Source organism: Microbulbifer sp. SE14, assembly GCF_059834885.1.
Genome location: NZ_JCBAJA010000036.1, coordinates 1 through 47,129, shown reverse-complemented (window position 1 = coordinate 47,129; position 47,129 = coordinate 1). Strand labels below are relative to the sequence as shown.

Here is a 47,129-nt window from a genome sequence, read left to right as displayed (position 1 = left end):
GTAAAACCCCGAATCTGGGTGTGTAAAACCCCGAAAGCGGGTGGGTAAAACCCCGAGGCCGGGGTGTGTGAAACCCCGAAAGCCGGGTGTGTAAAACCCCGATAGAATCAACAGCTTACGAACAGCATTTAAACAGCTTTCACACAAGGTTATGCAGGTTCCGCCGCCGGCGCGAATTCCAGCCGCTCCTGTGTCGCCTTCTGCCAAACGTCGTCGCTGCGCGCTATCACCGTCAGGATCCCGCCCTCCAGCATCAGTGAGTAATCCGGTAACCGGTCCGCCTCCACCATGCGCGACACCATGCGGTTGAACTCCTTGCGCTTGGCGGTCGAGCCGAACTTGATATAGAGCTTGTCCATACTGATAGACCAGGTGGGCTGGCGGCCGCAGTGCTTGCGCGCCAGCTCGTACATGCGCCGGTCGTTGGCGCTGGACAGGTCGAAGTAGGCCGGGTTGTAGCTCAACACCTCCATGCGCTTGGCCGCCTCAAATATCTGTTTGCTCAGGGTCACCTCAATGCCCGCCATGCGTCCACGGCCGTCCCGCTCGATGATCTCCGCATCGTCCACCAGGCCGAACACCCCACGCCGACGGGCGCCTCCCACCTGCTGTATGTTGGTTTTGAACGTGGTGCCGCGCAGCCTGGCCAGGGCGTCGTGCAGCGCCTCGTAACTCTTGCCGCCGCTGTCCCGGTGGGTGGCGCGGAAGAAGTCATAGGCCACAATGCGCACTCGGCGCGAAACCTCGCGGCCGCGGTTGATCGCCTCCACCACCTGGCTAATGCAGTACATGAGCACGTCTTTGTCGTGGATGGTCGCCCTGCCGTCTGCGCTGGGGGTTACCTCGATCCAGTTGTCACCGTTCTGGTAAATCCATTTGCGGGTATCCGGCCGCTTGGACAGGCTGAAAATCGGGTGTTCCATGGTCAGCATGTCGCCCTTGGGGGCCACGTCCAGAATATCGGCGATGAACAGTTCCAGCTGGTTTTTATCGTTGTTGGCCATGGTCGCCCCTTAGCGTCCGGTGATCTCTACTTTCAGGTCCGCAATCAGCCGCTCAATCTGCCGCACGCCCTCCTCGGACAGCGCCCGCAGCCCGTAGTCGTGGGCCGCCAGAATCGCCAGTTCCTGCTCCCGGCTTTCGATCTCCACGGAAACCCGGGTTCCCGGCTTCACATAGGCCGGCGGGTCGTACTCGCCGTCGTAGAGCGGAAACACCGCTGCGGCCTTCTTGTCGTCTAGCACTTTCACGCCTCGCTCCTTTTCTCCGATTCGATAAACCGCACGGCCGCTTTCGGGACCAGCCGCGTCTCGCCCGGTTCCAGCAGTGACCCCCTGGGCGGCAGCGCTGTGGCCTTATCTACGGCGATGCGGTAGCGCTGGGGCGTCTCGCCCACCACGCGGCAGGGGTGCTCTAGGCGGCCGGCGTAGGAGTTCACGCACACCACGGCGGGCCGCTCCCCGTTGTTATGCCGCATCATCCACCACCACCCCCAGGCGCTTGCCCAGGGCCGCCAGGGCCTGCTCCACCTTCTCGATTTTCGAGCTGTGGGTCATATCCAGCAACTTGTCTACGGTGGGCTGGCTGCAGCCCAGCAGGCGCACCAGGTCCGCCTTGCGCATGCCCTTTTCCTGCATGGCGTTCCACAACGCCACCTTGGCCGCCAGCAGCGCCGACAGGTGCACCACCTCCTGGCCCTTCCTGGGCTTGCTGGGGGCCGGGATCGGGCGGCGGGTGTCCACATACAGGTCCAGCGCCACCGCCAGGCCCTCCGCCGCGTTCGCCAGCGCCTCCTCGCGGGTGTCGCCTGCGCTGTTCATCTCCGGCAGGTCCGGGCAGTACACCCAAAAGCCTGTCTCCGGTTCGCCGTCGTCGGTTACTACCACCGGGTAGCTGTACATAGTCGCCTCCATTTGGGCTGATATCCTCGAATTGTTCAAACTGCCCCACCGGGCTTGGGGCTCACTCCTTGAGCCCCAGCTGTTTGATGATCGCCTTGCGCATCCCCGTCTTGATCTCCTTGCTTCCGTGGTCCGGGAGGACTGAGACGCGCCCCTGGTAAATCAGTTTGAAGTGGCTGCCTTTGCCGGGTCTGACCTCTACCCCCTGCTTTTTCAGCCACCGCCTAAATTCGCTGGATTTCATGCCCTCCCCTGTTGTTGTTGCGTTGGAGTTATAATAACTCACTACTGATTAAATGCAATCTTTATAGTTAATAAGTGGCGCTCAATTCCCCGCCTGCTGCTGCGCCTCGAAGGCCGCCACCAGCGCGCCCAGCTTGTGGCGCAACTGGGCCGCCTCCTCGATCAGCGGCAGCATGGCGTGAGCCAACAGTGGGTTGCCCTGGGTGGCAGTGTCGAATGCTGCCTGCAGGCCGCCGGCCAAGAGGTCGGCGGCCTCGTGGGCCTGGGTCAGGTGCTCGGTCTGCGTGGTCATGGTTTTGCCGTCCTTGTGATAGGGGTCAATTAAATTTTCTTGCCATTGCGGTCATAGCCGCGGCGGGCCAGCCAGCGCTCGGCGCCGCGCTCGGTCTTAAATTCCCGGCTTTCGGTGCGGGTCAGGGCCAACCAGGTGCCGTCCGACTGCTGGGCCATGCCGGTGGCCAGTTGTTCGTTGTTGCCTTGGTTGTGCTGTTGCATCGGTCTGCCTCCGGTGGTCAGGCCGCGAACTCGGCGGCCAGCATGTCGTAGTAGCTGCGCACCGCCGCCTTGTACTCCTCGGTGGCGAAGTAGGCCTGCAGGCCCTCGGCGTCGGTCAGACCCTTCTCGATGGCGTCCAGGGCTGCGAGTTCGCCGGCTTTCTGCAGTAGGTAGTTGCTCATCGTGGTGGCTCCATTTGCGTTGTCGTTATGGTGATAATACACCATAAAAGATTAAGTGCAATACATATAGTTTAAAAAGAAGGGGAAAACAACAGATCGGGTAGGAAGATGCGCCAGCAGGCGCAGAGAAAGGGAAGGCGGCCGCCGGCTCAGGCTTCCGGCAGCCGCTCGATGGGATCCTCGTCGGTGGTGGTGTGGATGGTCAGGTCCTGGCGCAGCACCAGGCAGCGCAGGGCCGCCCACAGCAGGCGCCAGTTGCCCGGCACCTGCACCGATACCCGGTAGCGTGGCGGCGGTGGCTCGGGATGGCTTCGGCGTGGCAGGCGGCCGGTGATATCAATTACCCGTCCCGTCACTGCGCACCCCCACGGCAGGGGCGCAGCTCTATTTTCAGGATCCGAGGCTCCTCCACCACGGTGCCGGCGCACTTGCCTGCAGGCAGCTGTATGCCCTCAATGCGCGGGTAGTGCACCCCCAGCACCAGCAGCAGCCACAGGCCCAACGCCACCCACACCAGCGCGCGCACCTCCGGGTCGCCCAGCCAGGTGCGCAGGCGCCGGCGCAGGATCCACAGTTGGCGGCGCATGGCCTAGCCCTCCTTGGGCAGTGGCGCCGCCCCGTCCAGGCGTAACACGCCGTTGAGGCTGTAGCCCTCGATCTGCGGGTAATCCCTGCGCATGTGATCCACAAAGGAATTGACCAGGCTATCGAGGGCCACGTCAGTGACCGGCCCGCGCACCCTGCCGAAGTTGCTGCAGTGCATGTACAGGTCCGGACCGCTCACGGTGTAGTTAACCAGCAACAGCTTGGTGCCGTAGTGACGCCGCAGCGCCATGGCCCAATTGACCAACTGGGCCAGCACCAGGAAGGCCAGCAGGCACAGGATTGCCAGCATCATACCCGCGCCCTCTTCTTCGCCGTCTTGCGCTGGCCTACCACTCCCGGCTGCACTTCAATCTTCACCTTGATGCGCAGCAGATAGGCCACCTTCTCCAGGTTCTCGATGCCCGGGTTTTCCACCCGTGCGGTCTGCCAGCGGTAGAGGGTGTCCGGGTTCAGGTCCGCCCGTCGCGCCAGGTCGTCCACCTCGTGGGGCTCCATCTGCTGCAGCTTCTTCTGCACCGCCTTGAATACCTGGGCCAGCGCCCTACCCAGTACCGGCCGTCGTTTCGCTCTTGCCATTGCTCGCTCCTGATTAGGCCACTCTCGGCCATTGCTTGATTTCGCGGCCATCGAACAGGCAGCCGCCCTTGTCGCGGCGATTCCCTCCCCATTGCTTGAACCAAACGGGCACCCCGAGGAGCTCGCATTCGCCCACCAGACTGGCGGCCCATCCGGGTTCCATAGGCCGGAACCCGGGGCCACTCTCGCCGCCGACAATCACCCAGTGGATACCCTCGAGGGAGAGTTCAGCGCTTACGTCCTCCAGCAGGGGCTCCGCACTGATAAAGCGGACCCGCGCAGGAATCTGCCGTAGAGCCTCAACGCGCGGCAGCCCGTAGCGGCGATCCTCTACCGTCACCCCCAACCAGACATTTGGGTAGCCGTCGCCCCAATCGGCCGGCAGGTTGTCGCGAATCAAAGTCGCGCGCTTGGTCAGCAGCTGCCAATCGAGCATGGGCGTGGCCTTGATCAACCGGAACAGTTCCGCCCTCGCACCCTCCGGTGCGTCCTTGTCACACCAGTCCATCATTGAGCCGCAGAAAACCCGGTGGCGACGGTTCTCAATTTCCGCTTGCTCGTTCCATTTCAAAACGCGGCGCCAGTTACCGGGCTGTGTGCGTCTCGGCTTCTGCCGCACCTCCCAGTAATTACCGCCAGTGCGCGCGTCCAGGGCTGCGGCGTAGCAGTGGTCGCATCCCGGCGCGATCTTTGTGCACCCCCACCAGGGGTTAAAGGTGTGATCAGTCCAGCTAATGCCGGTCGTGTCGGCCATCGGCTATTCCTCGTCTCTCAAGTAAATGGCGGCCCGTACCGGCGCCGCACTGGTTCCACCCTGTGAGGGGTAAAAATCGGTTAGGCGGTTGCCTCGGCCGCGATCTCCTGGGGGCGCACGGGCATGCCTGGCTGCAGTTGCTTCTCTGCCACCCGCCGGGCGTGCTCGATCGCCTTGTCCGGATCCATGGTTCGCCAGTCCGGCCACTCGCGCCGCTCGTTCTTGGCCTGCTTGGCCTCCAGCGCCCGCGCTATCTGTTCCGGCGTGTAGCCCGCGCGCCAGGCGCCGTCGAAGCCCAGCATTACCAGGTCGACCCACTCGAACAGGTCGGCCGGGCACTCGCGCACCTCGGCCATTTCCTTGGCCATGTGGTCCAGGATTCCGGCAACCCGGGCACCCGGGCCGAAGGTCTTCTCGGAGAAAGCGCGCTGGCGATAGAGGTGCGCCACTAGGTCAAAGGCTGGCTCCTGGAAAGGGGCGTGCAGCTTTACCGTCAGTTTCTCCACTAGCGCGATGGCTTTGTCGCGCTGCTCTTCCAGCTCGCGAGCGCGCGGCGTCTTCTCGTAGTCGCTGGTCACGTCCACCGCCCCCAGCTCCGCCAGGCGCAGCAGCTCCGCCTGCAGGTTCGGGCGGGTTTCCCAGCCGTCGGCGCGCACATAGTGGAAGCCGCGCCGGCCCGGCCACTCCGGCAGTGGGCCGATATACTGCGCCAGCGCTAGCCGGTGCAGTTCCTTGAAGCGGCAGGCCTGGGTGAAGCTGCCGGATAAAATGAATATGGTTTCCATGGTCTTGGCTCCTGTGGTTAATTTGCCGGCTCGCCCAGCTTTTCGTAAATGCTTTCAAAGTGACCCCGCACCACCATGCGGCGCAGGGCGCTGTACATCATTTGGGTTTCGCTGCGCTTGTTGCCGGTGAAGGGGCGACCGTGCCACCAGCCGGCATTACCGGGCACGCCGTGTACCTTCTTGACCTGGCGCGGCAGCGCATACAGCAGGCCCCAGCCCTCCGGCAGGTCCTCGGGCTTGATCACGTCCGGCGGGCACAGGTAGAAGCGCCAGTCGCCCATACCGAGCGCCGGATCCTTACGGAAGCGCTTTTTCTTGTCGGCTAGGAAGTCGGAACGGCTGGCCTTGCACTCAATCAGCAGCGACAAGCCGTCGCGCCAGCCGATCGCGTCGGGCTGTTCGCCGCTGAAGGTGGCCGCGCGGAAACCATCGCGAAACACCACCCCACAGCCCTGCCGCTTTAGCCAGCGCTCCGCACGCTGTACCAGTTCCTCGTGTGTCATGCTTCTGCCCTACCCTCGCCAGTCCGCCGGCGCAGTGAATGCCGGAACTCCAGCATCCCTATTTCGCCGGCCAGCTCGTCGCGCGCAAACTCGGCTGCAGATTGCTTGTCCAGCAGCTTGAGCAAATCCTTCTTTAGGATTCTTTCGGCGCGCGCCTGCCTCTTTTTCAGGTCCTCCAGCTTCTTGAGGACTGCGGGGCCGTGCTCGCCTGCCTTCACCACCTCGGCGAACTCTCGGTGGATCGCCGCAAACTCGTCGCCGATATTGGCGGCCTCGTCGGCCTCCCGCTTCGCACGCTCGGCGGCCTTCTGCAGTCGGGCCAGTTCCTTGCGCATGGCTACCAGCGCGAGTTCTTCGCCTCTTCTCACCGGCCCGCCCCCTGCTCCGCCGGCCGCACGTCGAACACATCGCGGCAGCCGTGTTTTCCCATTGCCGCCTCGATATCGGCGGCGTCCTTGCGCTCGAACCAGGTGCCCACGCGGACCACCGCAGCGCCTGGGTTCTTCCGCAGCTGCTCGGCACTGGCCAGGTAATCCCAGTTCGACGGGTGCAGCGCCCGGCTGCGCGCGTAGGAGGCCGCCTCGCGGTGGCCCCGGGCGAAAATAAAAACGTGGCGGGTTTCCCACTCGGCCTTGGCGCGAGGCTTGGCTGGCGGCCGGGGTGCGCTATTCATCGGCACCCCCAGACGGTACAAATACCCGCGGATCGTCCAGGGCTATGGTGCCGGCCCCGCGGCAGTAGTCGCAGGACGAAAAGCGGAGGCGTCCATAGCCGCCGCATACAGGGCACAGGTAGTCAGAACCGTCGCTTAAAAGCGGGCCGTAGAGACAGCCGCGGGCGTGCATGTTGGTGGTTTGGTACTGGCCCCGCTGCGGGGACCGCGGAATATTGGAATCGATCACGCCCGCACCCTCCCCCACCGCTGGTCCGGCAATACCCGCACCATCTGCGGCCGCCACACCGCCGTGAATCCGTGCCGTTCCATAAAGTGCTCCATTTCGTGCGCATCGCGGCGCATGCCCCAGGTGCCGACAAACCAGATAGGCAGGTCGCGGCGGCCGCGTAGCTGCTCCAGGTGGCGGATGTAGCAGCAGCGGCCCCAGGGAATGCCGGCACGGTTGGCAGCCGCGCGCGCCTCGTCCGCGTCGCCGGCAAAAATCCAGATGCTGTCCAGCTCGCGCCCGTCCTCGGTCACTATTCGCATGGTTGTTGCTCCTCCTCTCTCCAAATCACCAGGCAGCCGCACAGCTCCGCGGCCCGGTAGTCCTCGCCGCCGTGGATCCGCGGCTCGCTGTCTCCCGGTACCGCTGCTCCGACCTCCACCAGCACCCGCCCGCCCTTCACCTGCAGGCGCCGCACTTCGGCGCCGTAGAAGCTCAACCACTGCAGGCACTGGCGCGCGCGGGTCATCGCTTCCAGGTAGGGGGCGTTGGCACCCCAGGCCCGGTTCAGCAGCGGCGCGTCGTTCACTGCATCGGCTCCCGGCCGGCATCGCGGCCCACCGGGTAGGTTTCCCACCAGGGATCGCCGCCCTGTTCCGGGTAGGGATGGAACACGGTTGCCTCCGGCACGCCCGCCAGTTCCAGCCGCTCGAAGAAGCCCCAGCCCTTGCGCTGGCCGTTCACCATCGCGCGCGGGCCGTGGAAGAACAGGGTCCAGGTGCCGGGCTCGGCGTTGTGCACCCGGTGCACCGTGTTGCAGTCCACGCGGTTGAACCAGCGGCGGCGGATAAACCGGGTCAGCATGCCGCTGGGGCTCGCCGCCGGGCACACGTCCAGCGCGCGTTCCTCGATGTAGCCGCCGGCCAGCACCAGGGCGCCGCCGCGGCGCCAAGGGTGGTTGTGCACATGGCGCTCGGCGTCGGAGCTGACAAAGCGGTGCAGATAGAAGGTCACCCCCAGACACCGCCCCAGGTAATAGCGTTCCAGGTAGGGGCGCTGGTCCAGCTTGATCAGCCGGCAGGGGCGGCCGGCGGTGAAGTCGAACAGCAGCCGGTTGCGCAGTCCCGGGCGGCAGTACTCCCGCCAACGGTGCCACCAGGTGGCAACCGCACCGGCCAGCACGCTGACCAGCAGCCCGGCGCTGGTGAAGAAGGCCCACAGGCTGACAAACAGCAGCAGCCCGTATCGCAGTGGCCGATCGCCGGCCATCAGGTTGAAGGCCCACTGCACCAGCCAGCCCTCCAGGGCCATGAACCCAAAGAACAGCAGCACCACCACGGCCGCCAGCAGGTAGAGCCTTTTCACGCTTCGCCCTCCTCTTCCGCTTCCACGTCGATGCGCTGCACGGTGATTCTCCAGTCGCCTTTCGGCTCGCCGTTCTGGCTGACACCGTTCAGGGTCAGCTCGGAAGTGGTCGCGTTGACCGCCTCGGCGTTGGCGATCAGCATGTGCGCCGCAGCGGTGATATGGGCAGCCTTGTCCCCGTAGTCGTCGGCGATCATCAGCGCGGTGGCCTTCACCATCCTGCCCAGGGCCTCGTCGCTCCAGTCCAGGTAGGTGGGGTCCTGCTTTTCCTGTTCGGTTAAAACCAATTCGGCCATCTAGTCCTCCCGCGGCTGCGCCGCTGCTGCTGTTGTTTCGGTCGGCTCCGGGCTCCACTCGCTGCAGTCGTCCACTGCTACGCGCAACTGGTACCCGCGCTCCTGGTCAAAGTTTTTCGTCAGCCACACGTCCCCCAAGCGGCTGGCGCCGGTCACGCGGTAGCGCTCGCCCCGGTAGGTGCAGAACAGTCGGTAACGCGCTATCTGCTGTTCAAACTTGAACTTGAGCACCGCCGGCAGCCGCGCCAGGTTGAAGAACCAGGAGGCGTAAACGTCGGTTTTGGGGCTGTCGATCCAGTCGTCTATGTGTGTCATCGGCACCGCTCCAGCAGCACCGCCGGCACCTTCACCACCTCGCCGGACAGGTGCGCGACAATCGCGCGCATGGCGGCCTCCAGCTTGGTGCGGCCCTCGCGTTCAGTGCCGGGCCCAACGCTGGCGGTGTGGTTGGGGGAATCGTCGATCGGGCCGCGGATCCACAGGTCGAACTTGTCCACCAGTTGGCCACCCAACTGCCAGCTGGTTGAGGGGCTGTAGAAGTCGCTGAGGCCCACGCGCTCGAAGCTCGCGGCGATTCGCTTGCGCTGGTGCCATGGGAAACTGCCGATAATCCCCACCGGCTCGCCGCCTAGCATCAGGGCCACCTGCGGCCCCTCCAGCGTGTTGACCACGGCCGTGTTGTCCGCCAGGCCTTCCGCAGCTGCGGCCACCGCCCAGTCCAGGGCCGGGCCGCTCAGGTCGGTTACGGTTGCGCTGCGCATATCCATCAGAGTTCCCCCTCTTGTTTGCGGCGCTGGTTCCATGCCTGAAATTCCCGGAACACCTTCCAGCCGCCGACCATTTCGACGAAGTAGCGGCTGGCGGCGACATTGAGAAACGCCACCAGCGCGATAAACCCGGCCAGCACCACGCCCGCGCAGCACAGGGAGAAAATCACCCCCACCCAGTAAAAAGCCTCAGTGCTCATTGCTCTTTGTCCTCGGTTACATGGCGCCACGTCTCATAGGTCGCCACCTTGTCCACGGTGCGCGGGTGCACCCCCAGGAAGTCCGCCCACTGCTGGCGGGTCCAGCCGGGGCGGTTGGCGCGGATGGCCCGCACCTTGTCCTCGTCCAGCCGCGCCTGCGGCAGCGCCCTGCCCCGCCGGGCGAACTCGCGCGCGCGGATCCGGTACTCGTGCCGGTCAATGCCGTGTTTGCTGCCCCTGCAGGCCATCAAACCGTCACCCCCAGGCGCAGGAAACCGCCGTCAAAATCCAGCACCGAATAGGGCGCGAAGCCATCGGCGAACAAAAGCTCGGCCTGGTCGCAGCCGGTGTAGAGGGCCACCCGCTCGCTGGTTTCCAGCAGCTCGGCGCGGTAGCTCTCCAGGGTCAGGAAGCCCTCCTTCTCTTTGTGCTGCAGCTCGGAGAAAGGCACCATTCCCTCGCCGTCGCAGTCGAGACAAACCAGCGCGAACTTGGCGCTGGCATCAGCCGGCACCCCTGCGCCGCCGCACTCGGGGCAGAGCACCCGGCCACTGCCCGGGTTTTCCAGCATCGCCTGCCGCCACTGTTCGTAAGTCGCAAACATCGCCGCCCTACTCCCTAAAGCCTCTGCCGCGCGGCGCGCTCTACCGCGGTTTTCTTTTCCAGCTGCTCGCGCTTGTCGGCGTGCTCCAGGTCGGCGAATGCCGCCATCGTCGACGCCTTTCTCCGCGCGATCACCCGCTCCACCGCCTCCAGCATCGGGCCGGCTGACCGCTCCCGCGCGCCTGCCGGGCCGTGGTCCTGCACCAGCCGCTCGGCGAAATGATCGTTAAGGCCCGGGCCTTTTAAGTGCACTGTTGCCATTGCTGTCCGCTCCTCTCTAAAACGGGATATCTTCGTCAAAGGCGTCGCCGCCCTGGGGCGTCCAGTTGTCGCCCTTGTTGTGCACCCCCATGGGTTGGTTCGGCGGCGGTGCCGGGCGGCTGCTGGCCGGGGCCATCGGGCTGGGCTGCTGGGCGGGACTGGCGTTGGGGTCGCCGCGGCCGTCCAGCATCTGCATTTCGCTGGCAACGATCTCGGTGGTGTACCGGTCCTGGCCGGTCTGCTGGTCCTGCCACTTGCGCGTGCGCAGGCTGCCCTCGACGTAGATTTTTGAGCCCTTGCGCAGGAACTCGCCGGCGATTTCCGCCAGGCGGTTGAAGAACACCACCCGGTGCCACTCGGTGCGCTCCTGGTTCTGGCCGGTCTGCTTGTCCTTCCAGGTTTCGGACGTGGCCAGGGTTACGTTGGTCACGGCGTTGCCGCTGGGCATGTACCGGGCTTCCGGGTCGGCGCCCAGGTTGCCGATCAGAATGACTTTGTTGACGCCTCTTTGGGCCATGGGTCACTTCCTCCACTTGCTGCGCCGACGGCGCTTGTTCTGGCTCATGGGTTTGGGATCGCCGCCCTTGCCACGGCGATAACCGAAGGCCTCGGCGCGCACGTCCGGCGGCTGGTGCCAGCAGGCGCGCACGTCGATGGCCGGGGCGCTGCTGGCGATGGCCAGGGCGGCCGCCAGCGCGGCGAATCTGTGCCGGTGCATCATTCGCGCATCCCCATAACCAGCAGCAGCGCCGGGTGTTCCGGGTGCGGCAGCTCGGCGCGGGCCGGGAGGGATTCGCCGTAGAACTCGAAGCGCACGGACGGAAGGCGGCTACCCATGGCGCTGGCTATCTTGTTCGCACGGGTCAGGTACTCGGTGTTGAAGCGGGCCGAGGTCACCGGCCGCGGCGGAGCACTCGGCAGAATGCGGGAAAGGTCCGGGAAGGTGCCGTCGATCACACGGAACCAGCGCCGCACCGGGAAGCCGGCGCGCTCCAGGGGCTTGCCATTGGCGGAAAACCACACATATCCGAAACGGTCGCCGTTCGGCTCCGGGTCGCTCCCGTCCAGCACAAACACCGCCCGGTCCGCAGCGGCGGGCACCTCGCCGTTGATGGCCACGATGATGGATTCCGGCAGCAACTGCGCCTGTTGGCACGCGGCGCGAAAGGCGGTGGCGCCGTCGCTGGACTCGATGAATCCGGCGCTGTTGATATGGATGCCGCGCAGCAGCCTCGCCGGGAGGGAAAATTCGTCAGGCAGTTGCATGGGGCTCCCCTTGTTTCTCAGCCACCCGCGCCAGCACCTGGGCGCGGCCTCTCTTCCACTGGGTGCCGGCAGCGAACAGGAAAAACAGCTGCGGCGGCACCAGCCACAGCAGCGCTGGCGCGCACAGGGCGAATACAATCCACTGCAGCACCGTCCACACCCCCAGGTCCGGGCGGGTGTCGAAGGCGTGGAACACCTCGTCGGCCGGCATCCACAGCAGGAAGAAGGCGGCGGCCACCAGCAGCAGGCCCTGGGTGATAAACCACACCGCCAGCCAGCCCTTGCCCCAGGCGATCAGCACCGCCAGCAGGCAGTTCAGGCACCAGAGTGCGGCGCGCAGTTGTTTCTGTTTGCGGTTCATACAAAGGCCCTCTGCGTTGCCTTCTTGGCCTGCGCTAGGCGTTCGGCGCGGCGCTTGTTGGCGCGGGACTCGCTGCGGCGGCGGTTGTCGCAGCGCTTGCAGCGGCTGTCGCGGCCGGTGCTGTTGCGCGCGTTGGCGTGGAACTCGTCGGGGTCCTTCCACTCGTCGCACATGCAGCAGCGCAGCTGCCCCTGGTCATTCACGGGCCGCGGCGGGCGGCCCACTTTCCGGTGTTCGGTCATCGCTTGCCCTCGATCGGTAGGTCGCGGCGGGTGGCGCCCTCGGCGTGCCAGGTCTGCACGCGCGGGCGGCGGGGTTCGGGCTCCTCGAAAGCCGCAGCCTTGAAGGCGGCGGCGCTGGCCTTGCCGAACAGCATGCCGACCAGAATCCAGCGGCCGGTATTGAGGTATTCGCAATACTGGCGGCGGGGCATCTTGGCGGCGCGGGCGCGGCCCGCCTGGGTTTCCAGCCCCGGCTCGCCGGCGCGCAGTTCCAGCACCACCACCCGGTAGGCGCTGGGCAGCATGGCCTGCAGGGCGTTCATGGCCGTGTGCACCTCCTCGGCGCGGGGGCAGCTGTAGCCGGTGGTGGGCGCGGTGGAGCGGATCAGCTCGCCGCCGCTGGCCATCAGCGCGGCAATCACACAGCCGCCGCCCCCGGGGAGGCCGCCCATCCCGGCCGCCCACCACTCCAGCCACTCCTGAAGGCGCTGCTCCAGGGCCTTTTTCAGCCTGTTGTCCAGCTGCGCCATGCTCAGTAGCTCCAGCCGTGCGGCCGCGGGCGGCCCTGGGCCGGCGGGCAGCTGTCCAGGTGCAGGTAGCGGCCACGGTGCGAGCCCTTCTGCTGTACGCCGATACCGGTAAACACCGGCGCCCCGCGCCACTCCTCCATGTGTTTGTTGTACGCGCAGACGGCGTGCAGCAGCTCCACGAAGTTGGCGCCGCTCACCCCCACGTCCAGGGCCATGCCCATGGCGTGGGCGCCGGGGGTGTACACCAGGCCCTTGCGCTCGCACTCCAGGCGCTTCTTGGTGGGTATCGGGTGCGCCGGGCAGCGAAAGGCGCTGTTGATCGGCATCGGCTTGCCGTACCAGTCGCGGCGCAGGACCAGGATGTGGCCCATAAACTCGGCGTCCATCTGGTCGCCGTTGAAGCCGATCGGCTCATCCCAGCGGCGCGCGTTCTCGCAGCTGTCACAGCGGCACTGTGTTTCCTCGTAGGAAAATTCCGGCGCCCAGGGGCAGGCGGTTGCGTAACTCATGCGGTCCCCCACATAACAAAATTGGTGACTTTGGCGCCGCCGGACTCGGCGACGAACAGGTGGCCCCCGTCGAAGGCGCGGGCGAACCACTCCGCCGTGCCGTGCAGCTGCGCCTCACCCATCGGCAGCAGCAGGCTGGCGCGGGTGCACATGCTGTCGAGCTGGCCGCGGATGTGGTCGCAGCACTCCAGCACCCCCTCCGCGTAGCGGGTCAGGTGGGTGGCCACGATCAACCGCAGGAACTCGGCGCTGTGGTTCTCCTCGCCGTTGCCCAGCTCGCTGGAATCGGCGGCGGCATGGCAGCGGCTGCACAGGTCGGCGGTCATGGCGTCGTGCGGCTTGATGCCCCTGCCCTTGCCGTAGGCCAGGCTGCGCGGGCCCTGGTAGTGGGCCGACACGATGCTGCCGTCCCGGGCGCCGCAGCGGATGCAGCAGCGGCCGCGGGCGGCTTCCAGGATGGCGGGGTGGCGGGTCGGGGCGAGGGTCACGGCTCAGGACTCCACGGATTCCGCTGCGCCCCACTCCGCCAGCTCGGCGTTGGGCAACTGCGGGATAATCAGCAGCCGGGCGACGGGCGCGCCGGGTTCGCGGCGGAACCAGGTGTCGGCGGTGTTGTACAGAACCACCTCGATCTCACCGCGGAAGTCGGGGCCGATCACGCTGCCGGCGTTGAGCACGGTCACGCCGTGGGTATCGGCCATGCCCCAGCGCGGGCATATCAGGGCGGCGCAGTTCTCCGGCAGGGCCAGGCGCAGGCCGGTGCGCACCCGCTGGCGCTCGCCGCTGTTGATGGCCACCGGGTGGGCGGCGCGCAGATCGAAGCCGGCACCCGCGCGGGGCGGCAGGGCCAGGCCGGCCATGGTGCGGGCCTCCTCGGTCACGGTGGCGGGAATGGCCGTACCCGGCGCGCCCATATCGTGGGCCGGCTTCTGCGCCATGCTCAGGGTGTGGTTGTGGCTCGGATGGCCCGGGGCGCCCGGCTCTGTTGCGTCTGGCTGGTGCCGCTGCGGCTCCGCTTGCTGCTGCAGGTCCAGCTCCGGGCTCGCCTCGGGCGCCCGCGGATCCGCCTTTGGCGTTTCCGGTTTGGCCGCGGCTTTCTTCGCCGGTGACTTGCGGCTGCGCTTGCTGCTGGGGGTCTTGGTGGTGCTCATGGGCTCCTCGCTATCGGTTGCGGTGGGTGCGGCTTTGGCCGCGGTCGAGATTGCGCAGGCGCTGCAGCAGTCCGCGCTGGGCGCCCAGGGCGAAGCCGTCGCGCAGCGCCTCGGGTTCACGCGCGGCGGCGGCGTCCACGCTGTCGCGCAGGTGGTAGAGGTAGCGGCCGCCGTGGAGGGGGCAGTTGCGGGCCCAGATGCAGCCCAGGGCCTCGCCGAAGTGGAAGAGCGCCAGCGGGCGCAGCTCCTCGGGCACCTGGTGGGTGTCGATGCTGCCGGCCAGCAGTTGCCCCACATAGGGGGAAACGCCGTTCATGCCGGCACCTCGGTAATGCGCACATGAGTGAAACCGGGCTCGCCGCGGGGCACCTTCACCGGTTCCGCGTGCAGGCGGCGCAGCACCTTGGGGTTGTCGTCGCGGATCACCCCCAGGCCGTGGGGCCGCACTTTCTCGTGGTAGGTCACCAGGCAGTCCAGCAGGGGTTTAAGGCCGCCGTAGAGGCCGTCCCAGTCGGGCAGCTGGCTGGAACCCCGCACCACCTCCACGGTGCAGGCCTCCATGGGCTGCAGGCTGTTCAGGCGGATGCCCTGCAGGCGCAGCAGGGTGGCGATATCGGCGCCCAGGCGCCTGGCGTAGCGCTTGCGCGCGTGGCGGTTCATGCGCTGCCAGGGGTTCAGCAGGATGGAGGCGGCCGGCAGTTCAAACTCGATCACGCGCGGCGCGGCTGGGTCAGAGTGGCGATCGGTGTGCATATTCCCCCCGGAATGGTCCCGAAATCACGGCGAGCTGTAATTTGAGGGGCCATAATCACGGCAAGCTGTGAAAAGTGCAACCCTGATCAACAAAAAAATGGCGGGAAAGTTTGCCGGCGCGTGTAATGGGACGTAATCGCACAGCCGTTGCTGGCGGGCTCAAACTATGATTTAACGGGAACCCGTGAAAAGGTCGGGACCGGGAGGCGGCGCGGCCTGGCGCGCGGTTGCACTGGCGACGGCAGCGGTTAGAATGCCGCCGGACTCGTGGAGGTTATGCGAGGATTTTCGGCTAGATGTAAATTGGCGGCGCCGACGACGCTTCGGGTGTGCAATCACTTGTGGGCGTGGGTGGCGCCATCTAACTTTCAACAATCAGAACAGAGCCCATGGAACCAAAACGACAAGGCGGCAAGGACGTGGCCCCAAAATCTCCACACGAAGGCGCAAGCGCGCGCCTGCACCAGCTGTTGACGCAGGCAGGCTACCCGGAGGGTCGCGGCAGAACTTCGCGCTTTGCCCAGGATTTTGGTGTCAGCTACAGCACCGCCGCCTCGTGGTTGAATGAGGACATACTGCCGCGAGACCGGGCGGAACAGGACCGCATCGCCGCAGCCCTGGGCAGCAGCGGCAGCTACTGGGCCACGGGCGCCGGTGAGGCACAGGAAGAGCTGCACCAGGTGGATTTTATGCTGGTGGGCCGGTGCGTGAATGCCATCGTGGTCTACCTGCGGGACGAATGCGGCGTAGACCCGGACACCCTGCCAGAGGAGGTGCTGGCAGAGGCCTACGGCACCCTGTACCGCTTCGCGCGGGAGAATGGCGGCAAGATAGCCCCAGAGCTGGTATCCCGGGCCGCCGTGCAGGTGCTGTCGAAGATGGCACAGAAACGCTAAGCGCCCTTCTCCAGGCGCTGCAGCACATACTCCAGCCGGGCCCGGAGGGCCTCGGCTATCTCCTCTTCTGCCGGGCCGCCGCGCGCCCGCGCTATCTCGTACAGGTCCCCCACCAACTGCGCCACCGCCGTCTGCTGCTGCCGCTCCAGGGCCGCGTAGCGGCTGAACACCTGGCGCAGCGTGGCGGTGGCCTGCTCCGCCGGCGTGGCCTCGTCGCCGGTCAGTGCCACACCGTGCAACAGCAGGTTGGCGTCCACCCGATACACCACGGCCATGCGCCGCAATTCAGCCCCGCTCGGCATATAGGCGCCCTGCTCCAGGCGCTTGTAACTGCTGTGGCTCAGTCCAAGCCGCCGCGCGGCCTCGGTCTTCGGCCACTTCTCGCGCCTGCGCAGGTCCGCCGCCACCCGCGCCAGCATGCGGCAGTAGTCGGCATCGCCGGCCTTCTCAATCTTGTGGGGCAAGGTCGCGCCCCTCGGTGAGGGCGTACACCAGCCGCTCCAGGGCGCGCAGCTCGTCGGCGTCCAGCATCGCCATACGCCGCCGGGTTTCCATGGGCAGGGCGACGCCCGCCGGGGACAGCGGCGCCTGCACCGCTCCAAACAGCCATTGCGCCGGGCTCAGGTTGTAGGCCTGCAGTAGGGGCACTATCTCCGCCGGCGCCAGCTTGCCCCGGTCCCGCTCCAGGGCGCCGAGGCGGTCGACGGAGATTCCGGCGGCCGCGGCCAGCTCCCGCTGGTGCAGCCCGGACAGCTTGCGCTTGGCGACCAGGCGCTGGCCAGGGGTCATAGTTGGCCAGGATTCCGGCAACCGCTCCCAGAGTTCCGGTCGTTTCATTACATGCCATTACAAATCAGGATTTTGCCAGATTTATTTTAGTAATCTGGATCACCAGTGACCCGCTCGCATTTGGTGGCGCGGTTTACGTCGGGCATAGTTGACGGGCGTCGCGTCACATGACGCACATCTCACGGAGGTATAAGAATGACAAGACGTACCGAAACGGATTCGACCAGGCGGGCGCCCTGCCCCGCTAGCCTTGACGTGACGGGCCGGGTTGCGGCGTTGATCGCGCGGCGCCTGGGCGCCTCGGAGGAACAGGCGCGGGCGGCGGCCGTCGCTGCGGTCCAGGGGGTAGAGGGGCCGGGGGGCGCGCGGGTGCTGATTTACCCGATGCGGCGCCGCGGCCTGCGGCTGGAAGTGCGGGAGAGCGGGGACCTGCAGCGGATTTACCACGCGGCGGCCCGGGACAGCGCGTGAGATTCGGGGCGGCAGTGCCGCCCCTCCTCCCAAGGCAAACAACCCAGCGGAGTCACAGGGGAGTCAGCCGAGCCATCCCCGCAGGTTGCGGACCCAGTGTAACCGATACGATCGCGGCTGCCACCCCTGGCGGCCGCCCCCTCTATGCCACCCAACACAGAGAGCCGAGAAGACGGACAGCCGGAAACCCGGGTTTCCGGGTATGCGGGAAGACGTGAAAGAGGAAGCCGGGAAAAATGGGAAGGAGTGAAGAGGGAAAGAATGGAAACGGGATAGGAAGGAAAGCGGGAAGCTGTAGAGCGGGGATAACGGTAAGGCGTAAAAATGGCATCCCGTTAAACCTGATTCACGGAATCCCGCAAAATAGGCTTGACGGTTTCCCGCTTATCCCGTAAAACGGCTGCCCGGAGAGTCGGAAAAACGGGACAACGGCAATCAGTAAAGCCGTTAACCCGCCTAACCGGATAGCCAGAAAGCCGCATAAATGGTAACCCGTGAGTCCGTAAATCCGGCACGCCGGGAATACGGGATAACGGAAAGGCGGCAACCCGCTACCACGGAAAAACGCTTACCCCGCTAACGGGGAATCCGTGAAGCGGGTAACCCGCAAAGCCGGAATGCCAGGAGTCAGGCAAACCGGCAAAGCGGGACCCCGGCAGCCCGGAAAGCCAGCAGGCTGGAAAGGCGGCAAACCGGAAAGCGGGCAGGGCGGGAAACCGGAACCCCGGCACTCCAAGGCAAACAACCCAACAACAACAGGGAGGCCACCATGGCCGCTTACGTCATTTCCTTTCTGAACCCCAAAGGGGGGCCGGGCAAAACCACCGCCGCCACCCACTTCGCCACCCGCCTGCACCGCATGGGCCGCAAGACCCTGCTGGTAGACACCGACGACAGCACCACCTCCGCGCGCAAGTGGGTAGCCCTGGCCATCGCCGCCGCAAAGGCAGAGGGCGAGGCCTACGACGGCCCCATGCCGGTGGCCGTGGACGATCCCGACACCCTCGAAAACTCAATCCCCCAGCTGGCGGACGATTATGATTTCATCGTCATCGACGGCGCCGCCATGGCCGAGGATATGGCCGTCTCCTCGATCATCGTTTCCGACCTGGTGTTGATCCCCACCAAGTCCAGCCGCGCCGACGCCGACAGCGGCATCGGTATCGCCAAGATGGTGCGCGAGCGCGCCAAGCTCACCGGCAAGCCCAAGGCTGCCTTTGTGCTGTCGCAGATAGTGCCGGGTAGCGTGATCGCCCGCGACACCCGCGAGGCCCTGAAACAGTGGGCACCGGTGCTGCAAACCGAGATACCCAACACCGTGCGCTTCCAGGAAAGCTACAGCGCCGGCATGACCATCTTCGACCACGCCAACGGCGGCAAATTCGCCGAGGCCATGGACGGGGTGATCACCGAGGCGCTGGAACTGTTGCTGGGCGATGAAGGGGAGGGCGCATAATGGCGACCAAGAAACGACAGCTCCGCGGCATGGCGGCCAGCGACGCCACCGGCGAGGTGGTCAACCAGCGCCTGGACTCCCTGATGGACAAGCTGCAGAAGAAGCCGGCCGCCGAAACGGCAGGGCAGGGCGCCACCACGGCGCCCCCGCCAGAGGCCCTGCAGCCGGCACCGGCGCCCACCTCGGAGCCCGCGCCGGCAGGGCAGGGCACCGCAGCCCCGGATCCGGAACCCGCGCCGCAGCGCCGCGCCAAGCCGAAGCGCAAGAAGAAGCACGGCGCCGCATTCGAGGGCGTGGAGTGGGAGAAGTTCACCACCGAACTGCCCAGCGACGTGCGCCGGGCGCTGCGCATCTACTGCGCCAGCCAGGAGGTCAAAACCTTTGAAAAGGACGTGGTGGCGGACGTGCTGGCGCCCTTCCTGAAAAAGGCGGGGTTCCTCTGATGGCGCGCAGCTACCGACAGCTCACGGAAGCGGAGCGCGCCGTCGCCGACGACATCTGGTGGGTGCAGGCGCGCGACCTCGACGCGGATATCTTCTACGGGGAAGGGGAGGGCGTGCACGCGCTGTTTGACGTGGTGAACTGGGGCAGGGGTATCGGTTGGTTCTGCACCAAGTGCCGTCTGGTCACCTACAAGGAGGAGGAGCCCGGCGGGTACACCCCCACCTGCCACTGCACGGAAGCGCCGCCGCGTATCAAGCTGTTCAGCAAGGAACAGGCCGAACACCTGCTAAACACGCCGCCGCTGGCCGAGCGCCTGGCGGCAGAGGAGGGGAGGGCATAACCATGGACACCCCACAGATGGACCAGGACCTGTTCCGACAGGTGGCCCGGGACCTGTTCGACAGCATGGCGGCCCAGCGCGATCGCATACTGCGCGACGCCATCAGCCGCGCCCTGGGCCGCAGCGACTGGCAGCCGGCCGATCTGGCCGGCCGCTGCAGCTGCCAGGCCTCGCCAGGCGGCGACCTCTACTTCCTCGATGGCCAGCCCCTGGTGGAGTTCTACGCGGAGGAAACCGACACCCGCGACCTGTGGCCCACCGGGCCGCACGATCTCACCTCCCGGCAGCAGTACAGGCTCTATCTCGACTAGGGCCTGGCGCCTTTACACATCCTGTAAAAATATAACTTGCGCTCTATATAGACCGCGGTCTATATTTGTGTTGTCTCAACGGATGGCAATAACAAGAGCGAGGGACGCATGTCTTGGACCATTGACACAACTGACGAATTTGTCGACTGGCTGCAAAGCCTGCCAAGGAAGGCGCAGGAAAAGATCGTTCAAGCGGTCAGTTGGCTGGAACTCGAAGGGCCAAACCTGGGGCGCCCTCGCGTGGATACGGTAGCGGGTAGCGCATTGCGAAACCTGAAGGAACTGCGCGTCCCCGCCGGCCGCCAGGTGCTGCGCATCTTCTTCGTGTTTGACCCGGAGCGCTGCGGGCTCTTGCTCTGCGGCGGCGACAAGGCAGGCCAGAATGAGAGGAGGTTTTATCGAGAAATGATTGAACTTTCCGAACGGCTGTACCGCGAGTACATCGCGGGAGAAGTCGAACCGGTCGCGCGAAGCCGCGATCGGGAATAACCGGGGGCCAAACTTGGCTCCCACAAGCTGTACCCTACAATAATAAATAACGGCAATAGTTGTTCGGCCGCACTGGCAGAGGTTTGCGGCCGAAAAAGCTCACGGAAGGAATGCCCATGAAAAAGACAAAGCCCTGGTCACAGGTGCGCGCGGAGCTCGACCCGGAGGTGGTACGCAAGGCCGATGAGGCCTTCGCGGAAGAGTACGTGACCCACACTCTCGCCCAGCTGCGCCGCAGCCGTGGCATGAAACAGACAGAAATAGCCGACCTGCTGCAGAAAACCCAGGCCACCATCAGCAAGCTGGAAAACAGCGCCACCAGTGCCATGATGCTGTCCACGCTAACCGAGTTTATCCGGGGGCTGGGCGGCCAATTGGACCTGCGCGTTACGTTCCCGAACGGCGAGCGTTACCTGCTGGTGTCCGATCACGAAAGGGACGCCCCCGCCGCGCGGGAGGTGCTGGGCACCGCCTGCCCAAAGTTGGTCCCGGCGACCTGATATCGCCAGCAGGTCGCCGGTGATCTGCGAACCCTGGTCGGCCACTAGATATAGTGGCCGACCAGCTGGGCAAAACCACTATATATTGTGGTTTCACCCCCACCCCTACCAGTGCGCATAACACAGCTTATGTTAAATTAACGGGACAGGTGCGCCCTGTGCTAGAGTTTCCGGTCCGGCCTTGCCGGATTGGACACAACAGCAGAACAAGGAGCCCGCCCCCATGAAAACCGCAGCCGCCGCTCTCTGCTGCCTGCTGGCAGCGCCCGCCCTGGCCGAGGTCGGCCAGTTCCACTATGTCAAAAGCCTGCAGGCAGAACTGCGCGAAGGCCCCAGCGCCGACGCCAAGGTCAAGCTGGTGGTGGCCGTCGGCCGCAAGCTGGTGGAGTTCGACCGCCGCGACGGTTTCGCCCAGGTGGGCGTCGACAAGTCCGGCGGTGTCGATGGCTGGGTGAAGCTGGAACAACTGGCCGCCACCGATCCCGACGGCGTGGCCTACTAGCCCGCCGCAATGTCCGATATCAAAAGGTATCGGCCTTAACTGGCATCCGCCAGCAGCGCCCCCTGCTCAGGCGGCGTCTCGGCAAACAGTCCGGCCTGCGCCTCCTCCAGGCGCCGGCAGGCAATGTCGAACTGCTCGGCGCCTATCTCGATACCCACAAACCGCTTGCCCTGCTGCAGGGCCGCCACGCCGGTGGTGCCGGAGCCCATGAACGGATCCAGCACCACGCCGCCGGCGGGTGCTATGCGGCATACGTCGCCCATCAGTGCGGTGGGCTTGCCGGCAATGTGGTGCTTGTCGGCCTTGCGTACCGTGTGGCGCCACACGCCGGGCAGCGGCGCGCCCTCGGCCGGCATCTGCCCCTTGGAGCCCCACACCACATATTCACACTGGGCGCGGAAGCGGCCCTTGGTCGGGCGCGAGGCCTCGGTCTTGTCCCACACGGCCACGCCGCGCCAGGTAAAGCCGCCGGTCTGCAGGGCGTCGCTAACCACCGGCAGCTGGCGCCAGTCACTGAACAGGCGCACCGGGCCGCCCTCCTTCATGGCCGCATAGCCGAAGGCCAGCCACATGTGGCACCACAGCAGGAAGCTACGCTGGTCGCGGTTGTCGCCGTGAAAGTCGGCGTACAGGTGCGCGTATTCGCTCGACTGGTACTTCTCGCGGGTGGCGCGGCTGCGGTCGCTGCGGAACTGGCCGCCGGAGCTGTAGGGCGGATCCGTGATCAGCGCGTCGATGCTGTCCGCCGGCAGTCCGGCGAGGATTTCCAGGCTGTCGCCGCGGTAGAGGGTGGCGTTGCCGATAACCTGCTTTTCCATGGGTACTCCTGTGATCCCATCAGCGCCCCGCCTGGGGCGCCGCTTTAATCTTGGTGGTGTAGCGCTGGCCGCGGCCGGCGGTGTGGGTGGTCTCGTCGATGGTCCAGACGCCGTCGACGCCGGCGCGGAAGCCGGACAGGCGCAGCGGGCCCTCGGCGCGGGCGTCGGGGTTGCCGTCGATGGTCAGCTCCACGGCGCCGCCCTGGCGCTGCAGGAACGCCAGCCGGGCGGCCGCCGCCGCCTCAGCGTCCGCCCTGCCCGGGTACAGCAGCGGCAGGCGCGCCACGGCGCCGCTGCGGTCGCCGGCCAGGGCCAGCTGTTCGGCGCCGCCGGCCAGGTCGTGCCAGCGCGCCTCGGCGCCGGTGAAGCTGGACCGGTCCGGCAGGATCACCCGCCAGCTGTCGCAGTCGCCGGCGTCGATCGCTATCTCCGGCAGGCTCTGCCCGCTGGCGCTACGGGCCTGGGCGGCGGGCATGAACAACAGCCGCTTGCCCACCGGCTTGGCGATGGCGTGCAGCTCCAGGGCCAGGCGGGTGAGCAGGTTTAGGTCGCTCTCGTTGGTCTGGTCCAGGTGGTCGAACTGGTGCCCCTTGAGGCTGTCGGCCACCACCGGGGTCAGGTCGTTCTCGGCGGCGACCTGCGCCACCAGGGCGCCCAGGGTGATGCCGTCCCAGCTGCGGGTCTTGTAGGTCTTGAAGGTGTCCCGCAGGTTGGCACTGCGCGCCTTGATGGTCATCAGCTGGGTGGGGCCGGACAGCTCTACCTCGTCGACGACAAACTCCGGCAGCGCCACCAGGCGGCTGCCGTAGCCCAGCTGGGCGGACAGCCTCACCCCCTTGCGGGGGATGGCCAGGTGGCCGCCGGCGTCGTCCAGGGTCACCGTCAGGGTGTCGCTGGTGATGCCGCTCTTGTCGGCCCACACCAGCCCCAGGGCGCGGCGGTTCAGCTCGCCGCCCTCGATGCCGTCCACGGCCAGGGTAAAACGCGGTTGCATGGCTGGCCCTCTCTCAGTCCCACAGGTTGACCGTCTGCGCGTCGCTGGCGGCGGCCGCCAGGTCCGGCAGGCGGATCAGCACCCCCGCCGGCAGCACCGGCGGCTGTTGCGCGAGCTTGGGGTTGGCTTCCAGCACCTCCGGCACGGCGGATTCGCGCCCGTAGTACTCCTTGCAGATGGCGTCCAGGGTGTCCCCGGCGCGGGTCCGGTAATTAACGGCCATAGCGCACCCCGTAGAAGGTCAGGGACAGGGAAAACTCCACCCGCCGGGCCACGCCGTCGGCGAAGGGGTCGCCGTCGCTGCGCTCGATGCCGGTGATGGCCCAGTAGCCCAGTACCTCGCCGGTGCCGGACACCATCAGCAGCGGCTTGCCCTCGGCGGCGGCGCTGGCCATGGCCTGCAGCTGGTTCGGGTCGCCGAACTCCGCCGGGTAGATGACGCCGTTGACGGTGAGCTCGCGCCCGCCCTGGCCGGTGAACTGCGGCTGCGGATAACCCGCAGCGCGCTGGCTCAACTGCCAGTTGAAGCGCCAGGTCTGGCGCAGCTGCTGGTAAGCCAGGGTGTCTAGGGCAAAGCGGAACTTGCCCAGCTTGAGCATGGTTTCACTAACTGAAGTCATACAAGGCCCCCCGCTGTTCCGCCGCCTGCAGGCGCTGGCGCTTGTCGATCTCCTCGCCCACCTTGCGCCCGATCGCCTCCTCGTCCATGCCCGGCGCCGGGTAGACGGTGACGGGCGCATTCAGGGAGTTCTGCACGGTGACACTGCCGCCGCCCCGCGGGCGCACGCCCTGCAGGCTGGGGCCCTGGTCGGGATTGGCCGGCGCCTCCTCCCTGCCAAAGATGGCCCGGCCCAGGGTGCGGCCGGCCCAGGCGGCGCCGCGGAACATCAGCCCCAGGGGCGAGTTCGCCAGTATCTTGAAGGCCAGGTCCTTGACCTTGGTCAGCGCTGCCCGCGCCCCCTCCGGCAGCTTGTCCCACAGCTTGCCCAGCGTGCGTTCCTTGATCTCCGCCAGCCAGGCGCCGAAGCGCCGCACGGCGCCCACCACCTTGTCCCAGTTGGCCCACAGCAGGCCCACGGCGGTGGCGATGCCCACCACTATGGCGCCGGGAATCGACAGCAGGCTGATAAACGGCAGCAGCGCGACGCCAATGACCGAAGCCACCACGGTGCCAAACACTTTGAATCCGCCGATCAGCTTGGGCAGGGCGGCGCCGAACTTGCCCAGGTACAGGGCCAGGGTGCCGATGCCCTTGCCGGCGTCGATCATGCCGCGGGCAAACTCCAGCGTCTGCTCGCGCGCCTGCGGGTCCTGCATCCACTGGGTGATGCGCTGCAGCATGGCGGTAAACGCCGGCATCAGGTCGGTGGCTATGGTGTTTTTCAGGCCCTTGAAGGTGGTCAGGGTGTCGGTCCAGGCGTCGGTGAACCGGGTAGCCAGTTCCAGCTGCTCGCGGTTCAGCACGTTGCCGGTGGCATCCGCCTGGGCCAACAGCCCCTCCAGTTCCTTGCGGCCGCCGCGCAGCATGTTGACCAGGCCCACGCCCTCGGAGTCGAAGAACTTCATGGCCAGCCGCACGCGGTCGCCCTGGCTGGCCAGGCCGTCCAGGGCGTCGGCAATAATCTTGAACTGCTCCTCGGGGGCCAGCTGCGCCAGCCACTGGGCGTCCAGGCCCAGCTCGTCGATGGCCTTGATGGCCTCGCCGGTGCCCTGGGCGGCCTCGGCGATGCGGCGCACCATACGCTGGGCGGCGGTGTCGAACTGCTGCACCGACACCTTGGAGCGCTCCGCCGCGTAGCGGTAGCGCTGCAGCCCCTCGACACTGAAACCCAGCTTGTCGGCGGTCTTGATGGCCTGGTCGCCGGCGTCGGCGGTGGTTTTGACCAGGCCGAACATGCCGCCGGTGGCGATAGAGGCCGCTAGGCCCAGGCGCTTGACGCCGGAGACGGCGGCGCCGGCCATGCCCGGGAGCTTGCCCAGGGTCTTGAGGCCCCGGTTGCGCCGCTCCAGCCGCGCCAGCTTGCGGTCCACGTTGGCCACGCTGATGCCGTACTGGTCCGCGGCCCTGGCCGCCTTCCAGTATTCACGGCGGGCCTTCTCCACCACCGCCCGGGTGCGCTTGCCCTTGTAGGCGCTGGCCTCGTAGCGCCGTTCCAGCCGCTTGAGCGCGTCGCGCTGCTTCTGCAGCCCCCTGGCGGCGGCCATGGCGCGGTCGGTCTTGCGCACGGCCTCGCCGAAACGGCGCTGGATGGCCTGGCCTTTCTTGAAGCTGTTGCCGAAGCCGGGCGCCAGGGCGCCGCCCAGGCTTACCAGCAGGGAGAACTTGCTCATGGTTGCGGATCCGGGGTTGGGTAAGGGGAAGGGTCAGAGGGCGCGCGGCGGCGGCTCTTCCCTGGGCAGATGCCCCGCCCAGGCGGTCAGCTCCTCGCAGGTCATGGCCGTCAGCTCGGCATGGCTCCAGCCGGTCCAGCTGGCCAGGGTGATGACCAGCCGCCGGCAGGCGGCCGCACTCAGGACAAAAAATCCTCGTACACCTTGTCCAGTTGCTTGAAGTCGGCGGCGTCCAGCTGCTCGATGACCTTGGGGGACACCTCGCACAGGTTGGCGTAGGCCTCGATGGCCTTCTCCAGGTCGGAGCGCTGCACCCGCTTGCGCTGGTCCTGGCTGTCCCGGCGCTCGATGGCCAGCAGGTCCTGCACCCGCGGGCGGCGCATGGTCAGCTCGGTAATCTCCGCGCCGTTGTGCTCGACCGGGTATCTCAGTTCAATGGTTTCGCTGCTCATTGTTGGCACTCACAAGAAAGGCCCGCGGGCGCTGGGCGCCGGCGGGCCTGAGGTTGTTGTCTGGGTTGGGTTTAGCGGCCGATAGCCTTGCGGATGGCCTCGGTCTGGTCCACGCCGTCAATCACGCGCTTGCCGTTGAGCACGTCTATCTCGATGGTGGTGTCACCGTCCACGGTCACCGAGTAGTAGCGCAGCTCGGCGGTGTACTTCTGTTTGTTCATCTCGCCGGGCTTGTGTGTGCCGGCCTCGTAGGTGCGTACAAGCGCGCGCATCTTGATCACCACCGGCACCACACTGCCGTCCGCCTCGCTCTGCGCGGCGGCGCGCAGGGTCAGGCTGGTGCCGTTCTGGCCGGTGAGGCCCCACAGCTTGAGGGTTTCGGCGTGGTAGCCGGCCAGGGTCCAGCTGGCCACCAGCTTCTCCACCCGGCCCATGTCGATGCCGATGGCGGCGCCGAGGCCGGCGCCGTTGTAGTCCTCGGTGACCACGTTCAGGGTGGGCGGTTCGAACTCCTCCGCCAGGCCGGCGTAGCCGCGGCCGTCGGCGAAGAGTTCCATGTCCTTAAAGATGAAGCCTTGCATTGTCTGCGTCTCCGGTTAGTCGGGGTTTGGGGTTGCCGGCGTTACGCCACCAGGTCCGCCAGGTAGCGGTTGGTGGAGGCCACCTGGAAGCGGATGCTCTCGGCCAGGCCCACCGGGGTGTACTCCACGTTGAAATAGACGCGGCCGGCGGCCAGCTCGCTGGGGCTGTTGAGGTCCGGGTCGGCCACGCAGGTGCCGCCGAGGATGGCGCCCTGCAGGGTCAGCCGGCGCAGGAAGTTGTTCACGCTCTCCGCCACGTCCTCGAAAAAGGTGCGGTTCAGGTTGCGATCCACCGCCCACATGACCCCTTCCTGGATGCTGTCGTCGATGGCGTCGGCAATGCGCACATGGGTTTCAAACGCCCACTTGGGGTCGGCGGAACAGGTGCGGTTGCCCCACAGGCGGAAACCGCCCTGGCGGATCACCGTGGTGATCTCGTGCTGGTTCAGAAGGTTGGCGCGGCTGTTGGGGTCGCCCTGCACGAAGTCCACCGGGCGGGTGCTGCCGACGATGCCGGCGATCTCCTGGTTGGAGATGGAGGCCCAGAAGCCCACCTCGCTGTCGCGCCGCGCGCGGATGCCGGCGGCGATGGCGGACAGCGGCGCGGCCTTGTTGGTGCCGCTGGCGGTGTCGTACTTCTGCACCGAGGGGTCGAACACCTGCAGGCGCTTGCTGCCGAAGTTGGCGCGGAAGGCCTTGACCGCGGCGTCGTCGGTGTCCGGGCCGTCCACGTAGGCAATCGCCTTGAGCTTGTCCGCCACCACCAGCATTTCCGAGGCGGTGGCCGCGTCGGAGGAGAAGCCGGGGGCGATGACGATGCGCGGACGCTCGCCCACCGCGCTCTCGGCGCCGCGCAGGGCGTGCAGGCCGGTGTACTGGCCGGCATTCTCGCCGCCGATCACGTTGGTTTTTGTGGTGCCCTCGTCCGGCCCCTCGGCCACCCGCACCACCACCACCAGGGCGCCGGCCTGGTCGAAGATGCTGTCCATGGCACCCGGCAGGGTGCCGGCGCCGGTGCCGGCGGTGTCCAGGTTGGAGGCCTGCAGGGCGGAGCCTGCCACCAGTACCGGGGTGTCGAGCGGGAAGGGCTCGTCGGCGCCGCCGGACAGCTTCACCGTCGGCTGCGGCGACAGTACGCCGGTGCCGTCGCTGCCGCTGCCGTTCGCCACCGACAGCAGGGGCGCCACCTCGCCATTGGCGGCCAGGGCCGTGCGCACCTCGTCGGCGGTGCTGACAATGGCGCCGGTGGCGTCGGTGGCCAGCGAGACGGTCACCGCCTTGCCACTCACGCTGATGGACAGGACCGCGTTGACGGCCGCCGGGTCCACAAATTCCACGCTGATGGCGTTGCCGGCGACACCGGCCTCGGCGGCGGTGAATACCAGTTCGGTGTTGGCCTCGCTGGTGCCGGTGGTCAGGGTGGCGGCGATGGCGGGGGCGGCGTTGGGGGCGGTACCCACTATGCCGATCACGCCCAGCTTGACCAGGTTGATATCCCGCGCGCCGGCGTCGCTGTGGGTCACCTGCACGCCGTGCAGAATGTTTGTGCTCATGGGGGGCTCCTGTTGATTGAAACCGATTGATTGCAGGGGAAAGGGAAAGCCCGGCAGTGTCCGGGCTCAGGATCCGGGGCTGTCCGCGGTTCAGCTGGGCAGCGCCAGGGCGTTGATGGCGTCGATGGTCTGCTGCGCCTGGGCGGCGTAGTCGCTGCCGTCCGCCAGCGCGTCAACCGCCGCCTTGCCGCGCAGGCGCAGGTCGCGAATCTGGTCCAGGGCCTGGTACCAGGCCACCGCGCGGGCCTTGATCTCCGCCACCGCCTCGGCGGCGGTCTGGCCGTAGATGTCCATGTGGGTCTGCAGGCTCGGCGGCGCCGGGTCAGGGAAGCCGGCGGCCTCGTGGGCCAGCGCCTCGTCGTAGACGCGCCGGTATTCCTCCTCGATGAACTGGCCCACGCTGGCGATGCGCGCCCGCGCCAGGCCAGCGGCGTTGTCTATGGCGTTGCGCGCGGCCGCGCGGCGCTCGTCCTCGGTGCGGGTGTCCACCTGCGCCGCCGCCCACTGGGCCGCGTGGTCGTCGATGACGGCCTGGAACTGGTCGAGGGTGAGGATGGTGTCGTTGGGCCGCTGCCGGTCGGTCCACTCAATTTCGCCGCTGGTGCCGGCAAACTGCACGGCGTGCACGCCGTCCAGCTCCGGGTAGCCGGCCAGGTCCATCTGCAGGCTGTTGCCGTCCACGGTAACCAGTTGGTCGGGGACCATGATGGTCAGTTGCATGGGTTGCCTCGCGTGGGGTCTTGGGTTTCGGGGTTAGACGCGCTGGATAAACGCCAGCGCGTAGTAAGGCGGCAGTATCGCCACCGTGTGGGTGTGGCCGCCGGCGCTGTCGGCGCTGGCGGTGTGGTTGTGCGCGCCGCCGCCGCCGGTGTAGCGGGTGTAGGTGTTGAGCGCGTTGTCGTAGTGGCCGCTGTCGTAGCCGCGCAGTATCCAGTGCTGTTGCGGTGTGCCCTGCCCCAGGGGGCCGTCGTACTGGCCCAGGTCGTGGTGGTGGCGGTGGCTGGGCATCTGGCTGGTGGTCAGCGTGTGGTTGTTGACGGTGATGCCGTGGCTGTGGGCGCCGTTGTTGCTGGTGGTGGCCGAGGTGGCCCCGCCGGTGGCGCCCACCCCGTAGTTGCCGCCAGCGCCGAGCACGAAGCGGTTGCGCAGGTCGCGGGTGCCGCTGGCGCCGTTGCACAGCTTGTAGTTGGTGGGTATCTCGGCAATGGTGCCGCCCCAGATGAAGATAAGGGGCTTGGGGAACTGCTTGTCGACATAGGCCGCCAGCTTCTTGGGCGTGACGATGCGCACGTCGTCGGTGCCGGCGTCGGTTTCCGTCTGGGTGGCGATTTCCGCCTTGCCCGCCGTGGTGGTGCTGGCGGCGGGGGTGCGGTTGTCGTCGATCTTCTTCTGCAGCGTCTTGGGCGTCACCGCCAGGGTGGTGCTCTCGCCCTCGTCCACCGCCGTCTGGCTGGCCAGGCGGATAAATCCGTCGGCGCTGGCGCTGGCGTAGCCGTGGCCGTGGTTGGCGGCGGCGAAGGACTGCAGGCGCGCCGCTAGGGTTTTGGGCGTCACCGCCTTGGCCGGTTCCTCGCCGGTGTTCACCTCGTCCTGGGTGGCCAACGGCAGCACCCCGGCCTGGGCGGTGGTGGCCGGCGGGTTGCTGAAGCCGGTGTCGCCGACGGTGATGTTCTCGGCCTGGCCGCCGGCGAGCTTGATATCCAGCGACAGCAGGTAGGTGGAGTCGGCGGCCTTGCTGGCCACCGGATCGCCGCCCGCCCCCACCGAGTAGATGGCGAACAGCACCCCGGTGTCGGTGAAGACGCCGAACTCGTGCACGTCGTAGGCGTCGCCGCTCTCGTCGCGCAGGGTGATGTGCAGCATGTTGTCGGCCACCACCACACCGCCGGAAATGCTCGGCAGGCGCTTGAACTCGCCGGCCAGGGCGGTGGCGCTGGCGTCCGGGCTCCACTGCCCGGAGCCTAGGGCGATCTCGGCCAGGGTGACCGGCAGGGTGCCGGCGTTGCCCTCGTCCACAATGGCCTGCTGGCCGGCATCGGTTAGCACTAGCGCTAGGGTCACGGGGTTTACTCCATGCACGGGCGCGCGTCATTTTCGTCAGGCGAAAATGATCTGCGGCGATTGTTAGGGGTTGGCGGATCAGGCGGCGGCGAAGACCAGGCGCTTGAACACTGCGGAGCGGGCCACGCCGGTGGTAACGCTGGTGGCGCCGGCCTGGGTGCCCAGGTTCATGACGAAGTGGGCGCGCAGGGGTTTTACCTGGTTCACCGCGGCGAGGATGTCCTGCTGGAACTCGGCCCCCACCGGCTGGCCTTCCTGGTCCACGGCGTTGAGCACCAGCTCGAAGGTGTAGGGCGCGCCGGCCGGCGATCGCTGGAACCACTCGACGATGGCCACGTCGCCGCCGAAGGCGGCCACCGCCGTCTCCACCGCGGCGCGGGTACCCTTGGTGGTGTGGGTGGTGAAGCTGGCGCGGATCACCGCGCGCTTGGTGGCCTCGGGCCAGTCGTCCTTCCAGGTGTCCACGCTGCGCTGCCAGGCTAGGAACGGCAGGAAGGCCGCCGGGCACTTGTCCGGGTTGGCCAGGTCGGTGATGTTCACCGGCACGGCGTCCAGGCGGCTGGCGATGGCCTTCTCCACCGCCTGTTCCAGCTCGGTGGCGTTGGGTGGTAGCAGGGATTCGGTCATGGGGCCCCCGGGCGTCAGGTGGCGCGGGCCTCGCTGCTGGCCTTGTGCCAGGCGAGGTAGTCGCGCACCCGCTCGCGCACGTCAAAGAACGAGTTGGGAATGAATACCCCGGAGCGTTCCGGGCAGTTCAGCAGCCGCAGCAGGCGGGTGGACGCCGAGGCCGGCGCCGTCTGCAGGTACTGCCACAGGTCGAAGTAGCCGCCGGCCGGCTGGCCACTGCCGATATCGTGCAGGCGCTTGCCCGCCAGCAGGCCGTACAGGCCCAGCTCGCTGGCGCCGGTGGTCCACACTTCGGACGCGGCGCGCAGGCAGGCCATGCCGGAGTAGATACGCGGCACCAGGCGATCGGGCCAGCTGCGGGCGAGAATGTCGCGGTACTTGCGGCTGGTCATCGGGTGCGGCTTGATCCAGGCGCCGGCGGCCACGGCCGCGCGCAGGCGGTCCAGGTCCACCGCCTCCGCCTGCAGCAGGTTGCTGCCGGGCAGGAAAACCACCTTGTCCGGCAGCTCCGCCGGGTAGTGGCGCAGGGCGTACTTGTCCGCCGCCTGCTGCAGCAGCTCGCCGAAGTCGGCCAACTGCACGCGCCCCGGGGCCATGCCGTCCGCCAGCTGGTAGCGGCGGCGGCTCTCGCCCAGGTCCGCCGGGGTGACGATCACCCCACCGAGGGCGGCCAGGCACTCGGTATACACCAGTTCGCCGGGGGCGCCGTTGTAGCGCACGTCGTAGGTCAGGGTGAGGCCCAGCTCGGCGGCGGTGTCGCGCACGAACTGCAGCAGCGGCACGCAGGCGCGCGCGGTCTGCCCGGACCACTGCACATAGCCGGTGCGGCGGATGCGCACGGCGGGGTTCCAGGGCAGCTCCTCCACGCTCACGCCTCACCCCCTGCCCCGCCCGCCAGCTGCTCGCGCACCATGGCCGCCACCCGCTGTTGCAGGCTGCCGGCGAAGTGCTCCAGCAGCTCCTGCTGGGCATCCTGCAGGTCGCGGCACAGGGTTGCCAGGGTATCGCCGTGGGCGGACAGCTGGGATTCCAGCTCCTCGATGCGCGCGCGCAGCGCGGCCTCGGCCTGCCCGGGGGCGGCCGCTTGTGGTTCGTCGCTCATATCAGCTCCAGGTGGTGTTGCGGTTGGTGCTGTAGGTGGTGGTGGTGTTCCAGCCGGTGACGGTGTTGTGACTGGTAACGTGGCTGGTGCCGTGGCTGGTGGTCTTGCTCGTCGCCCGGCTGGTGGTCTTGGTGGTGTTCCAGCTGGTGGTGGTGCTCTTGCTCGTTGTTTTGCTGGTCGTTTGGCCGGTGTTCCAGCTGGTGGTGTAGGTGGTGGTCCAGCTTGTCGTCCAGTTCGTCGGCTCGAACGTCTGCAGGTTGTTGTTTGTGCTTCGCGAGGTGGTCCGGCTGGTGCTTCTGCTGGTGCTCCAACTGGTGGTGTAGGTCGTCGTGTAACTGGTGGTTGTGCTCTTGCTGGTGCCCGCCGCCGTGCCCCAGCTGGTGGTGTAGCTGGTGCTGTAGCTGGTCGTGTAGCTGGTCGTGTAGCTGGTGGCGGTGCTGGCGCTGGTGGCGGTCAGGTGGCTGGTGTTGAACACCGTGTTGAAGGTGTACACCCAGGCCTTGACCCAGGCGCCGGCCTCGCGGATCCACAGCTCCTTGGCCTGCTGCCAGCTGCCGCCGAAATGCACCTTGATGCCGTCCAGCGCCGGCGACTGCCAGGCACCGCCGTGCTTTACCTTGAAGTCGGCCATGTGCGTGGCTCCCGGTTAGACCACAATCCAGATATCGCCATCGGCGCCGCCGCTGGGCTGCAGGTCGCTGACAGTGATCTGGCCGTGGTCGTGGTTGCCCTTGTGCAGCACCGGCAGGTTGTCGCCGTAGACCAGGCCGGCGGACTGCTTGACGTAGGCGGCGCTGGGTTCGGTGGCTTGCCAGGTAGCGCCGTCGTGGTAGGTGATAGAGGACTGCGTTACCTTTATCGCCAGTTCAAACACCCTAAGTCCCGTGTAGGTGGCGGTTTTCTTTACCCACAACTCCTTGGGCTGCCCAAAGCCAGCCGATACCAGCTTAAAGCCATCGTCAGGGAAAATACTTCCGTGATTCATCCCGATATACACACCGGAGTGCCCAGCCAGGGTATCTGGGTCAATTCCCTCCCGCACTTTGATCGTGACAACAACAGCCCCGTGCTGCGATTGATCACCCGTAGCTATAGCCAACACAAAACAAGCGTCCGCAGCTTGACTAGCTGAGCAAGTGATCGTTGCCACTTTTGCCCAGTAATTGTCCCCTCCCGCTCCTGAATGAGGGATATACGCAACAAACCTCCCCAGCCCCTCCACCGGAAAGGGCCCGGCGTCCTCGGTGGTCGCGTCGGTGTAGGTCACCCGCAGGGTGCCGTCGGCCAGCACCTGCATGGAGGAAATACCCCGCCCGGTGTCGCCCTTGGGGCCGGCCATGGTGGCCTTGAGACTCCAGGCCCCGGCGGCCTTTTCGTACAGGTTCTTGTTGGGGCTGTCCAGTTCCAGGTACAGCTCGCCGTCGCGGCCCAGGCCGGCGGCGGGGGCGCCGTTGCCGGCGTGGATGCCCAGGCCCTGCTCGCCCTGTATGCCCTGAATCCCCTGTATGCCCTGGTCGCCTTTGTCGCCCTTCACGCCCTGGGGGCCGCGCAGGTTGCGCAGCAGGGACCAACTGCCCTGGTCCTTGCCGTAGAGGTCGGCGCTGTCGTAGTCCAGGTACTGGTCGCCGTCGTTGCCGAGGCCGGCGGCGGGTACGCCGCTGCCCCAGTGGATGGTGGCGCCCTGGGGGCCGGTGGGTCCGGCGGGGCCGGCCACGCCGGTCTGGCTGATTACCAGCTGTTGGGTGATCTCGGTCATGGGGTCCTCTCGGTGAACAGGCGCAGGTCAAACGGTTACGCGGGGCGCCACCGTGATGGTGCCGTAAATCAGGCGCTCGGCGCTGTCGGTGCCGGGGTTCAGGAACAGGTCGTAAAGGGCGGACTGCCAGGTAAAGCCGGCAGTGACCAGCCCGGGGATTTCCACCTTGATCTGGCCGTTGGTCGGGGTGCCGGCGTCGCCACCAAGCTTGAGCCCTTCCACGTCGTCCAGGGACAGCAGCAGGCGCTTGTCGTCGTGGCTGTCGCGCACCTGCAGGCGCGCGGTGTAGCCGGTGAGGTCGCGGGCCGTGCCCGGCGGGGCCTCCACGGTGATCAGCAGGCCGTAGCCGGCGCCCTGCTCCAGGGCTATGTCGTATTGCGATGCGTACACGGTTACCCCCGCTTGATCTCGATACCGGCCAGCCAGGCGGCCTCGTCGGGCTGGTTGATGATGTCGAACTCGGGCGCGTGTATCTGCACCCGCTGGATGCCGTCCTGGTGCAGCACCCGGAAGAGGCCGGAGCGGGTCACGGGGGCGCCCAGGGCGTGCTGCTCGTCGCAGTAGGCGACGGCGGCGGCCTCGGCGCGGTCGAAGACGGCCTCGTCCACCGGGCCGGGTATCGGCGTCAGGGTGCAGTCGATGGCGTACTGCTTGATGGTGGGCGCCAGCACCTGCACCTTGTCGGTGAGCGGGCGCACCGTCTTGGCGTCCAGGGCGGCGGCCACCGTCTGCAGCAGGTCCGGCGAGGGGGTGCCGTTGCCCTCGGTGGACAGCACCACCACTTCCACCACGCCGTCGCTGGGGCTGGCGGCCAGCGCGTCCTTCACGCGCGGATCCGCGCCCAGGGCGTGCTTCTTGTAGGCGCCCTCGGGCCCGGCGGTGGCCAGCCCCTCGAAGGCCAGCGGGATGCGCGCGCGGTAGCGGGGGTCGTTCTCGCCCTCCAGGCGCGGGGTGTTGTTGTTGGCGCCCAGCTGCTCCAGGTCGCTGTCCACGGCAAAGGCCACCATGACGCCGCGGGCGGCGTCGTTGACGCGCTGGCGCACCAGCATCTCGCGGTAGGCGGCCACCTGCAGCAGCTTGGCCAGCGGTTCGCTCTCCAGGTTCACATAGGAGAGGCCGGCCAGCTCGCCGGCGGGCACCTTGAAATAGGCCTCGCCGTCGCCGGTGACCAGTTCCGCCTGCAGCACCAGGGGCTTGCCGAGGGTGTCCAGCAGCATGGGCGCGGTTCCGTCCAGCTGCGCCACCAGGTCGGCGTAGATGCTTTCAAACTGGGGCACCTCCACCAGCTGCGGCGCCGGCAGGCGGTTGATATCCACGGCGCTTTGGCTGCTCATAGTTCGATCCCCTCCAGGGTGATGGCTTCGCCGCTCTCCAGCAGGTAGCCGGAGACGCGCAGGGTCAGGCCGCCGCTGTCCACCCGCTCCACGCCCATGCTGGTGACCTGCAGGCGCGGTTCCCAGATGGCGAGGGCGTCGGCGGCGGCGGCGTATATGTCCACCTGGGTGCTGCGGGTCAGGGGCGCGTCCACGCTTTGGAAAATGCGCGAGCCGTAGTCGCGGCGCATGACGCGCGAGCCCACCGGGGTGGTCAGTATGTCGGTGATGGACTGGCGCAGGTGCGCCAGGCCTGACAGGCTGCCGCCGGTCTGGTTGTCCAGGCCGTAGGGTTGCATGGGTTGGCCTCCGGCTTGCGGTTATGGGTTGGGCTCGCCCGCGCCGCTCTCCTTGTGGGTGTGGTGCTGGGCGCTGATGCCGTCGCTGGTGAAGTCGCCGCCGGTCTGGGTGACCGGGCCGACCATCTCGATGGCGTCGCCGGCCAGCTTGAGGGTGCCGGCCTGCAGCTCGATGGTGTTTGCCTGCAGGGCCAGGGTGTCGGCCTCGCCGCTGAGGCTGCCGGACACCATCACCTTGGCGTTGCCGTCCTGGTACTCGATCAGGTCGCCATTGGCGAAGGTGCGGCGGTAGAGCCCGGCGGCGTCGCCGTTGGCGGGGGCGGCGTCGCTGTATAGGCCGGCCAGGATCACGCCGGCGCGCAGGTCGCCGCCGGGGCTGAATACCATGACCTGGTCGCCCAGGCTTGGCGGGCGCCACTCGGTGTCGTCCTTGCCCGCGGCGGGGGCGAACCAGCGCAGCCAGGCGGTGGTATTGCCGCCGCACTGCACCCGCGCGCGGGCCTGCTCGTGGTCCACGGCGGCGATGGTGCCGAAGCGCAGCAGGTTGTCCATACGCCGCTGCAGTTCGGTGAGCTGGCGGGCCACGTCCAGCAGCTGCCCGGGGCTCATGCGCTCACCTCGCCGATCTTCTCGTAGTCGTCCACATGCTCGGGGCCGACGTTGGGGGCGTAGCCCATATAGATTTCCACCGGCGACGGCAGCGGCGTGGGGTCGTAGCGGCGGTCGACGCCGGCCCACACGCGCTGGGTGTATTCCAGGGAGTAGGCGGCCACGCCGTTGCCGCCGGGGCTATTCAGCTGCGCCGGGTGCAGGCGCTGCAGTTCCAGCGGGCCCAGCGGCTTGAGCGGCGCGCCCTGCTCGTCGGTGAGTTGCGGATCCAGGGCCAGCACCGCCTCGGTGGCCAGGTCCACGGCGGCGCGGTGGTTCTCCAGCAGGCTGCGGCGGTTGTTGACCAGCGCGAGGATTTCCCACTCGACGGTGAGCGGCTGCAGTCCGTTGTTGGCCGGGCCGGTGGGCAGGGCCTCGACAAAGCCCACCAGTAGCGCCGGGGTGTTGACGGAGAAGCGCGCGCCGGGCTGGTAGAACTCCTCGGGCATCTCCGCCACGGTGGCCACGTCCGGCACCTGCTGCAGGGCGCGCAGTATGCTGTCCTGTACGGTGTTGATGCTTGCCATGACTAACCCTTGAGCTTGCGGGCTTCGCGGTCGGCCATATAGGCCAGGTCGCGGTTGAAGTTGCGGGCGAAGAACTCGAACAGCTGGCGGCCGTCGGTGGCGTCCGCCAGCACCTGGCGCGCCTCGGCCTCGATGCGGTGCATTTGCTGGCGGATGGGCAGGCGCTTGCGGGTCTTGCGCTTGAAGACGCCGCGGTGGCCGGGGCCGACGCGGGCGATAAAAGCGCCGAGCTCCTCGATGCCGCCCGGCCCGCGCACGCCGCTGGCCACCTGGCGCACGCCGGGGATGGACGCCAGCGGCACCGGCAGCAGGCCGAACCACACCTGCGCCAGTTGGCCGGCCTTGGCGTTGCGCTGCTTGACCTTGCGCCGCAGGATTTTCTGGCGCACGCGGGTGCGCTGACTCAGGCTGCGCACATAGCGGGTGCGCAGGTGGCCGGCGGTGCGGTTGGCGGCGCGGGCCTCGGCCTTGGGGATCAGCTTGCGCTCCACCTCGGTGATAAAGGTGTCCAGGGCCTCGCTGCCGCGCAGATCCAGGGTGACGCGCTCGTTGGTGGCCATGCCCTGCCCTCGCTTAGGGTTGGTAGTCCCAGAGTTCGTAGGTGACGCGGCCGCCACCGTCCGGCACCGGCGGGCGCGCGCGGTAGGTGGTGCCGGCGTATTCCAGCAGGTCGCCGTCGGTCCAGGGCGGCGCGGCGGGCTCGTCCATGCTCCAGCTGGGCACCACATGGGTGGCGCGGCCGAACTGGTCGGCGCCCCGGCCGCCGGGGGCCTCGAAGTCGCCGGAAAGGCTTAACGGATCGCCGCCGGCCGCCGGGTAGTAGAGGGCCTGCGCCGATTCGTTAAACGTCTCCGCTATGGTGGCGTTGAGTTGTTGCTCGAGTTGATCCCAGTGCATGGGGGGCTCCTGAAAGACAAACCCCGGCGCGGGGCCGGGGTTTGTTTGGGACTGAATGGCTTAGCTGGTTGTACCCACCTTGACTTCCGCCAGCACGCCGGGGTTGTTGCACAGGGCCAGTACGTTGGACTGGGTGTGTATATCCAGCCCGCGGTTGAACTTGCGCGGTTCCTGCTTGGCGTAGTAACGCTGGCCACGGGTGTTGGCGGTTTCCAGGAAGTCCGCCGGTGCCAGTATCTCCTGGAAGGTGCGGCTGGTGCCCATCGGGAAGGCGTGGCCGGATCCGTCCTCAATGAATTTGCGGACGTTTCCCTTGTTGTCCTCGGCCTTGCCGCGGTACTCCTCGAAGGTGACGCCCTGAAACTTGAAGCCCGCGCGCGGGTCCTCGCCCAGGCGCTGGCTGGCCTCGGCGTGGTACATGAACGCCTTTTCGACACTGGCATGGGTGACGAAGAAGTCCATAAAGTCGCCCGACACCAGCACGTGGATGCCGTTCGAGGTGTCACCGGTCAGGTTGTCCTCGATATAGCGCTTCAGCTCCAGGGTCTTGGTGCGGAAGTCGTCGGTGTGGTTGAAGGTGATCACCTTCTTGGTGATGTTGAATTCGCTGAACAGGTCGTACAGCGTGGAGCCATCGGCATCGGTAATCACGCCTTTCAGCGCACCCATACGGCCGTTTTCGTGGGTGATGTCGTGGCTGTCCTTCAGGTCCTGCAGGGTGTCGTTCATGATCTCCGACAGGGTGGCCAGCTCGCTGGTGGAGCCGAAGGCGCGCACGCCCTGGTACTGGTCCGGCAGTATCTCGCCGGGCAGCGGGAAGTGCGGTACCAGAAAGGACTTGATTTTGCGCTTGCCGATGCGGTGCTGGTCGCCCTCGTCACCGCGGTCCTTGCTCTTAATCAGGTAGAAACGGCCGTTTTTGTACTCGATCAGGGCGGTGGTGGTGTTGATGGGCTTCTCTTTGAAGACATTCAGCTTTCCGGCCCGCTGGTACATGTTCGGCAGCGTCTTGATGGCCTCGGAGAGGCTGGCCATATTGAATTCGGGGCGGTCAAAGGGGTTCGCCATTTCCATGGGGTGGTCCTCGGTTTAACTGGGGAAACAGGGGCACAAAAAAGCCCGCGGCAGTGGGCTCGGGGGATTGCGGTTCTAGGTTGAGCGGCTGGGTTTAGCGGGCCTTGATGCCCAGCAGGGTGCGCAGCTTCTTGATCACCGCATCCTGTTGGGTGGCGTCGCCGTTCATGATCAGGGCATCGCGGTGCACTATGGCCTCGAGGTCCAGCACCATGGCCTCCTTGGCGCCGCCGGTGGTGTCGATATCGGCCAGCAGTATGGCGTCGGGGTTGTCGCCGACCACCGCGTCGATTTCCACGTATTCGCCGGCGGAATCCTTGAGCACCTGGCCCATTTCCAGCACCTGGCCGGCGCCAATGGTCACCGGGCTGCGGCTGTAGCGGTAGTTTTCGTTTTCGTAGATCAGCAGGTCGGCAAGGTTCTTGCCTTCGGTCAGTTCGGCCATGGTGGGGCCTCCTCTAAAAGTGTGTTAAGTCGGTGGTCGGTTGCCGGCGGACTACTTAGCAACCGGCTGCAGCGGAGCGGGCCTTGGCGTCGGCCAGCAGCGGGTTTTCGCTGTTCTCGGCGCCGAGGCTGCTGTCCAGGTCGGGGGACTCGGCGGCCTGGCGGTCGAACAGTTGGACGCGGGCGTCCTCCAGGCTGGCGCCGGACAACATCAGGTCGGCGGCCATGTCGGGCCGTCCGGCCTCGCCGGCCATGCGCGCGATTTCCGCCAGGTGCTGCTTGTGCGCGTTCATGTGCTCGGTGATCGCCTGGGTGGTGTGGGCCTCCAGCTCATCGGCGGTCATGGTGAAGGTTTCGGCCTCACTCTCGGCACCGGTTTGCGGTGGGGTTTCTGTACCAGCCTGGGGCTGGGCTTGCGCTTCAGCGGCTGGGGTTTCGCTGCCGGCTTCGGCCGCGGGGGCGCCGGTCTGCGCTTTTGGCTTGCGTCGGAACATGCCGTCCTCCTCGTCTGCGGCCTGGTCGGCCATCTGGTTGAAAAAATCGTTGTAGCTGGTGATCTCGTCGATCAGGCCGGCGGCCTGGGCGGCCTCGGCCGTCAGTACTTCGGCCTCGGTGGCCTTAACCGCGTCGACGGTGAGGCCGCGGGCGTCGGCCACCAGTTGGCAAAAATCGTCGTAGGTGCTGTTGATATGCTTCATCAGCCGGCCGCGGGCCCCGTCGTCCATGGGCTTATCCATGCTGCCGTCGTCCTTGTACTCGCCGGCCTTCAGGGTGTTGATGATGTAGCCGGCATCTTTCAGCGCCTTGCTGCGATCCACATACTTGGCAATCACACCAATGGAACCGGCCACGGCGCCCTTGATCGCCACTACGCGATCGGCCGGACAGGCCAGGCCGTAGGCGGCTGACAGGGCGCACTCGTTGACCAGGGCGGTGACGGGCTTCTCACCGCGCAGGCTCAACATAAAGCGGGCCAGGTCGAGCATGCCGGCGGCCTGGCCGCCGGGGCTGTCGATCTCCAACACGATGGCGTGCACGGCGTTGGAGTCGAGCGCGGCGATAAACTGCGCACGCAGGTCGGTGTAGGTGGGCCAGCCCAGGTAGCGGTGGATCCAGCGGCCGCGGTGCATGGTGGGGCCGATCACGGATAGCACCGCCAGGCCCTCGCTGGACAGCCGGAACCAGCCGCCGTCGCACTCGAACCACTGCCAGCCGCTGGCCAGCTCCAGGGCCGGCGGTCCGGATCCGGCGCTGGGGTCTATGGTGTCGGGCAACTGCTCGATGGCGCCGAACAGTTGCGACAGCCCCGCCTCGGATATCAGCAGCGGGGTGTTTTCCAGGCTGGCCAGCAGCTGGCGGCGGTTAATCGTCATCGTCTTTCTCCGGTTGCGCGGCGCTGCCGTCGGTTTTCTGCAGGGCGCCGTTGTTGGCGGTGTCGGCGGCGTCGGTGGTGTAGACCAGGCCCAGGCGCTTGGTGCGCTCGCGGGCCTGGGCGTTCTTGCGGTCCACCTGTTCCACGTCGGAGCCCAGCTTGGCCGCCACGTCTTCGCGGGTGATGAAGCCGGCGCGGACCTTGCCCTCGGCGGCCTTCTGGTCGCCCTCGGGGTCCACCCAGTCCCAGGCCTGCGGCTGCCACGCCACGCGCCAGTACTTGCGGCGGTTCTCCAGGTAGTCGGTGATTTTCAGCTTGCCGGAGCCGACGGCGGCATCCATAAACCAGCGGGTGACCGGCCGGCACAGCTGGTGAACCATCATGTGGGCCTGCACCATTTCGCATTTCCGGCGGAACTCCAGGACGCCCTGGCGGATGCTGGAATAGGTGACGCCGCGCAGGTCGCCGGTGACCATTTCGTAGGTGGGGCCGAAGCCGGCGGCGAACTGCAGCAGCTCGTAGCGCAGCCAGGGCTCGAAGCTGGCGCCCACGTCGGCGGGCTTGGAAAACTCCACTTCCTGGCCCGGGGCCAGGTACTGCAGCATGCCGGGTTCCAGGCTGACCGCGCCGGGGGGCGTCGGCGGCGCGCCGGGGCGGGCGCCGGCGATGCCCACGCCCTTGTTGCCCTGCACCGCCTCCTTGACGAAGGCGGCGAACATTGCGGCGGTTTTTTTGCGCACCAGCTCGGCATCCTGGTACTGGTCCAGCTCGCGCAGGCGCACCAGCACCGAGGTGGCCCAGGGCATGCCGTTGATCTGCCCTGGGCGGTCGGGGCGGAAGATGTGCGCCACGTCTTGGGCGGGCACCGGCACCGTGTCCAGGTTGCCGGCGCGGAAGCTGTAGCGGTTTTCCCCCGGGTGCTCTTTGTAGAAGTGGTACTTCACACGGCGGCCGCGCTTGTCGTGCTCGATGCCGCCGCGCACGGTGTTGGCGCCGCGCTGCTCGTTGATCTGCTCCGCCAGCTGGTCAACCTCGATCAGCTGCAGCTGCAGCGGCACGGGCAGTCCCCAGGACAGGGGGCGGATGCGGCGGCGCACGAAGCTGGCCCCGCTCTCGACGGCACCGCGGCAGGTCAGGGACTGCTGGCCGAAGAAGTCGAGCACGCCGGCCGCGTCGGACACCTCGGCCCAGTCGGCGAACAGCTGGTGGGCGTCCTCGCGCAGGCGTTCGCTGTCGATCTGCCAGCGCGGGCGGATGCCAGTGCCCACGATATTGACCACCCAGCTCTCCAGGCCGGAGTTGGCCCAGCCGTTGTTGCGGAAGACGTGCCGGGAGCGGGCGCGGATGGTGCCGGCGTCGTAGTAAAGGGACTCGTTGGGGCCGTAGTCGCTGGTGGCCCAGCTGCTCAGGCGTCCGCGGGTGCTGGCGGCCTCGTAGGCGCCGCTGCTCATGGTGGCACCGCCGGGCAGTTGGAACCCGGCGGCGGCCAGGGTCGGGTATTCCATATGCTTAGAGCCCCTTGGTGGTTACCGTGGTGACGCAGCCGGTGGCGGTACCGGTGGCTGCGGCCAGTTCGTCGCGGATTTCCCGGAACAGGCGCCGCAGTTGCGGCAGGTCGGCCGAGGTGTAGGTGGCCTTTTTGGTGGTGTTGCCGCCCGTGTACTCGATGCTGACCGCACGTTTGCCGGCGGCCAGTTCCATGATGGCGGCCTTGACCGCCTGCAGGTCGGCCTCTGTCCAGAGTGTTTCCATTAGCTGGTCATCCAGTTGGAGGCCACGCGCTGCGGCGCGGCCTGTTGCTCTTGCTTCGGGGCGACGCGCTCGGCGTAGCTGCTCGGCAGTTCGTCCATTTCAGGGTTCAGGATGAACAGGGCGGCCATGGCGTAAACCAAGGTATCCAGGGCCTCGTTGCGGACGCCGTTGTGGGGCTTCCTGAACAGCGATACCGGGTGGCCGTTGTGCATGACGGTGACGGCCTTCTCGGCAGTGAGCTGCTGGAAGTAGTCGACCTCGAACTCGTCCGATACTGGGAAGTGGATATAGCCGCGGCCTGGGCGCCGATAGGCGAGCCGGCGGGCCAGGCGGTTTTTGATGGTGTTGACGCCCAGGGTATAGAGGTCGACGTTGCCGAGGTTGTCGCGGCTCGGGCGACGCACCGGCGGGCCGGAGGGGTCCTTGCCGCCCTTGATGGCTATGCAGCGGTGTTCGTTCTCCTTGACGTAGGCGTACACGTCCTGCGTGTTTAGGCCGCCGGTGTCGATCGCGCAGGCCTCCACCCACATGGCGTGGCCGCTCTCGTGCTGGTACTCGCGGTCCAGGGCCTGGGTCAGGCGCTCCCATACGGCGGTATCGGACGGGTCGCCCTTGAATACCTCGTAACGGATCGGCCAGGCCTCGTAGCCGGGGCCCCAGGCCACCACCTGCATTTCCAGCCGGTCGGGCTGCACATCCACCCCGGCGGTCAGCACCGCCGCGGCCATGGGCACGGCGGGGCCGTAGGGTTCGCGCCTGGCGTAGAGGGGTTCCCACTCGATCTCGGTGGCTTCCTCCTTCCAGGTTTCGCCCAGGACGGTGTTGACGAAGGTGATCAGCTGCTCGGGGTCGTCTTTGACCTCCAGCCACTCCTCCACCAGGGCGGACCATTTGGCCTTGGGGAAAGGCGAGTAGGCGGCCCAGATATGGAAGCCGGCGTGGCCGTTGCGCTTGGCGGGCTTGCCGCAGTCGCCGCAGAGGGCGCGGTGGCCGTCCCACTTCGCGGGCTCCTGTTCCCGGCCGCAGCAGGTGAAGGCGGCGGTGCTGCGCCACTGGCCGTTCTCGACCATCCAGGCGCGGGCGCTGTAGTCGATCGGCTCGTGGCAGTGCTCGCACTCGTACCAGGCTGAATCCGGGTTGCCCTCTTCCCACTTGATGCCGTAGGGCTTGCCCTTGCCGCCCCATTTCAGGGTCTGCATGGTTTTGCAGTGCGGGCAGGGGACGAAGTAGTAGCGCTTGTCGGAGCGGTTAAACGCTTTCTGTATGCGCGAGAAGCCTTCCAGGGTGGGCGTGCTGCCCATGACGGTGAAGGCGTTCGGGTCGGTGCTGTTGCGCTTTTCCCCCAGCTTGATGGGGTCGCCCTCGCCGCCGGAGTTGGACGGGTAGGCGTCCACCTCGTCGAACAGCACACCGCGCACGGTGATGCGGCGGAAGCCGCGCGGGCTGTTGGCGCCCACCAGGTGCAGCACCCCGCCGGGGTACTGCTTTTTCAGGATCGTGTTAGAGCCGTCGCGGGCCTTGTCGGACACCTTGCCGTGCAGGCGCGGGGTGTCGCGCAGCATGGGGGCAATTTCGTCCTTGCTGTAGCCCTCGGCATCCTCCACCGTGGGCTGGACCACCAGCAGGCTGCAGGGGTCCACGTCCATGTGCTTGCCAATGATGTGGTCAATGCACTTGGTGTAACCCACACGCGCGGATTTCATTACCGAAACGCGGTCGACGTCGGGTTCGTCCACCGCGTCCATGATGCCGCGCTGGAAGGGTTCGCTGGTCCAGTCGCCGGACTCGCTCGAACTCTCCGGGGACAGCTTCGCGTAGCGGTCGGCCCACTCGCTAACCTTCAGGAGCGGCGGCGGCCTCATCATCTGACAAGCCGCCGTCCACAGCTGTTGCAACTGAGTCTGGTAGCTGGTCATCGTCTGCGATTTCCCCTAGCGCTTGAAAAATCAGCTGTTTCAGGGTGTTCGCGTGCTCACGCGAAAAACCGGGGATGCGCGATTGCGCCTTCGCGGGTATGCCCATCAGCTTGCTGCGCACGTTCGCGCAGAAGGTTTCCCAGGCGGGCTGGACAAGCTCGACCGCCACTACCTTGCTCTTGGCCTGGTCTAGGGACAGCCGGGCTTTCTCCACCTTGATTTGCAGCTCGAGCTTTTCCAGCTCGGCCATGGTCTGGTCGCTAAGGTCGGAGGTGATGCCCTCGCCCCGCGCCAGGTCTTCGCGCCAGCGCGCCACCTCGGCGGTGTCGAACACCCAGGGCCGGCCGTTGCCCCCCTTCTCGACATAGGGGCAACCCTTCTTGACCCAGTTGGTGACGGTCGGGAGGGATACGCCGAAAAGGGCCGCCAGCTCGTTGCGGTTTACTTCCTGCCCTTTCGCCATCGGCAGCACTCCCGAACTTGACGGGGTTTCTGTTTAGAACTCTCCGCGATTCACAAAAACCCCTAGATTTCCCGTACAAAACGCCCGGACCGATCAAACAACAACAACAACAACCCCCGAAAAAAAACCCCATACCTAGCCATATCTCGCGGTCACCCTACCCGCATCGGAAGGGCGCTCAGGAAGGACCCGGCGTTTTTTTGATCAGGGGTGGAGGCCGGCGCCGCCGGTCAGGGCCAGCAGCTCGGGGCTGCGGTGGGTGTCGGGCTTTCCGCTGGCCAGCTGGTAGATAACCGCGGCCAGGGTCGGCATGTGCTCCGGCTGGAAGTAACCCTTGTGGCGGAACAGGTCGCGGGCCTTGAAGTTGGCCGGGAGCTGCAGCAGGAAAGGGTTGACCGCCTCGCCGTTGAAGCCGGTATTTTTGAAGCCGTCCCGCCCTGCCCTGCCGAAGCGGTGGGCAGGCAGCAGGCCGGCAAGCCAGAGGGCTAGGTCGCGGCGGTGGTAGACGTTGTAGAACTCATCGGCCCCCAGCGCCGGCAGGACCGCCTCGCAGTCGATCGCTGCTCCCAGGAAAAACACCCGGCCGAAGCGGGCGCCCATGGTCATGGCCGTGTACACCACTAGGCAGCCGTAACTGTGGGCAACCACGTTGTCGCCCGGCTGGTGCAGCTCGCACAGCTTGGCGGCGTCCTCGCGCAGCAGGCGGCGGGAGCGCAGGAAGGGTACGTCCAGCAGGCTGCGCGGCTGGTAGTTGAAGTCCACCGCGGTGGCTCCCAGCTGCCGCAGTGCCACCCCCAGTTTGTCGGTGGTGTAGCGGCCGCGGTGCAGGCCCAGTCCGTTGATGGTGATAAACCTCGGGCCGTTCATCGTGGCGCGCTCCCCGCTGCGAAGCGCTGCGCCACGTTGTTGGCAAAGGCCTCGATGGCGGTGCGCAGCAAGCGGCGCAGGCCGTAGGTGTCGATAAAGATCACAATCACCAGCGCGGCATACCATGCCGGCACCTGGTTAAGTGCGGTAAAGCCGGCCATGACCGCATTCTGCAGCTGCCCCGGCTGGTAGGGGGCGTCGGATTTCATCAGGTCCACAAACGGGCTAAGGAACACCAGCACCACCGGCGCCATGGTCAAGAACATCAGCACCTCGTCCTTGAAGCCGCGGGCGGCCACCGTCATGGCGTCCAGGGCGCCAGCGGCCTCGTCGGCGCTCTTGGCGCGCTCAATGCGGGCTGCGTTCTTAGCCCGGCGCAGTTCCAGCGTTGCGCGCTGGTCCTCCTCCTTCATCGCGTTTTTGTGGGCGCGGTCGCGCGCCTTGTCCTCGGCGCGCTTGGTCCAGGCGCTTTTCGCCCAGTCCACCAGGGAGGTGCCGAGGGATACCAGCCAAACGGGTGCGGCCATGGCGTTTTCTCCAGGAATTAAAGCGCCACCCCCACGCAAGGGGGGGGGGAATGCGAAGGGGTGGCTTAAACGGGTTAGAGGCGGCCGGCGTGGTACATGCGCAGGGCGGTGGTCGCCTTGTCGTGCACCTCGCCGAGGCTCAGGTTGCGGGCGTCGGTGGTTTCCACATAGGGCAGTTGGTGCACTTGGCCGTACAGGCTCAGGCGCTCCCGCTGCCAGATGGTCATGGTTTCGCGGTCGGTGGATACCACGACCATTTCGCCCTCAATGGGCATAGCCAGCAGCAGCACCTGGGTGCGGGCGATCGTCTCCAGGCTTACCGCGCCTTTCACCGGGCGGCGCTTAGTTGCGCTCATGGCTGCGCCCCGGGTTGCGCATCAGGAAGTTTTTGACCTGGCTCACGTCCTCGCCCACCCGGTCAATGCTGCGCTGCAGCTCCTGAAACTTGCGGTCGGTCTTCTCCTCCAGACGCTGGTTCTCCTGTTCCAGGCGGGCCACGTCGGCGCGGTGGGATTTCTCCAGGGCGTCCCACTTCTGCCAGAAGGCGCCGGCGGAGAAGACGGCACCGCAGAGGATAACCACCAGGCCAATGGCCACAGGCGTCTCGCGGTTGATGGTGCGGGGCTGGTCGGTGTTGCTGGCCATGGCTTCCTCGAGGCAATAAAAAAGCCCCGGGGCTGCCGGGGCTTTCGTTGGTGTTTGGTACTGCTGGTGATCGGCGCTTAGGAGTCGTAGGAGGTCGGCATGGTGTTGTCCTCGGTTGGCTGCGGTGACGTGCTCGGGTTGCTGCGTCTGGGCTCACCTTGCCCACGGTGCGGGAAACTTAACGCAAAAATCCGCACAATCAAAAACCGTGACCCGTAGAAATTCCGGGGCCTCCAGCGCGGCGGGTGGGTAAAACCCCGAATCCCTCCGCTACAGGCCCCATGGTTTCGGGGTTTCACCCACCCTTAGTGCCGTTGTGGCACAATATTGCGGGAACGCAACGAATACAGCGACAAAACACCCCCACCGAGGCAAGTGCGCCTTGTTGCTGTTGCCAGTAAAAGTTAATCAATGCCAGTTATCTGTAGAGTTAGTAGATAGTTAATAGGTTAATACAGTTACGGATTCTGGAAGCCACGGCTGGCGGGGCTTGCAGGGGTGGTCGGGTGGGTAAAACCCCGAATCTGGGTGTGTAAAACCCCGAATCTGGGTGTGTAAAACCCCGAAAGCGGGTGGGTAAAACCCCGAGGCCGGGGTGTGTGAAACCCCGAAAGCCGGGTGTGTAAAACCCCGATAGAATCAA

General features: G+C 66.7%; 82 protein-coding genes. 9 read left to right on the top strand and 73 right to left on the bottom strand.

Annotated features, from left to right (window positions below; translation table 11 throughout):
• Positions 1–149: 149 nt before the first annotated feature.
• The 38 genes from AC6R19_RS20155 to AC6R19_RS19970 all read right to left on the bottom strand — a co-directional run bounded on the left by AC6R19_RS20155 (position 150) and on the right by AC6R19_RS19970 (position 15,209).
• A complete protein-coding gene (locus AC6R19_RS20155) occupies positions 150–1,004 on the bottom strand; it encodes a replication initiator protein A (RefSeq protein WP_500581668.1) in 855 nt (284 codons plus the stop codon).
• 9 nt (positions 1,005–1,013) lie between these two features.
• Positions 1,014–1,250 carry a hypothetical protein gene (locus AC6R19_RS20150; RefSeq protein ID WP_500581667.1) on the bottom strand — a complete coding sequence of 79 codons (237 nt, stop codon included), beginning with the start codon at positions 1,248–1,250 and terminating at the stop codon, positions 1,014–1,016.
• Complete coding sequence (locus tag AC6R19_RS20145; RefSeq protein WP_500581666.1) at positions 1,247–1,480, bottom strand: hypothetical protein; 234 nt, start codon at positions 1,478–1,480, stop codon at positions 1,247–1,249. Before AC6R19_RS20145 ends, AC6R19_RS20150 begins: the two co-directional genes overlap by 4 nt.
• The gene (locus AC6R19_RS20140; RefSeq protein WP_500581665.1) at positions 1,467–1,901 is read right to left on the bottom strand and encodes a type II toxin-antitoxin system HicB family antitoxin; all 435 of its coding nucleotides are present in this window, start codon (positions 1,899–1,901) and stop codon (positions 1,467–1,469) included. Before AC6R19_RS20140 ends, AC6R19_RS20145 begins: the two co-directional genes overlap by 14 nt.
• A gap of 61 nt (positions 1,902–1,962) precedes the next feature.
• Positions 1,963–2,145, bottom strand: coding sequence for a type II toxin-antitoxin system HicA family toxin (locus AC6R19_RS20135; RefSeq protein ID WP_500581664.1), 183 nt, complete (start codon positions 2,143–2,145; stop codon positions 1,963–1,965).
• An 81-nt stretch (positions 2,146–2,226) separates the two neighbouring features.
• Complete coding sequence (locus AC6R19_RS20130) at positions 2,227–2,436, bottom strand: hypothetical protein (RefSeq protein WP_500581663.1); 210 nt, start codon at positions 2,434–2,436, stop codon at positions 2,227–2,229.
• Between the two features lie 29 nt (positions 2,437–2,465).
• Positions 2,466–2,639, bottom strand: a complete 174-nt coding sequence (locus AC6R19_RS20125) for a DUF1391 family protein (RefSeq protein ID WP_500581662.1) — start codon at positions 2,637–2,639, stop codon at positions 2,466–2,468.
• 17 nt (positions 2,640–2,656) lie between these two features.
• On the bottom strand, positions 2,657–2,821 hold the full coding sequence (locus AC6R19_RS20120; RefSeq protein WP_500581661.1) for a hypothetical protein: 165 nt from the start codon (positions 2,819–2,821) through the stop codon (positions 2,657–2,659).
• Between the two features lie 149 nt (positions 2,822–2,970).
• A complete protein-coding gene (locus AC6R19_RS20115; RefSeq protein ID WP_500581660.1) occupies positions 2,971–3,177 on the bottom strand; it encodes a hypothetical protein in 207 nt (68 codons plus the stop codon).
• A complete protein-coding gene (locus AC6R19_RS20110; RefSeq protein WP_500581659.1) occupies positions 3,174–3,407 on the bottom strand; it encodes a hypothetical protein in 234 nt (77 codons plus the stop codon). The genes AC6R19_RS20115 and AC6R19_RS20110 overlap by 4 nt, the downstream gene beginning before the upstream one ends.
• A gap of 3 nt (positions 3,408–3,410) precedes the next feature.
• Entirely contained in the window at positions 3,411–3,719 is a 309-nt protein-coding gene (locus tag AC6R19_RS20105) for a hypothetical protein (protein WP_500581658.1), read from the bottom strand.
• Entirely contained in the window at positions 3,716–4,003 is a 288-nt protein-coding gene (locus AC6R19_RS20100) for a helix-turn-helix domain-containing protein (protein ID WP_500581657.1), read from the bottom strand. The genes AC6R19_RS20105 and AC6R19_RS20100 overlap by 4 nt, the downstream gene beginning before the upstream one ends.
• Before the next feature lie 13 nt (positions 4,004–4,016).
• On the bottom strand, positions 4,017–4,757 hold the full coding sequence (locus AC6R19_RS20095) for a DUF5131 family protein (RefSeq protein ID WP_500581656.1): 741 nt from the start codon (positions 4,755–4,757) through the stop codon (positions 4,017–4,019).
• Positions 4,758–4,837: 80 nt separating this feature from the next.
• The gene (locus tag AC6R19_RS20090) at positions 4,838–5,542 is read right to left on the bottom strand and encodes a dATP/dGTP pyrophosphohydrolase domain-containing protein (protein WP_500581655.1); all 705 of its coding nucleotides are present in this window, start codon (positions 5,540–5,542) and stop codon (positions 4,838–4,840) included.
• A 17-nt stretch (positions 5,543–5,559) separates the two neighbouring features.
• On the bottom strand, positions 5,560–6,045 hold the full coding sequence (locus tag AC6R19_RS20085) for a hypothetical protein (RefSeq protein ID WP_500581654.1): 486 nt from the start codon (positions 6,043–6,045) through the stop codon (positions 5,560–5,562).
• On the bottom strand, positions 6,042–6,380 hold the full coding sequence (locus AC6R19_RS20080; RefSeq protein ID WP_500581653.1) for a hypothetical protein: 339 nt from the start codon (positions 6,378–6,380) through the stop codon (positions 6,042–6,044). The genes AC6R19_RS20085 and AC6R19_RS20080 overlap by 4 nt, the downstream gene beginning before the upstream one ends.
• 29 nt (positions 6,381–6,409) lie before the next feature.
• Complete coding sequence (locus tag AC6R19_RS20075) at positions 6,410–6,718, bottom strand: hypothetical protein (protein ID WP_500581652.1); 309 nt, start codon at positions 6,716–6,718, stop codon at positions 6,410–6,412.
• Between the two features lie 225 nt (positions 6,719–6,943).
• Positions 6,944–7,249 carry a hypothetical protein gene (locus AC6R19_RS20070; protein WP_500581651.1) on the bottom strand — a complete coding sequence of 102 codons (306 nt, stop codon included), beginning with the start codon at positions 7,247–7,249 and terminating at the stop codon, positions 6,944–6,946.
• Complete coding sequence (locus AC6R19_RS20065) at positions 7,240–7,515, bottom strand: hypothetical protein (protein WP_500581650.1); 276 nt, start codon at positions 7,513–7,515, stop codon at positions 7,240–7,242. Before AC6R19_RS20065 ends, AC6R19_RS20070 begins: the two co-directional genes overlap by 10 nt.
• Positions 7,512–8,291 (bottom strand): hypothetical protein, encoded by a 780-nt coding sequence (locus tag AC6R19_RS20060; protein WP_500581649.1) that lies wholly within the window; start codon positions 8,289–8,291, stop codon positions 7,512–7,514. The genes AC6R19_RS20065 and AC6R19_RS20060 overlap by 4 nt, the downstream gene beginning before the upstream one ends.
• Complete coding sequence (locus AC6R19_RS20055) at positions 8,288–8,587, bottom strand: hypothetical protein (RefSeq protein WP_500581648.1); 300 nt, start codon at positions 8,585–8,587, stop codon at positions 8,288–8,290. The genes AC6R19_RS20060 and AC6R19_RS20055 overlap by 4 nt, the downstream gene beginning before the upstream one ends.
• Entirely contained in the window at positions 8,588–8,902 is a 315-nt protein-coding gene (locus AC6R19_RS20050; RefSeq protein ID WP_500581647.1) for a hypothetical protein, read from the bottom strand. It lies immediately after the preceding gene.
• Positions 8,899–9,354: a phage protein NinX family protein gene (locus AC6R19_RS20045; RefSeq protein ID WP_500581646.1), complete on the bottom strand. Its 456-nt coding sequence runs from the start codon at positions 9,352–9,354 to the stop codon at positions 8,899–8,901. Before AC6R19_RS20045 ends, AC6R19_RS20050 begins: the two co-directional genes overlap by 4 nt.
• Positions 9,354–9,554, bottom strand: a complete 201-nt coding sequence (locus AC6R19_RS20040; RefSeq protein WP_500581645.1) for a hypothetical protein — start codon at positions 9,552–9,554, stop codon at positions 9,354–9,356. The genes AC6R19_RS20045 and AC6R19_RS20040 overlap by 1 nt, the downstream gene beginning before the upstream one ends.
• Complete coding sequence (locus tag AC6R19_RS20035; protein WP_500581644.1) at positions 9,551–9,805, bottom strand: hypothetical protein; 255 nt, start codon at positions 9,803–9,805, stop codon at positions 9,551–9,553. The genes AC6R19_RS20040 and AC6R19_RS20035 overlap by 4 nt, the downstream gene beginning before the upstream one ends.
• The gene (locus AC6R19_RS20030; RefSeq protein ID WP_500581643.1) at positions 9,802–10,158 is read right to left on the bottom strand and encodes a hypothetical protein; all 357 of its coding nucleotides are present in this window, start codon (positions 10,156–10,158) and stop codon (positions 9,802–9,804) included. Before AC6R19_RS20030 ends, AC6R19_RS20035 begins: the two co-directional genes overlap by 4 nt.
• A 14-nt stretch (positions 10,159–10,172) precedes the next feature.
• The gene (locus AC6R19_RS20025) at positions 10,173–10,418 is read right to left on the bottom strand and encodes a hypothetical protein (RefSeq protein ID WP_500581642.1); all 246 of its coding nucleotides are present in this window, start codon (positions 10,416–10,418) and stop codon (positions 10,173–10,175) included.
• 16 nt (positions 10,419–10,434) lie between these two features.
• A complete protein-coding gene (gene ssb, locus AC6R19_RS20020; RefSeq protein WP_500581641.1) occupies positions 10,435–10,935 on the bottom strand; it encodes a single-stranded DNA-binding protein in 501 nt (166 codons plus the stop codon).
• A gap of 3 nt (positions 10,936–10,938) precedes the next feature.
• Positions 10,939–11,139, bottom strand: coding sequence for a hypothetical protein (locus tag AC6R19_RS20015; protein ID WP_500581640.1), 201 nt, complete (start codon positions 11,137–11,139; stop codon positions 10,939–10,941).
• The gene (locus AC6R19_RS20010) at positions 11,136–11,684 is read right to left on the bottom strand and encodes a hypothetical protein (protein ID WP_500581639.1); all 549 of its coding nucleotides are present in this window, start codon (positions 11,682–11,684) and stop codon (positions 11,136–11,138) included. Before AC6R19_RS20010 ends, AC6R19_RS20015 begins: the two co-directional genes overlap by 4 nt.
• Positions 11,671–12,045: a hypothetical protein gene (locus AC6R19_RS20005; protein WP_500581638.1), complete on the bottom strand. Its 375-nt coding sequence runs from the start codon at positions 12,043–12,045 to the stop codon at positions 11,671–11,673. The genes AC6R19_RS20010 and AC6R19_RS20005 overlap by 14 nt, the downstream gene beginning before the upstream one ends.
• Complete coding sequence (locus AC6R19_RS20000; protein ID WP_500581637.1) at positions 12,042–12,287, bottom strand: hypothetical protein; 246 nt, start codon at positions 12,285–12,287, stop codon at positions 12,042–12,044. Before AC6R19_RS20000 ends, AC6R19_RS20005 begins: the two co-directional genes overlap by 4 nt.
• Positions 12,284–12,796: a hypothetical protein gene (locus tag AC6R19_RS19995; RefSeq protein WP_500581636.1), complete on the bottom strand. Its 513-nt coding sequence runs from the start codon at positions 12,794–12,796 to the stop codon at positions 12,284–12,286. Before AC6R19_RS19995 ends, AC6R19_RS20000 begins: the two co-directional genes overlap by 4 nt.
• 2 nt (positions 12,797–12,798) lie before the next feature.
• On the bottom strand, positions 12,799–13,305 hold the full coding sequence (locus AC6R19_RS19990) for a hypothetical protein (protein ID WP_500581635.1): 507 nt from the start codon (positions 13,303–13,305) through the stop codon (positions 12,799–12,801).
• Positions 13,302–13,793: a hypothetical protein gene (locus tag AC6R19_RS19985; protein WP_500581634.1), complete on the bottom strand. Its 492-nt coding sequence runs from the start codon at positions 13,791–13,793 to the stop codon at positions 13,302–13,304. Before AC6R19_RS19985 ends, AC6R19_RS19990 begins: the two co-directional genes overlap by 4 nt.
• A gap of 3 nt (positions 13,794–13,796) precedes the next feature.
• Positions 13,797–14,456, bottom strand: coding sequence for a dUTP diphosphatase (locus AC6R19_RS19980; RefSeq protein ID WP_500581633.1), 660 nt, complete (start codon positions 14,454–14,456; stop codon positions 13,797–13,799).
• A gap of 10 nt (positions 14,457–14,466) precedes the next feature.
• On the bottom strand, positions 14,467–14,772 hold the full coding sequence (locus AC6R19_RS19975) for a hypothetical protein (RefSeq protein ID WP_500581632.1): 306 nt from the start codon (positions 14,770–14,772) through the stop codon (positions 14,467–14,469).
• On the bottom strand, positions 14,769–15,209 hold the full coding sequence (locus AC6R19_RS19970) for a hypothetical protein (RefSeq protein WP_500581631.1): 441 nt from the start codon (positions 15,207–15,209) through the stop codon (positions 14,769–14,771). The genes AC6R19_RS19975 and AC6R19_RS19970 overlap by 4 nt, the downstream gene beginning before the upstream one ends.
• A gap of 389 nt (positions 15,210–15,598) precedes the next feature.
• Between AC6R19_RS19970 and AC6R19_RS19965 the strand changes: the two genes are divergently transcribed.
• On the top strand, positions 15,599–16,105 hold the full coding sequence (locus tag AC6R19_RS19965; RefSeq protein ID WP_500581630.1) for a hypothetical protein: 507 nt from the start codon (positions 15,599–15,601) through the stop codon (positions 16,103–16,105).
• Here AC6R19_RS19965 and AC6R19_RS19960 read toward each other — a convergent pair.
• Positions 16,102–16,569 (bottom strand): helix-turn-helix domain-containing protein, encoded by a 468-nt coding sequence (locus AC6R19_RS19960; protein ID WP_500581629.1) that lies wholly within the window; start codon positions 16,567–16,569, stop codon positions 16,102–16,104. The genes AC6R19_RS19965 and AC6R19_RS19960 overlap by 4 nt on opposite strands.
• Positions 16,553–16,942: a helix-turn-helix domain-containing protein gene (locus tag AC6R19_RS19955; RefSeq protein WP_500581628.1), complete on the bottom strand. Its 390-nt coding sequence runs from the start codon at positions 16,940–16,942 to the stop codon at positions 16,553–16,555. The genes AC6R19_RS19960 and AC6R19_RS19955 overlap by 17 nt, the downstream gene beginning before the upstream one ends.
• Positions 16,943–17,089: 147 nt before the next feature.
• On the opposite strand from AC6R19_RS19955, the gene AC6R19_RS19950 reads away from it, so the two are divergent.
• The 8 genes from AC6R19_RS19950 (at position 17,090) to AC6R19_RS19915 (ending at position 21,407) form a co-directional block, all read left to right on the top strand.
• Positions 17,090–17,365 carry a hypothetical protein gene (locus AC6R19_RS19950; protein ID WP_500581627.1) on the top strand — a complete coding sequence of 92 codons (276 nt, stop codon included), beginning with the start codon at positions 17,090–17,092 and terminating at the stop codon, positions 17,363–17,365.
• Between the two features lie 769 nt (positions 17,366–18,134).
• On the top strand, positions 18,135–18,821 hold the full coding sequence (locus AC6R19_RS19945) for an AAA family ATPase (RefSeq protein WP_500581626.1): 687 nt from the start codon (positions 18,135–18,137) through the stop codon (positions 18,819–18,821).
• A complete protein-coding gene (locus AC6R19_RS19940) occupies positions 18,821–19,264 on the top strand; it encodes a hypothetical protein (protein WP_500581625.1) in 444 nt (147 codons plus the stop codon). The genes AC6R19_RS19945 and AC6R19_RS19940 overlap by 1 nt, the downstream gene beginning before the upstream one ends.
• Positions 19,264–19,605 (top strand): hypothetical protein, encoded by a 342-nt coding sequence (locus tag AC6R19_RS19935; RefSeq protein WP_500581624.1) that lies wholly within the window; start codon positions 19,264–19,266, stop codon positions 19,603–19,605. Before AC6R19_RS19940 ends, AC6R19_RS19935 begins: the two co-directional genes overlap by 1 nt.
• Before the next feature lie 2 nt (positions 19,606–19,607).
• Positions 19,608–19,916 carry a hypothetical protein gene (locus tag AC6R19_RS19930; protein WP_500581623.1) on the top strand — a complete coding sequence of 103 codons (309 nt, stop codon included), beginning with the start codon at positions 19,608–19,610 and terminating at the stop codon, positions 19,914–19,916.
• 108 nt (positions 19,917–20,024) lie between these two features.
• Positions 20,025–20,405, top strand: coding sequence for a type II toxin-antitoxin system RelE/ParE family toxin (locus AC6R19_RS19925; RefSeq protein WP_500581622.1), 381 nt, complete (start codon positions 20,025–20,027; stop codon positions 20,403–20,405).
• A gap of 116 nt (positions 20,406–20,521) precedes the next feature.
• The gene (locus AC6R19_RS19920) at positions 20,522–20,905 is read left to right on the top strand and encodes a helix-turn-helix domain-containing protein (protein WP_500581621.1); all 384 of its coding nucleotides are present in this window, start codon (positions 20,522–20,524) and stop codon (positions 20,903–20,905) included.
• Between the two features lie 223 nt (positions 20,906–21,128).
• Positions 21,129–21,407: an SH3 domain-containing protein gene (locus tag AC6R19_RS19915; protein WP_500581620.1), complete on the top strand. Its 279-nt coding sequence runs from the start codon at positions 21,129–21,131 to the stop codon at positions 21,405–21,407.
• 35 nt (positions 21,408–21,442) lie between these two features.
• Here AC6R19_RS19915 and AC6R19_RS19910 read toward each other — a convergent pair whose 3' ends face one another.
• The 33 genes from AC6R19_RS19910 to AC6R19_RS19750 form a co-directional block, all read right to left on the bottom strand.
• Entirely contained in the window at positions 21,443–22,225 is a 783-nt protein-coding gene (locus tag AC6R19_RS19910; protein ID WP_500581619.1) for a DNA-methyltransferase, read from the bottom strand.
• A gap of 19 nt (positions 22,226–22,244) precedes the next feature.
• Positions 22,245–23,219 carry a contractile injection system protein, VgrG/Pvc8 family gene (locus tag AC6R19_RS19905; protein ID WP_500581618.1) on the bottom strand — a complete coding sequence of 325 codons (975 nt, stop codon included), beginning with the start codon at positions 23,217–23,219 and terminating at the stop codon, positions 22,245–22,247.
• Between the two features lie 13 nt (positions 23,220–23,232).
• The gene (locus tag AC6R19_RS19900) at positions 23,233–23,442 is read right to left on the bottom strand and encodes a tail protein X (protein WP_500581617.1); all 210 of its coding nucleotides are present in this window, start codon (positions 23,440–23,442) and stop codon (positions 23,233–23,235) included.
• Positions 23,432–23,839, bottom strand: a complete 408-nt coding sequence (locus AC6R19_RS19895; RefSeq protein WP_500581616.1) for a phage tail protein — start codon at positions 23,837–23,839, stop codon at positions 23,432–23,434. The genes AC6R19_RS19900 and AC6R19_RS19895 overlap by 11 nt, the downstream gene beginning before the upstream one ends.
• Complete coding sequence (locus AC6R19_RS19890) at positions 23,826–25,550, bottom strand: hypothetical protein (protein WP_500581615.1); 1,725 nt, start codon at positions 25,548–25,550, stop codon at positions 23,826–23,828. Before AC6R19_RS19890 ends, AC6R19_RS19895 begins: the two co-directional genes overlap by 14 nt.
• Before the next feature lie 179 nt (positions 25,551–25,729).
• Positions 25,730–26,002: a phage tail assembly protein gene (locus AC6R19_RS19885; protein ID WP_500581614.1), complete on the bottom strand. Its 273-nt coding sequence runs from the start codon at positions 26,000–26,002 to the stop codon at positions 25,730–25,732.
• Positions 26,003–26,073: 71 nt separating this feature from the next.
• Positions 26,074–26,583, bottom strand: coding sequence for a phage major tail tube protein (locus tag AC6R19_RS19880; RefSeq protein ID WP_500581613.1), 510 nt, complete (start codon positions 26,581–26,583; stop codon positions 26,074–26,076).
• A 41-nt stretch (positions 26,584–26,624) separates the two neighbouring features.
• The gene (locus AC6R19_RS19875) at positions 26,625–28,136 is read right to left on the bottom strand and encodes a phage tail sheath subtilisin-like domain-containing protein (protein WP_500581612.1); all 1,512 of its coding nucleotides are present in this window, start codon (positions 28,134–28,136) and stop codon (positions 26,625–26,627) included.
• Between the two features lie 90 nt (positions 28,137–28,226).
• On the bottom strand, positions 28,227–28,856 hold the full coding sequence (locus AC6R19_RS19870; protein ID WP_500581611.1) for a hypothetical protein: 630 nt from the start codon (positions 28,854–28,856) through the stop codon (positions 28,227–28,229).
• A 33-nt stretch (positions 28,857–28,889) separates the two neighbouring features.
• Positions 28,890–30,197, bottom strand: a complete 1,308-nt coding sequence (locus AC6R19_RS19865) for a hypothetical protein (protein ID WP_500581610.1) — start codon at positions 30,195–30,197, stop codon at positions 28,890–28,892.
• Positions 30,198–30,275: 78 nt separating this feature from the next.
• Positions 30,276–30,824 (bottom strand): phage tail protein I, encoded by a 549-nt coding sequence (locus tag AC6R19_RS19860; RefSeq protein ID WP_500581609.1) that lies wholly within the window; start codon positions 30,822–30,824, stop codon positions 30,276–30,278.
• A gap of 14 nt (positions 30,825–30,838) precedes the next feature.
• Positions 30,839–31,696, bottom strand: coding sequence for a hypothetical protein (locus AC6R19_RS19855; protein WP_500581608.1), 858 nt, complete (start codon positions 31,694–31,696; stop codon positions 30,839–30,841).
• Complete coding sequence (locus AC6R19_RS19850) at positions 31,693–31,926, bottom strand: hypothetical protein (RefSeq protein ID WP_500581607.1); 234 nt, start codon at positions 31,924–31,926, stop codon at positions 31,693–31,695. The genes AC6R19_RS19855 and AC6R19_RS19850 overlap by 4 nt, the downstream gene beginning before the upstream one ends.
• Position 31,927: 1 nt before the next feature.
• Positions 31,928–32,557, bottom strand: coding sequence for a hypothetical protein (locus AC6R19_RS19845; RefSeq protein WP_500581606.1), 630 nt, complete (start codon positions 32,555–32,557; stop codon positions 31,928–31,930).
• Positions 32,558–32,572: 15 nt separating this feature from the next.
• On the bottom strand, positions 32,573–33,682 hold the full coding sequence (locus AC6R19_RS19840) for a hypothetical protein (protein WP_500581605.1): 1,110 nt from the start codon (positions 33,680–33,682) through the stop codon (positions 32,573–32,575).
• A gap of 27 nt (positions 33,683–33,709) precedes the next feature.
• Complete coding sequence (locus AC6R19_RS19835) at positions 33,710–34,072, bottom strand: hypothetical protein (protein ID WP_500581604.1); 363 nt, start codon at positions 34,070–34,072, stop codon at positions 33,710–33,712.
• Between the two features lie 2 nt (positions 34,073–34,074).
• Positions 34,075–35,016: a baseplate assembly protein gene (locus AC6R19_RS19830; protein ID WP_500581603.1), complete on the bottom strand. Its 942-nt coding sequence runs from the start codon at positions 35,014–35,016 to the stop codon at positions 34,075–34,077.
• Positions 35,013–35,354 carry a GPW/gp25 family protein gene (locus AC6R19_RS19825; RefSeq protein ID WP_500581602.1) on the bottom strand — a complete coding sequence of 114 codons (342 nt, stop codon included), beginning with the start codon at positions 35,352–35,354 and terminating at the stop codon, positions 35,013–35,015. The genes AC6R19_RS19830 and AC6R19_RS19825 overlap by 4 nt, the downstream gene beginning before the upstream one ends.
• A 21-nt stretch (positions 35,355–35,375) precedes the next feature.
• Entirely contained in the window at positions 35,376–35,963 is a 588-nt protein-coding gene (locus AC6R19_RS19820; protein WP_500581601.1) for a phage baseplate assembly protein V, read from the bottom strand.
• Positions 35,960–36,529 carry a hypothetical protein gene (locus AC6R19_RS19815; protein WP_500581600.1) on the bottom strand — a complete coding sequence of 190 codons (570 nt, stop codon included), beginning with the start codon at positions 36,527–36,529 and terminating at the stop codon, positions 35,960–35,962. Before AC6R19_RS19815 ends, AC6R19_RS19820 begins: the two co-directional genes overlap by 4 nt.
• 2 nt (positions 36,530–36,531) lie before the next feature.
• The gene (locus tag AC6R19_RS19810) at positions 36,532–37,089 is read right to left on the bottom strand and encodes a phage tail protein (protein ID WP_500581599.1); all 558 of its coding nucleotides are present in this window, start codon (positions 37,087–37,089) and stop codon (positions 36,532–36,534) included.
• Positions 37,090–37,102: 13 nt separating this feature from the next.
• Complete coding sequence (locus AC6R19_RS19805) at positions 37,103–37,426, bottom strand: head-tail joining protein (RefSeq protein WP_500581598.1); 324 nt, start codon at positions 37,424–37,426, stop codon at positions 37,103–37,105.
• A 60-nt stretch (positions 37,427–37,486) separates the two neighbouring features.
• Complete coding sequence (locus AC6R19_RS19800; protein WP_500581597.1) at positions 37,487–38,500, bottom strand: major capsid protein; 1,014 nt, start codon at positions 38,498–38,500, stop codon at positions 37,487–37,489.
• Positions 38,501–38,594: 94 nt separating this feature from the next.
• On the bottom strand, positions 38,595–38,945 hold the full coding sequence (locus tag AC6R19_RS19795) for a head decoration protein (protein WP_500581596.1): 351 nt from the start codon (positions 38,943–38,945) through the stop codon (positions 38,595–38,597).
• A 55-nt stretch (positions 38,946–39,000) separates the two neighbouring features.
• Positions 39,001–40,317, bottom strand: coding sequence for a S49 family peptidase (locus AC6R19_RS19790; protein ID WP_500581595.1), 1,317 nt, complete (start codon positions 40,315–40,317; stop codon positions 39,001–39,003).
• Positions 40,307–41,821, bottom strand: a complete 1,515-nt coding sequence (locus tag AC6R19_RS19785) for a phage portal protein (protein ID WP_500581594.1) — start codon at positions 41,819–41,821, stop codon at positions 40,307–40,309. The genes AC6R19_RS19790 and AC6R19_RS19785 overlap by 11 nt, the downstream gene beginning before the upstream one ends.
• A gap of 4 nt (positions 41,822–41,825) precedes the next feature.
• Positions 41,826–42,068 carry a hypothetical protein gene (locus AC6R19_RS19780; protein WP_500581593.1) on the bottom strand — a complete coding sequence of 81 codons (243 nt, stop codon included), beginning with the start codon at positions 42,066–42,068 and terminating at the stop codon, positions 41,826–41,828.
• Positions 42,068–43,984: a phage terminase large subunit family protein gene (locus AC6R19_RS19775; protein ID WP_500581592.1), complete on the bottom strand. Its 1,917-nt coding sequence runs from the start codon at positions 43,982–43,984 to the stop codon at positions 42,068–42,070. Before AC6R19_RS19775 ends, AC6R19_RS19780 begins: the two co-directional genes overlap by 1 nt.
• Complete coding sequence (locus AC6R19_RS19770) at positions 43,902–44,447, bottom strand: DUF1441 family protein (protein ID WP_500581591.1); 546 nt, start codon at positions 44,445–44,447, stop codon at positions 43,902–43,904. The genes AC6R19_RS19775 and AC6R19_RS19770 overlap by 83 nt, the downstream gene beginning before the upstream one ends.
• Before the next feature lie 204 nt (positions 44,448–44,651).
• Complete coding sequence (locus tag AC6R19_RS19765; protein WP_500581590.1) at positions 44,652–45,314, bottom strand: hypothetical protein; 663 nt, start codon at positions 45,312–45,314, stop codon at positions 44,652–44,654.
• Entirely contained in the window at positions 45,311–45,841 is a 531-nt protein-coding gene (locus tag AC6R19_RS19760) for a hypothetical protein (RefSeq protein ID WP_500581589.1), read from the bottom strand. Before AC6R19_RS19760 ends, AC6R19_RS19765 begins: the two co-directional genes overlap by 4 nt.
• A gap of 74 nt (positions 45,842–45,915) precedes the next feature.
• On the bottom strand, positions 45,916–46,197 hold the full coding sequence (locus AC6R19_RS19755) for a hypothetical protein (protein ID WP_500581588.1): 282 nt from the start codon (positions 46,195–46,197) through the stop codon (positions 45,916–45,918).
• Positions 46,184–46,486, bottom strand: a complete 303-nt coding sequence (locus AC6R19_RS19750; RefSeq protein ID WP_500581587.1) for a hypothetical protein — start codon at positions 46,484–46,486, stop codon at positions 46,184–46,186. The genes AC6R19_RS19755 and AC6R19_RS19750 overlap by 14 nt, the downstream gene beginning before the upstream one ends.
• Between the last annotated feature and the right edge of the window lie 643 nt (positions 46,487–47,129).

Bases quoted from the DNA above. Each gene is read 5' to 3' on its own strand.
- AC6R19_RS20155 (WP_500581668.1), bottom strand. From the start codon at position 1,004: ATGGCCAACAACGATAAAAACCAGCTGGAACTGTTCATCGCCGATATT.
- AC6R19_RS20145 (WP_500581666.1), bottom strand. From the start codon at position 1,480: ATGATGCGGCATAACAACGGGGAGCGGCCCGCCGTGGTGTGCGTGAAC.
- AC6R19_RS20140 (WP_500581665.1), bottom strand. From the start codon at position 1,901: ATGTACAGCTACCCGGTGGTAGTAACCGACGACGGCGAACCGGAGACA.
- AC6R19_RS20135 (WP_500581664.1), bottom strand. From the start codon at position 2,145: ATGAAATCCAGCGAATTTAGGCGGTGGCTGAAAAAGCAGGGGGTAGAG.
- AC6R19_RS20130 (WP_500581663.1), bottom strand. From the start codon at position 2,436: ATGACCACGCAGACCGAGCACCTGACCCAGGCCCACGAGGCCGCCGAC.
- AC6R19_RS20125 (WP_500581662.1), bottom strand. From the start codon at position 2,639: ATGCAACAGCACAACCAAGGCAACAACGAACAACTGGCCACCGGCATG.
- AC6R19_RS20120 (WP_500581661.1), bottom strand. From the start codon at position 2,821: ATGAGCAACTACCTACTGCAGAAAGCCGGCGAACTCGCAGCCCTGGAC.
- AC6R19_RS20110 (WP_500581659.1), bottom strand. From the start codon at position 3,407: ATGCGCCGCCAACTGTGGATCCTGCGCCGGCGCCTGCGCACCTGGCTG.
- AC6R19_RS20105 (WP_500581658.1), bottom strand. From the start codon at position 3,719: ATGATGCTGGCAATCCTGTGCCTGCTGGCCTTCCTGGTGCTGGCCCAG.
- AC6R19_RS20100 (WP_500581657.1), bottom strand. From the start codon at position 4,003: ATGGCAAGAGCGAAACGACGGCCGGTACTGGGTAGGGCGCTGGCCCAG.
- AC6R19_RS20095 (WP_500581656.1), bottom strand. From the start codon at position 4,757: ATGGCCGACACGACCGGCATTAGCTGGACTGATCACACCTTTAACCCC.
- AC6R19_RS20090 (WP_500581655.1), bottom strand. From the start codon at position 5,542: ATGGAAACCATATTCATTTTATCCGGCAGCTTCACCCAGGCCTGCCGC.
- AC6R19_RS20085 (WP_500581654.1), bottom strand. From the start codon at position 6,045: ATGACACACGAGGAACTGGTACAGCGTGCGGAGCGCTGGCTAAAGCGG.
- AC6R19_RS20080 (WP_500581653.1), bottom strand. From the start codon at position 6,380: ATGCGCAAGGAACTGGCCCGACTGCAGAAGGCCGCCGAGCGTGCGAAG.
- AC6R19_RS20075 (WP_500581652.1), bottom strand. From the start codon at position 6,718: ATGAATAGCGCACCCCGGCCGCCAGCCAAGCCTCGCGCCAAGGCCGAG.
- AC6R19_RS20070 (WP_500581651.1), bottom strand. From the start codon at position 7,249: ATGCGAATAGTGACCGAGGACGGGCGCGAGCTGGACAGCATCTGGATT.
- AC6R19_RS20055 (WP_500581648.1), bottom strand. From the start codon at position 8,587: ATGGCCGAATTGGTTTTAACCGAACAGGAAAAGCAGGACCCCACCTAC.
- AC6R19_RS20050 (WP_500581647.1), bottom strand. From the start codon at position 8,902: ATGACACACATAGACGACTGGATCGACAGCCCCAAAACCGACGTTTAC.
- AC6R19_RS20045 (WP_500581646.1), bottom strand. From the start codon at position 9,354: ATGGATATGCGCAGCGCAACCGTAACCGACCTGAGCGGCCCGGCCCTG.
- AC6R19_RS20040 (WP_500581645.1), bottom strand. From the start codon at position 9,554: ATGAGCACTGAGGCTTTTTACTGGGTGGGGGTGATTTTCTCCCTGTGC.
- AC6R19_RS20030 (WP_500581643.1), bottom strand. From the start codon at position 10,158: ATGTTTGCGACTTACGAACAGTGGCGGCAGGCGATGCTGGAAAACCCG.
- AC6R19_RS20025 (WP_500581642.1), bottom strand. From the start codon at position 10,418: ATGGCAACAGTGCACTTAAAAGGCCCGGGCCTTAACGATCATTTCGCC.
- ssb (WP_500581641.1), bottom strand. From the start codon at position 10,935: ATGGCCCAAAGAGGCGTCAACAAAGTCATTCTGATCGGCAACCTGGGC.
- AC6R19_RS20015 (WP_500581640.1), bottom strand. From the start codon at position 11,139: ATGATGCACCGGCACAGATTCGCCGCGCTGGCGGCCGCCCTGGCCATC.
- AC6R19_RS20010 (WP_500581639.1), bottom strand. From the start codon at position 11,684: ATGCAACTGCCTGACGAATTTTCCCTCCCGGCGAGGCTGCTGCGCGGC.
- AC6R19_RS20005 (WP_500581638.1), bottom strand. From the start codon at position 12,045: ATGAACCGCAAACAGAAACAACTGCGCGCCGCACTCTGGTGCCTGAAC.
- AC6R19_RS20000 (WP_500581637.1), bottom strand. From the start codon at position 12,287: ATGACCGAACACCGGAAAGTGGGCCGCCCGCCGCGGCCCGTGAATGAC.
- AC6R19_RS19995 (WP_500581636.1), bottom strand. From the start codon at position 12,796: ATGGCGCAGCTGGACAACAGGCTGAAAAAGGCCCTGGAGCAGCGCCTT.
- AC6R19_RS19990 (WP_500581635.1), bottom strand. From the start codon at position 13,305: ATGAGTTACGCAACCGCCTGCCCCTGGGCGCCGGAATTTTCCTACGAG.
- AC6R19_RS19980 (WP_500581633.1), bottom strand. From the start codon at position 14,456: ATGAGCACCACCAAGACCCCCAGCAGCAAGCGCAGCCGCAAGTCACCG.
- AC6R19_RS19975 (WP_500581632.1), bottom strand. From the start codon at position 14,772: ATGAACGGCGTTTCCCCCTATGTGGGGCAACTGCTGGCCGGCAGCATC.
- AC6R19_RS19970 (WP_500581631.1), bottom strand. From the start codon at position 15,209: ATGCACACCGATCGCCACTCTGACCCAGCCGCGCCGCGCGTGATCGAG.
- AC6R19_RS19965 (WP_500581630.1), top strand. From the start codon at position 15,599: ATGGAACCAAAACGACAAGGCGGCAAGGACGTGGCCCCAAAATCTCCA.
- AC6R19_RS19955 (WP_500581628.1), bottom strand. From the start codon at position 16,942: ATGAAACGACCGGAACTCTGGGAGCGGTTGCCGGAATCCTGGCCAACT.
- AC6R19_RS19950 (WP_500581627.1), top strand. From the start codon at position 17,090: ATGACAAGACGTACCGAAACGGATTCGACCAGGCGGGCGCCCTGCCCC.
- AC6R19_RS19945 (WP_500581626.1), top strand. From the start codon at position 18,135: ATGGCCGCTTACGTCATTTCCTTTCTGAACCCCAAAGGGGGGCCGGGC.
- AC6R19_RS19940 (WP_500581625.1), top strand. From the start codon at position 18,821: ATGGCGACCAAGAAACGACAGCTCCGCGGCATGGCGGCCAGCGACGCC.
- AC6R19_RS19935 (WP_500581624.1), top strand. From the start codon at position 19,264: ATGGCGCGCAGCTACCGACAGCTCACGGAAGCGGAGCGCGCCGTCGCC.
- AC6R19_RS19930 (WP_500581623.1), top strand. From the start codon at position 19,608: ATGGACACCCCACAGATGGACCAGGACCTGTTCCGACAGGTGGCCCGG.
- AC6R19_RS19925 (WP_500581622.1), top strand. From the start codon at position 20,025: ATGTCTTGGACCATTGACACAACTGACGAATTTGTCGACTGGCTGCAA.
- AC6R19_RS19920 (WP_500581621.1), top strand. From the start codon at position 20,522: ATGAAAAAGACAAAGCCCTGGTCACAGGTGCGCGCGGAGCTCGACCCG.
- AC6R19_RS19915 (WP_500581620.1), top strand. From the start codon at position 21,129: ATGAAAACCGCAGCCGCCGCTCTCTGCTGCCTGCTGGCAGCGCCCGCC.
- AC6R19_RS19910 (WP_500581619.1), bottom strand. From the start codon at position 22,225: ATGGAAAAGCAGGTTATCGGCAACGCCACCCTCTACCGCGGCGACAGC.
- AC6R19_RS19905 (WP_500581618.1), bottom strand. From the start codon at position 23,219: ATGCAACCGCGTTTTACCCTGGCCGTGGACGGCATCGAGGGCGGCGAG.
- AC6R19_RS19900 (WP_500581617.1), bottom strand. From the start codon at position 23,442: ATGGCCGTTAATTACCGGACCCGCGCCGGGGACACCCTGGACGCCATC.
- AC6R19_RS19895 (WP_500581616.1), bottom strand. From the start codon at position 23,839: ATGACTTCAGTTAGTGAAACCATGCTCAAGCTGGGCAAGTTCCGCTTT.
- AC6R19_RS19890 (WP_500581615.1), bottom strand. From the start codon at position 25,550: ATGAGCAAGTTCTCCCTGCTGGTAAGCCTGGGCGGCGCCCTGGCGCCC.
- AC6R19_RS19885 (WP_500581614.1), bottom strand. From the start codon at position 26,002: ATGAGCAGCGAAACCATTGAACTGAGATACCCGGTCGAGCACAACGGC.
- AC6R19_RS19880 (WP_500581613.1), bottom strand. From the start codon at position 26,583: ATGCAAGGCTTCATCTTTAAGGACATGGAACTCTTCGCCGACGGCCGC.
- AC6R19_RS19875 (WP_500581612.1), bottom strand. From the start codon at position 28,136: ATGAGCACAAACATTCTGCACGGCGTGCAGGTGACCCACAGCGACGCC.
- AC6R19_RS19870 (WP_500581611.1), bottom strand. From the start codon at position 28,856: ATGCAACTGACCATCATGGTCCCCGACCAACTGGTTACCGTGGACGGC.
- AC6R19_RS19860 (WP_500581609.1), bottom strand. From the start codon at position 30,824: ATGACCGAATCCCTGCTACCACCCAACGCCACCGAGCTGGAACAGGCG.
- AC6R19_RS19850 (WP_500581607.1), bottom strand. From the start codon at position 31,926: ATGAGCGACGAACCACAAGCGGCCGCCCCCGGGCAGGCCGAGGCCGCG.
- AC6R19_RS19845 (WP_500581606.1), bottom strand. From the start codon at position 32,557: ATGGCCGACTTCAAGGTAAAGCACGGCGGTGCCTGGCAGTCGCCGGCG.
- AC6R19_RS19840 (WP_500581605.1), bottom strand. From the start codon at position 33,682: ATGACCGAGATCACCCAACAGCTGGTAATCAGCCAGACCGGCGTGGCC.
- AC6R19_RS19830 (WP_500581603.1), bottom strand. From the start codon at position 35,016: ATGAGCAGCCAAAGCGCCGTGGATATCAACCGCCTGCCGGCGCCGCAG.
- AC6R19_RS19825 (WP_500581602.1), bottom strand. From the start codon at position 35,354: ATGCAACCCTACGGCCTGGACAACCAGACCGGCGGCAGCCTGTCAGGC.
- AC6R19_RS19820 (WP_500581601.1), bottom strand. From the start codon at position 35,963: ATGAGCCCCGGGCAGCTGCTGGACGTGGCCCGCCAGCTCACCGAACTG.
- AC6R19_RS19815 (WP_500581600.1), bottom strand. From the start codon at position 36,529: ATGGCAAGCATCAACACCGTACAGGACAGCATACTGCGCGCCCTGCAG.
- AC6R19_RS19810 (WP_500581599.1), bottom strand. From the start codon at position 37,089: ATGGCCACCAACGAGCGCGTCACCCTGGATCTGCGCGGCAGCGAGGCC.
- AC6R19_RS19805 (WP_500581598.1), bottom strand. From the start codon at position 37,426: ATGCACTGGGATCAACTCGAGCAACAACTCAACGCCACCATAGCGGAG.
- AC6R19_RS19800 (WP_500581597.1), bottom strand. From the start codon at position 38,500: ATGGAAATGGCGAACCCCTTTGACCGCCCCGAATTCAATATGGCCAGC.
- AC6R19_RS19795 (WP_500581596.1), bottom strand. From the start codon at position 38,945: ATGGCCGAACTGACCGAAGGCAAGAACCTTGCCGACCTGCTGATCTAC.
- AC6R19_RS19790 (WP_500581595.1), bottom strand. From the start codon at position 40,317: ATGACGATTAACCGCCGCCAGCTGCTGGCCAGCCTGGAAAACACCCCG.
- AC6R19_RS19785 (WP_500581594.1), bottom strand. From the start codon at position 41,821: ATGGAATACCCGACCCTGGCCGCCGCCGGGTTCCAACTGCCCGGCGGT.
- AC6R19_RS19780 (WP_500581593.1), bottom strand. From the start codon at position 42,068: ATGGAAACACTCTGGACAGAGGCCGACCTGCAGGCGGTCAAGGCCGCC.
- AC6R19_RS19775 (WP_500581592.1), bottom strand. From the start codon at position 43,984: ATGACCAGCTACCAGACTCAGTTGCAACAGCTGTGGACGGCGGCTTGT.
- AC6R19_RS19770 (WP_500581591.1), bottom strand. From the start codon at position 44,447: ATGGCGAAAGGGCAGGAAGTAAACCGCAACGAGCTGGCGGCCCTTTTC.
- AC6R19_RS19765 (WP_500581590.1), bottom strand. From the start codon at position 45,314: ATGAACGGCCCGAGGTTTATCACCATCAACGGACTGGGCCTGCACCGC.
- AC6R19_RS19760 (WP_500581589.1), bottom strand. From the start codon at position 45,841: ATGGCCGCACCCGTTTGGCTGGTATCCCTCGGCACCTCCCTGGTGGAC.
- AC6R19_RS19755 (WP_500581588.1), bottom strand. From the start codon at position 46,197: ATGAGCGCAACTAAGCGCCGCCCGGTGAAAGGCGCGGTAAGCCTGGAG.
- AC6R19_RS19750 (WP_500581587.1), bottom strand. From the start codon at position 46,486: ATGGCCAGCAACACCGACCAGCCCCGCACCATCAACCGCGAGACGCCT.